The sequence below is a fragment of the Kitasatospora sp. NPDC036755 genome (assembly GCF_040636595.1).
GTDB lineage: Bacteria > Actinomycetota > Actinomycetes > Streptomycetales > Streptomycetaceae > Kitasatospora.
In genome coordinates, this window is record NZ_JBEZUT010000010.1 from 1 (window position 1) to 52,617 (window position 52,617).

Consider the following 52,617-nt stretch of genomic DNA (forward strand, 5'->3'; position numbering starts at 1 on the left):
CCGGCCGCCCCTCGCGGCGCCGGAGCGCACCGGAAGTCGGCCGACCCGACGTCCTGTGCGCTCCGGCGCCGCGGAACAGCGGGGGAGGGGCTGCTCGGGGCTACTTGGGCATCTCGTTCCAGAGCTGCTGGGCGGTCTTGCCGGTGAGCTGGGTCCAGAGCTGCTCGCTGTAGTTCGTGGTGTTCAGGAAGTGCGCCAGGTCGGGCTTGTTGTAGGTCTTCGAGACGTAGTCGATGAAGCGGGCGGTGGCCTGGTAGCCGCTGTCGTAGTTGGTGTCGGAGCCGAAGTGCTGGGCGCCGGTGCCCGGTTGGAAGTTGTAGTCGCGCACCCAGTCCGCCAGGCCCTCGCCGAGCCAGCCGGGGCGCCCGGTCGGGTTGTCCCAGACGGCGACGTGGACGGCCTCGTGGACGAGGAAGCCGGTGTCGCCCTTGTTGTTCCGGGTGTAGCCGATGTTGACGTGGATCTCGTTGTTACCGGTGGCGGGGTTGCGCCAGGCGTACGCGGGGTACTGGGTCAGCGCCGGATCCATGATGATCTTGAAGTAGCCGGGGGCCTTGAAGGCGCCCTTGGTGATCAGGTCGGAGATCGTCGGGTAGTAGTCCGCGACGGTCTTCTTCTGCTGCTCCAGCCACGGGCCGAGGTCGGGGGCCTGCGAGTAGTCGAGGTCGATGGTCGGGCGGCCGGTGGTCGGCGGGGTGGTGCCGCCGTCGCGGTCGAGGTTCCAGGACTGCGCCGGGTCCCCCGCGTTGCAGGCGGCCACCTTGGCGGTCAGGTCCGCGCCGCGGCTGAGGCAGAGGTTGTCGTCGGAGACGCTGTGCAGCAGCCACGCCCGGCCGTTGCCCATCGAGGTGTTCTGCAGCCACCACTTCTGGTTGTCCGCGTTGACGTAGTTCCAGGCCCCGACGGTGTTCCTGCCCCGGTCGCGGTCGGCGGCGTTGTTGGTGCCGGGCACCTTGACCGACCAGTTGCCGTTGCCCTCGTCCCGGATCGTCCAGACCTGCTGGGCGGAGGCCTGGTTCCAGTCGCGGACCACCACGGTGGAGCCGCTGGTGCGGCTGTCCCACTGGAGGGCGCCGCCCGCGTAGCTGGATATCCGGTAGTCGGCGCCGCTGGCCGGCAGGGACTCGGCGGCGATGGCGGGCCGGGCCGCGCTCGTGGCCCCGGGAGCACCGGCGGCACCGGCGGACTCGGCCGCAGCGGCGGTCCCGGCGCCGAGGGCCATCCCGGCCACGGCGGTCGCGGCGGACAGGACGACGGCCGCGGCCGTACGACGGGTGATCATCTCGGGGGTCTCCTCTCGGGCGGCTCCCCGGTGGAGCCGGCCCGAGGTGATGTCACCGGGCCGAGCTGTACAGGATGTCGACGACCTGTCGACGGGCGCGTTCACGGATCGTCGACCAGGGCCCGGACGTGCGGGAAGCCGACCGGTCCGACTGCCCGTGCGGGGCGGAGGAGGACCACACGAACGCGCCGCACCGCTCCCGCCCGCGGGGGATTCCGGGGCGGGAGCGGTGCGCGCGCGGTTCAGCGGCAGGGCGGCTGGTAGGCCGTGTCGGGAAAGTACTGGTCCCACTGTTCGCGGGTGATGGTGCTGCCGACCTCGGCGCACAGGCGCCCGGCGAGCCGGTCGAGGTCGAGGTCGACGAGGTGGACGCGGTGGTCCTTGGCGCCGCCCTCGCTGATCAGGAGGCTGGTCCCGTCGGGACTGAGGCCGTGGGCCTCCGCCTCCTGGGGCACGGTCACCACGGCGATCTCGGTCGCGTTCCGGGGGTCCGCCGTATTCCACAGGTGGAGCTGGCCGGGGTTGCCGAGCGAGGTCCGGGAGAGGGTGGCGAGCAGACGGTCGTCGGGCCGGAACGTCGCTCCGGTCTGCCGTTCGGCGGGGAGGGACTTGGTCCTCACCGGGTGGTGGAGGTCGGTGACGTCCCACAGGTCGAGGGTCTTGTCGGTCGTCACCGCGACGGTCCGCCCGTCGTGGCTGAGCGCGATGCCGTTCACCGGGCCCGGGGGCAGTTCCCCGTGGTCGGGGTGCCCCGGGTCGCGGAGGTTCCACAGCTGGACGGTCTTCGGGTTCATCTCGCTGTCGCCGAGGGCGAAGGCGAGCCGGTCGGTGGCCTGGCCCTCCAGCGTGGGGTTGTCGGTGGCCCGGTCGCCCAGGTCGGTCGTCGCGGTGGCGGTGGGGCGGCGGGGATCGGCGAGGTCCCAGACGTGCATCCCGGTGCCCCGGCGGTCGACGGAGACGAGCTTGCGGTGGATGAGGTGGAGCCGCCCGGACGGTTCCGGGGACTCGACGGTGGCCAGCGGCTTCGGGGCGCGCGGGTCGGTGACGTCCCACAGGTGGATCAGGCCGTCGCGGCCGTTGAGGGCGACGAGTCCGTCCTCGACGGCGAGGTCCGGCTCGGGGGACGGCTCCCCGGAGTGGGGGACGTACTCGGCGAGTTCGTCCAGGGCCCCGGCCGGTACGGGCTTGTCCGGGTCGGTGACGTCCCACAGCCGTACGGGAGCGAGGCGGCTGAAGGTCATCAGGGTGCGGTCGTCGACCGCCCGGACCTTCGAGGTGCCCGAGGCCGTGAACTCCCCGGCCGCGCGGGCGGTGGCCGGTCCGGTCGTCCGCCACAGGGTGAAGCGGTGATCCGTGGAGTCACTCCTGGCCGGCGGGTCGGAGGCCCACACCAGGAGTCGCCCGTCCGGAGTGAAGTCGCCGGTCGTGCCGGTGGCGGGAAGGGCGGTGGAGAGGACGGGGTGCCAGCGCCGGATCTGCTGCTCCTCGCTCGCGGTGATCATGGACGCCGGGTCGTCACCGGCCACGATCGCGGTGATCGTTCCGGGGACGGGATGGCTGACGAGTTCGACGGGCTTGTGGGGGTCGGTGATGTCCACGGCCTGGGCGTGGCCGAACTGCGCTCCGAGGTTGCTGGAGGACCCGTACACCAGGATCCGGCCGTCCGGCGAGAACGCGACGGCCGTCGCCATGCTGAGGAGCCCGAGGTCCACGGGAGAGGTCCCGTACGGCGGCCCCCCACCGAAGGTGGTCGAACCGGTCACCCGGGCGGGTGCGGCCGGGTCGCTGGTGTCCCACAGGGCGACACCGTCCCCGTTGGTGCCGACCGCGAGCAGAGGAGCACGTGGGCTGAAGACCACCGCGTACGGACGGATGTCGGCGAGCGTGGCCGTGGCGACCGGTTTGAGGGGGTCGGTCACGTTCCACAGCTGCACCTCCGGGTGGTTCCCGCCGCCCTGCACCGTGAGGGCCAGCAGGTGCGAGTCGGGACTGAAGGACGCGGCCTGCAGTCGGGCGTAGCCGACCGGCAGGGTCCCGGCCTGGACGGGGCGCCGCGGATCGGTGAGGTTCCACAGGGCCGTCCGGCCGTCGGTGACGGCGGCCAGGGTGCGCCCGTCCGGGCTGAGCGCCAGCGAGCCCGGGGTGTCGGGCAGGGTGGCCACCGGCTTCGGGTCGGCCGGATCGGTGACGTCCCACAGGCGGACGGACGTCCCGGCGTCCCGGGAGACGAGCAGCCGGCCGTCGGGGCCCAGGACGGCGCTCCCCTTCTCGCTGCCGGTGCGGATGACGGCCGTGCTCCTGGCCGTTCGGGGGTCCGAGAGGTCCCAGAGCCGGACGGTGCCGTCCGGACTCGCACTGGCGAGCAGGTGCCGGTCCGCGCTGTAGGAGAGCTTCTTGACCGCGTCGGAGTGCCCGGTGAGCGGGGTGTAGTACGCGGTCATCGCCGCGTTGTAGACACTGGTGCGGGCCTCCAGGGTGTCGGAGACCCGCCGGGCGGAGAGCGCGACCTGGAGGGCGAGGGTCGGATCGGTGGGGCGCAGCCGGTCGGCGGCCTCGGCACCGAGCTTGGAGGCCAGGGTGTCGTGCTGCCGGTTGACGATCCGGTTCTGCCAGAGGGCCGCGCCGATCCCGGCGACGGCGACGACGAGCAGGAACGCCAGGGTGCCGGCCAGGGCCCGCAGGCGGGTGACGCGGCGGCGTTCGGCACTCGCCTCGGCCGCCTGCCGGGCCTGGCCGGCGGCGAGGAAGGCCCGGGCCGCCGGCGTGGTGCCGTGCCGTCCGGCGGACTCCTCGAACCACTGGCTCGCCGCCGCCAGCCGGACGCCGCGGTACAGCGCCTCCTCGTCGCGTCCGTCGCTCTCCCAGGCCTGCGCCGCGTCGTGCAGCTGCTGGCGGACCAGCAGGCCCGCCCGGTCGCTCTCGATCCAGTTCCGCAACCGGCTCCAGGCGTGCAGGACGGCCTCGTGGATGAGCTCGGCGTGCCCGTCGTCGACGACGACGAGCCGGGCCCGGACGAGTGCGTCGAGGGCGGCGGAGTCCGCGCCGGGGTCGGGGCCGGGGGCCGGTGCGTCGGCGGAGGGGTCTTCGCCCGGCGCCGTGCCGGTGCCCGTGCCGGTGCCTGTGCCCGTCCCCGTGCCGGTGCCGGTGCCGGTGCCGGTGCCTGTGCCTGTGCCTGTGCCTGTGCCTGTGCCTGTCCCCGTCCCCGTGCCTGTGCCCGTGCCGGGCTCCAGTTCGGCGAGCGGCATCCGGCGGCGGGTGTCCTCGGCGCCGTCGACCACGTGCACCATGCGCAGCAGGAGCTGCCGGGCCGACTGCCGCCCGGCGGCGTCCAGTTCCTGGTACGTGGCCTCCGCCGTCTTCGCGATCGCGCCCCAGATGCCGCCCGAGGCCTGGTAGCCCGCCAGGGTCAGGGTGCGGCCGGAACGGTTCTGCCAGGTGGCCGCGAGCGCGTACGACAGCAGGGGCAGGGCCGCGCCGGGACCGGGCCGCCCGTCCCCGCCGGTGCGCAGCTCGCGCAGCAGGAGGTCCACCAGCCCCGGTTCCAGGCTCAGCCCGGCGAGTTCGGCGGGCTTCTCGACGGCGTCCCGGAGGTCCTCGGACGCCATCGGCCGGACCAGCACGTGGCCCTGGTCGCTCTGCAGGGCGTCGGCCAGCGCCGGATAGGCGGCGCAGTGCCCGTAGAAGTCGGCGCGCAGCCCCAGCAGCACCACCGCGCGCCTGCCCGCCGCCGACAGCGCTCGGACGAACACCTCGCGCTCCCCGGCGTCCTGGCACGCCGTGAACAGCTCCTCGAACTGGTCCACCAGCAGCACCGGACGGGTACCGTCCGCCGGCAGCCAGGTGACGACCGATTCCGGGTCCGCCGTCAGCGCCGCCCGGATGCGGTCGGGGTCCTCGCGGACCAGCTCGGCCAGGACGCGCGCGAGCCTGGTCACCGGCCGATCGCCGGGGGTGAGGACCAGACGCGGCCACCGCCAGGGCCTCAGCTCCTCGGGCAGACCCCGGTCCAGTGCCGGGAGCAGGCCCGCGCGCAGCAGCGAGGACTTGCCGGCGCCGGACGGGCCGATGACCACGAGCAGTCCGTCGGCGGAGAGCCGGGCGTTCACCCGCGACACCAGGTCGGCGGTCAGCTCCTCGCGGCCGAAGAAGAACCGCGCGTCCTCCGAGCCGTACGGCGCCAGACCCCGGTAGGGGCAGGTGTCCAGCGCGGGGCCGGTGCCGTCGTCCTCGCCGGCCGACCCCGCTCCGGGCGGCGCCGGAACGGTCGCCGGGAGCGGCCGCCGGTACGCCGGGTTGGGGGCCAGCACCAGTTCCCCGGCCTGGCCCTCCGACCGGCGGCGGGGCACCGGGAACCCCCGGTCGCGCAGCGTGCGCACCAGGGAGCGGTGCACGTGGTCCAGCGTCAGCTGCGGCGGGCCGGTCGGATCGCCCTCGCGCAGCAGGTGCAGCAGCTCGCCGCTGAACGCGGTGTACGGCGCACCGGCCGGCGCCAGGGCGAGCTCCTCCGGAGCGGCGGAGGCCAGGACGAACCCGCCGCCCGGGAGGGACGACTCGAAGCGGTTCGCGGCGGCGGCGACGGGCACCGCCCGGCCGGAGAAGCAGCAGTCCAGGACCAGGACGACCGAGCGGGCCCGGGAGGTCGCCAGGGTCGCGCGCAAGGAGGCGTAGGACAGTCCCTTGTACGCCAGCCCGCGTGTGAGGTGGTCGGTGGCCCGGGTCGCGAGGTACAGCTCGTTGTCCTCGCCCACCAGGCCGTGGCCGACGTAGTACACGAGCAGCACGGAGTCCGCCGACTCGGCGGCCAGGGTCAGCTCCTCGCCGAGCGTGAGCGGATCCTCCGGGTCGATGACGGTGCGCACGTGGCCGGGCGCGAGGCCGCAGCGGGCGACGAGCTCCTGCTCGATCGCCCGCACGGTGTCGCCGGCCGCGGGCACGTCGGGCAGCACGGAACCGGGGACGTGGCTGCCGGTCCCGATGACCAGCGCCCGGGCGCCCGGCAGCCCCAGCGGCAGCGCGGGCTCACTCATCGCGGCTGGGGAGCCCGGCGGCCGGAGGCGTCGCGGTCGGGAGCCCCTGGGCCGGAGGCGTCGCGGTCGGAGGTGTCGCGGTCGGGGCGCCGGCGGCCAGCGACGAGCCCACCTCGCGCACGAGCGCGGCGACGTCACCGGCGTCGAGGGCGCGCACGGCCGTCGCCCGCAGCTCGATCGAACTGCCGTCGGCACGGGTCACCTGGACCACCGTCTCCCCGGTCCGCCGCCGGATCCACGCCACCAGCGCGCTGGTCAGACCGGACGCCGCCCCGCCCGCCCCGACCGCGACGGTGAGCACGTCCGCCAGGGTGCCCAGCGACCCCGGCCGCGGCGGCGAGGCCTCCAGTTCCACGTACCCGCGCAGGTCGCCCTCCGTCCGAAGCCAGGACAGCAGTGAGGCGGCCGCGCCCCGGTCGGCGTCGGTCACACGGATACGGAGCGGTTCGTCCACGGTTCCCCCCGGGAGTCAGCAGTGCGAAGCGTTCTGACATAGCGTCACAACGCTGACTGCCCCCGGTCAAATGCCCTGCTGGCGAGCCCGGACGCCCGCGTTCCGGGCGCGCCGGCACGGCGGGGCGCCGGGGCGACGGCCCGCCGCGGGCGCCGGACCCTGCTGCTCCCCCCGGCACCCCGCCGCTCCCCTCCGCCGCTCGGCCGGTTGCGGACCTGATCCACCGTCCGGGGGGAGCGGCGGTGCGGATGCGCCGGGCGCGACGGTGGGGGCCGGGTCGCGCGTGCCGGGTACGCGCGACCCGCGACCGCCGCCCACCGGGAGTCCGTCAGCGACGTGGTACGGGCCCGGTCGGCACGACGAGCCCGGCGGAAGCCGCGGGGTCCAGGACGGTCGGCCCCGGCGGGAGCGGAACCACCTGCCGGATCCCGGCGGCCGCGGCCGCCGATCAGGGCCGGAGGTTCTCCAGGTCCCGCAGGAGGCCGGGGTGCTTGGGCTCCCAGCCGAGCGCCTGGCGGGTGCGGGTGCTGGACGACGGCTGGTCGGCCCCGAAGACCGGGCCGAGCGGGCCGTAGGTCTCCTCCGGCACCGACTCGACCGGCAGGCCCAGCCGTCGGCCGATGACGGCCGCGATGTCCCGCACCTCGTCCCCCTCGTCGGCCACGGCGTGCCAGGCGGTGCCGGCCTCCGCCCGCTCCAGGGCGAGCCGGAAGAGGACGGCCGCGTCGAGCGCGTGGACGGCGGGCCAGCGCTGGGTGCCGTCGCCCGGGTAGCCGGAGATCCCGCTGCGGCGGGCGATGTCGGTCAGCAGGCCGGCGAACCCGCCCGCGCCCTGGTTGTGAACCGTGCGCGGCAGGCGTACGGCCGTGCTCCGGACCCCGCGGGAGGCCAGGCCCAGGATCGCCGTGACCGTGCGACCGCGGCCGCCGACCGGCCCGTCGGTCGGCACCGGGTCGGCCTCGGTGGAGGCACGGCCCGGAACCCAGGGCGTACCGGAGACGGTGACCAGGGGGCGGCCGCTGCCGGTGAGCTCCTCGCCGAGGGTGGTGAGGGCGGCGGTCTCCTCGGCGACGTTCCGGGCCAGGGCCTCGGGGCTGCTGAAGTCGTTGCCGAAGGCCAGGTGGATCACCCCGTCGGTCCGGGCGGCGCCGGAGCGCAGGACGTCCAGGTCGGCGAGGCCTCCCCGCAGGGGCTCGGCGCCGGCCGCCTCGGCGGCCCGGGCGGAGGCGTCGGATCGGGCGAGCGCGAGCACGGTGTGGCCGTTGCCGAGGAGTTCGGCGACGACGGCGGAGCCGATCAGACCGGTGCCGCCGGTGACGAAGACACGCATGGGAATCCTCCCGGAAGTGATGGGACTCTTGTCCCATCACCGTAGCAGGATGATGGGACAAGAGTCCCGTCACATATGCTGAACCCATGAGTCGATGGGAACCAGGCGCGCGTGAACGCCTCGTCGTGGCCGCGGTCGACCTGTTCACGGAGCAGGGGTACGACGCCACGACAGTCGCGCAGATCGCCGAGCGGGCCGGGGTCACCAAGAGCACCTTCTTCCGGCACTTCCCCGACAAGCGCGAACTCCTGGTCGCCGGGCAGGAGACCCTGAGCCGGCTGCTGACCGAGGGGATCGCCGACGCGCCCGGTGGGGCCGGCCCGCTCGAGGCGGTCGCCGCCGGTCTCGAGCGCGCCTCGACCGCGATGGGCCCCGGAAGCCGTGAACTCGCCCCCCGTCTGAAGGCGGCCATCGCCGCCAGCACCGAGCTCCAGGAACGGGACACCCTCAAGACCGTCAGCCTCGCGGCCGCGATGACCACCGCCCTGCTCGCCCGCGACGTACCCGACGCGACCGCGGCTCTCGCGGGCGAGTTGGGCGTCCTCGCTTTCAAGCGGGGATACGCCCGGTGGGCCGAGGGTGACCGCGGCGCGGAGGGCGGCGGTGGTGCGGAGGGCGGCGGCGGCGCGGAGGGCGGCGGTGGTGCGGAGGGCGGCGGCGGTGGCGCCCAGGACGACCGCGGCGCCCACGACGAGCTCGCCGGGTACATCCTGGCGGCCCTGGACGAACTGCGTGCGGCGAGCGCGTCGCTGGGCTGACCCGGGCCGGGCGGCGTCCGGTGCCGGCGAGACGGAGGCCTGGAGGCCTGGAGGCTCTGTCCGGGCGATCATGACGCGAGTACCCTCGCCATGTGACCGATCACGCCACCGGGCCCGCCCCGCACCGGACCACGGACGCGGCACGGCCGACAGAAGCCCGCATCGAGGACGCGGGCACCGTCCTGGTCGCGCCTTCGGCGCTGCACGGCACCGAGGCGGTCGGGGACTTCTTCGGCTCCGCCATCACCCCGGAGGACCTCGCCTCCGGCTCGCCCGACCTCGCGGGCAGGACCGTCTACCTGTGCGGCGACCTCTCCGGGATCAGCGGCCGCCAACTGTCCTCCGCTGCCCGGGTGTTCGTCATCAGGGAACTGTCGCAGGGATTCCGCGAGGGCGCCGACGCCCCCTGGACGCCCGTCGACCTCGGCCGGGTCCCCTTCCGCGTCCACGGCGTCGGGGTGTACTACCGCCGCTTCTTCGCCCCCGGCGACGACCACTTCGGACGGATCCGCGCGGAGCACGAGTTCCAGTCCCTGACGGAGTCCACCAAGCCCGGATCGGCCCACCGCAGCGGCATCTACCTGACGCCCGTCACCCGGGACGGTGACGATCTGCACTTCCGCCTGCTCCGGTGCTCCACGAACCTCTCGGGACCGACCGAGGGCTTCCGCCCGACCGACACCCGGATCGTGGAGGCCCTGAACCGCGAGGCCGCCGCCGTCTTCCGCGACCAGGCACCGCTGAACCACGTCCTCGCGCAGATCTACCACAACACACCGGCCACGGCGGAGCGCAAACAGTCCAAGGCCAGGATCTCGGCCCACGCCGACAAGACCAAGGACATGCCCACCAACGGCATCATGGCCTTCTGCACCTTCTACGACGGGCTCGACAAGCTGCGCCCCCTGGCCGAAGACGCCTTCGACCACGGCGTGAAGGGGGTCAGCGGGCTGACCCGACTCCACTTCCGCCTCAAGGAGCCGGCCGGAGCCCGCGACGGGGGCGCGCTTCCCGCGCAGTTCACCCTGACCCTCCACCCCGGCTCGGTGTTCCTCATGCCGCTGTCCACCAACCGCCTGTACACGCACGAGATCCGGCCCCCGGCGCTGGACGCCGGACTGCTTCCGACCCGCCTGGGATACGTCGTGCGCTGCTCCAACGCCGAAGCCGTGCACAGCAACGGCCGTACGTACCTCAAGCAGGCGGCCGGAGGCGCGGTGGAACTGGGGCCGCCCACACAGGCCGGCATGGACGAGCTGCGCCGGCTGTACGCCGAGGAGAACAGGACCTCGTCCCTCGTCGACTACGGAGACGAACTCCTCTTCAGCATGAACTCGGGAGACTACGTTGCCCCTCGGATCTAGGATCCCGGACGGCATCCTCTCGTGCGCCCTGCCGGCCGAGGAGGACCTCTTCGCGGAGCTCACCGCGTCGACCCGCTGGGAGGACGTGGGAAAAGGCCGACAGGGCGCCGTACTGACCAGGACCGACGAGGCCGGCGGTGTGCCCCTCGTCCGCACCACCACCCGGTACGGAAACCCGGTGCAGCGCTTCCGGGCGGTGCACGAACGGCTGGCGCAGCGGGTCCAGGAGCGTACGGCGATCCCGGTCGCCTTCAACAACGCCCTCGCCGAGCGCTACACGAACGCCTACACCACCATGGGCGGCCACTCCGACCAGGCCCTCGACCTGGCCGACGACTCGTTCATCGCCGTCCTCTCCTGCTACCGGCACCCCGACGCGGGCCCACCGAGGAAACTGGTCTTCGAACCGAAGGAATCCGGCGGCGAGAAGTTCGAGATCCCGCTCGCCCACCACGGCATCGTCGCGTTCTCCGTCGACGTGAACCGGCGACTCAGGCACAAGATCGTCCTGGACGCGCCCGCCCGGGCCGCGGACAACGAATGGCTGGGCGTGACCTTCCGTACGTCGAAGACCCTCGTGCGGTTCCGCGACGGACAGCCCTGCCTCCCGCAGGGCGCGCGCCTGACGCCGGCCGACGAGGAACAGAGCCACGAGTTCTACCGGCTGCGGCGCCGTGAGAACAAGGAGACGGACTTCGGCTACCCCCCGCTGACGTACACCATCAGCGAGAGCGATCTGCTGCCGCCCGTCTGACGTCGAGGAACTCCGCACATCCCCGGGCGGCTCGCGGGCACCCCGACCGCCACCACCGGCCCCGTGCGGGAACCGCATGTCTCACCGCCCCCGCCGGCTGGGCTTGCCCCGTCCCGTCCGGCTTCGCCCACGGAGCTCTCCGGCCGGTCTCGGCAGACCGTCCGCTGCGTCGGTTCGTGGCCCGATCCGGACGACCCCGTCGCCCTCTACGACGACACCGGCCGGTGCCACCGCCACCGCTCACGGAGCAGGAGAAGACCTGGCTCGACCGCCTTGCGGCGCCAGGACCGTGACCCGGCGGCGGACTACGGTGTGCGTCATGGTGGGAGAGACCGATCGTGCCGCCCTGGCCGCCGAGGTGTGCGTCGCGCTGACGAGATGTTGCCCCGACTCACGTACGGAGCCGGTCGGGTCGATGGGATCCGGCACGGCGGACTCCTTCAGCGACATCGACATCGCGTGGGTCGTACCGGATGCGCGGTTCCCGGACTGCCTGGCTCGCGTCGTGGGAGTCCTGGGAGAGGTCCGGCCGGTCGAAAGCGTCCGCGTCGACCCGGACTTCTACCGCTCCGACCGCCGACGCCTGCTGTTCGTCCGCTTCGTCGGGCTGCCGCTGTTCTGGCGGCTCGATCTGGACGTCCGCACCGCGTCGATCGCGGGCGACCCACGCTACGACGAAGGGAACCCGGCGGCGCGCGCCCGTGAAGGCGAGTGGTCACGGCCGGCCAGCGCCCTGGCCAACGCCGTCGGCGCGGTCAAGGCGGTGGCCCGGAAGCGGGACGACGACGCCCGTGGCCTGCTGGACCGGGGATTCGCCCGGATCGGCGCCGATGACCGGGCCACCGGCGCCTGGGCGGACGACGTGACCCGACTCGCGCACGCCGCCGCACTGCGCGACCCCTCCCTGACCGACCTGGCCGCCCAGGTCACCGCGCTCGCGGCCCGGCACCTCGGCGACAGCCGCACCTGACGTGCCAGGCCATCAGGCCACGCCTCACCGCAGTTGCCGCCCCGGCGAGAAGTCCCACAGCGCCACGACCCCGAACCCGGACCGCGCCGGTCCCGCTGCGCCGAGGCGCGCGAGAGCACCCCCGGCCCAGGCCGCCGCACCGACGGCGAGTTCGGCGCCCCCTGGGTGGGTGGGGTTGGCGGTTGGCCGCGTGAGGCAGGGCTGCCGGCGCGGCGTCCGCCCATCCACTGCCCGGCGGCGCGAAAAGTCGATGTGGTCGACTTCCAGTGCGGGGCGGTCGGGGACCGGCCCCCCAGTACCTGGGCCGGGGCTCGGCGGTTCTCACCTGCCCTTGTCCGGCTGGCCCGTGGTGGTGCTACGAGGCATGGGAAGTCGGCGGGGTCGACTTCTGGTGTCGGGTGGTTTGGGTGCGGCAGTGGGTGAGGGCGTGGCGGATGCGGCGGTCGGAGGGGAGGGTGGTGGTGAGGAGTTCGCCGGCGGTGGTGAGGTTGCCGGTGGTGAACCAGCGCTGGAGGCCGTGGCGGTGGCCGGGGCGGATGCCGCCCATGGCGTCCATGGCCGTCAGGAAGAGGTCGACGATAGCGAGTTCGGCGTCGGTGAGGGACTTGGGGACGTCGAAGACGCCCAGGGCTTCGAGGACTTCACCGGTGTCGCACTCCGAGCCGGGGCGCGGGTCGGCGAGGAGTGCGTCGTAGCAGTCAGCCAGGCGGCGGGTGGTCTCGGCGAGCGGGATGTCCAGGGCGAGGCAGACGGCCCGGGCGACGGGCAGCGGCGGGTGGCCGAGGCGGGCGATCAGGGCGTAGGTCGCGGCGGGGGTGGCTCCCCGGGAGAGGGTGTGGCGGGCCAGGGTGGTGAGGTTCATGGGGCCGGGCTTTCAAAGGGTGACGAGGGCGGGGGTGGGGGCGACGAGCACCCAGACGAACTTGCCGATGCCGCCCGGGCGGGAGGAGTGGCCCCAGCGCTCGGCGAGCTCGTCGATGAGGAACAGGCCGCGCCCGCACTCGTCGTCCGGCGCGGCGGTACGGAGGGTGGGGCGGCCGGTGCCGGCGTCGTGGACTTCAAGGCGCAGGCGGGAGCCGGTGAGGGAGATGCGGACCTCGATGTGGCAGTCGTCAGGGCCGTCGGAGTGCTGCACGGCATTGGCGAAGAGCTCGCCCAACAGCAGCTCTGCGGTGTCGCGGTAGCGCTCCCCAGAGGGGAGGGCGGCCAGGTAGGCGCGGAGCAAGTACCGGGCCAGCGGCGTGGATTCGACACGGGCATCGAGCCGGGCGACGAACGCACGGGGACGGTGGGACGTGAGCATGGGGAAGCACCTCAAGGGGGCGGAGGGGCGTACGAGAGGAGCGCGCATTCACGCTGCGCATGCAGATGATTGCGTTCCGGTCTCAATGGTCGAGGGTGCGGAGGTACGGTGATGGCCGAAATCTGGTACCAGGCACCTGCGGTACGTCAGGGGGTTCGGCGTGGCACATCGGCGGCTGAAGAGCGAAGTGACGGCCAGTTCGGCGCGGATCTTCGGTGAAGAGCTGCGGTTCTACCGGGAGATGGCCGGCTACACGCAGGAGCAACTGGCGAAGCTGTTGCACTGCACCAGGCCGAACATCACAAGGTTTGAGTCCGGCCAGAGGCGCATGCCGCCGGACATGGTCGTGCAGGCAGATCTGCTGTTGGACGCGGGTGGGGCGCTGAAGCGGCTCTGGGATCGGGTGGACTGGAGGGCAGGGGTCGAGCACCCCGATTGGTTTCAGACCCATGTCGACGCGGAGGCTGAGGCCCTTGCCGCCAGGGTCTTCCAAGTTGCTGTAGTGAATGGACTGCTGCAATGCCGTGAGTATGCGGAGGCCGTGTTCGCGGTCAGCGATGCGGCTGGCAGGCCAGAGATCATCGAGCAGCGAACGCAGGCTCGGTTGGCGCGGCAGAAGCGATTTTTGGAGCCGGACGGTCCGCCCCTCCTAGCCATCCTGGACGAGAGCTGCATTCGAACGGTCTATGGCGGACCGAGCGTGATGAGACGTCAAATGGAGCATCTGCTGGAGGTTGCAGAGCTACCCAACATCATGATCCAGATCGCCCCCTTCGCGTGTCGGCAGGCCAGCGTCGACGTCTCCATGGTCCTGCTGGACATGCCTGACGGGCGGACCTATGTGTATTCAGAGAGCCTCGATCGAGGGCATTCGAGCGATGCTCCGGAGATCGTCGCGCGACATCGCTGGAGCTATGATCTGCTCCATGGGGCGGCACTGCCGGTAGCCGACTCGCTCGCGCTGATCGCAGATGCGCTGGAGGGGTTCAGAGATGACGAGGATCGGGCTCGGCGCGGCCGCTTGGCGCAAGAGCAGCTACAGCGGCGGCAACGGCGGCAACTGCATCGAGGTGGCCCCCGGATTCTCGGGCCTCGTCCCCGTGCGTGATTCCAAGGACCCTCACGGTCCGGCGCTCGTGTTCCCGGCTGCCGCGTGGGGTTCGTTCATCGCCGGGATCAAGGACGGCGAGTTCCCGGCATGAAGCTGGTGTGGCGCAAGAGCAGCTACAGCGGCGGCAACGGCGGCGACTGCGTCGAGGTGGCCCCCGGATTCTCGGGCCTCGTCCCCGTGCGTGATTCCAAGGACCCTCACGGTCCGGCGCTCGTGTTCCCGGCTGCCGCGTGGGGTTCGTTCATCGCGGCGATCCGGGACGGCGAGTTCCCAATCCAGGACTGACCGGAGCAGGTGCGGGTCTGGGCACGGTGGCGGTCTCGAGGACTCGCCGGATACCTCGTCTGCTTGGCTCCGTGGAGTTTGTGAGTCTCTGCAGGGCGGTAACGCCAGGTGCGTAACCCGACTTGGCACGGGAGGGCATGATGGCACTACGGTTCCACGGGATGGACCCTGAGACCCAGGGAAACGGCTCGCCGACAGTCTGGGTGGACGAGGAGAAGCGGGAGTTGCTGTTCCAGGGCTGGAAGCCAGGCGAGGAACTGCCGGCTGCGATCACCACGACCGAGTGGACTCCGGGCCACGTGATCGGAATCCCTGAGGGTGAGGACGTGGTCCGCGTCCCGCTTCGCATGGCGGCGATCATTAGGAAGGCGCTCGATGACGTAGAACGTTCCGGACTTCTCTGACCTGCTGAGCTCTGCTCGGCACTCGGCCGTACATCTTGAGATGCGTGATTGGTACGGCGTGGGTGATGAGTCGGCGGACTTCGCGGAGTTCAAGCAGACCGGAGTCCACCCCGACCTCGACCCCGATTCCGAGGGCTGGGCCGCGTGGGTGCCGCTCGTTCGGGATGCTGTCAGCCGTGGCGTGATCATGCGTAGAGCCCGGATCGTCTCGGAGCCGGTGACCGACTACATTCGCTTCGAGCATGCCGGGACCGCGGTGAACATCGAAGCTGGTGAACATGTCCGCTGGCTTCCGCGTCGCCAGGCGTCGGACATCGCGTTGCCTGGCAATGACTTCTGGGTATTCGACGGTCGGCTGGTCGAGTTCAACCACTTCACGGGCGCCGGGGAATGGGCCGACCCCAGGTATGAGTTGTCCGAGGACCCGACAGTGGTGAAGCTCTGCGTCTCGGCCTTCGAGGCCGTCTGGGAGCGTGGCATCGATCACGCGAAGTACACCGTCTGATCTCCGCGACCACTGACCGGACAGTCGAACTCGTGTCCTCCTCTTCGCCGTCGTCCAGCGCCCAAGCCGCCAGGCAGGCCGTTGCCGCACGTTTGCGCGAGCTGATGCTGGACGCGGGACTCAAGGGGCAGGAGCTGTCCACTCGGTGCGGGTGGCACCCGGCGAAGACCTCGCGCATCCTCTCTGCGAAGGTGACCCCGTCCGACGCGGACATCCGTGCCTGGTGCGCCGCCTGCGGCGCCGAGGAGCAGGTGCAGGACCTCGTCGCCACCGTGCGCATGGTGGAGTCGATGTACGTGGAGTGGCGTCGGCTCCAGCGTGGCGGGATGCGAAAGGTCCAGGAGAACGTCTACGCGCTGAACGAGCGGGCCCGGTTGTGCCGTGTGTACGTGTCCAACGTCATGCCCGGATTCTTCCAGACGCCGGCCTACGCCACGGCCTTGATGCGCGCCATCACCCACTTCCAAGGCACGCCCGACGATGTGGAGGAGGCCGTCGCCGCCCGGGTGGCGCGCAGTCGATTCCTGTACGAAGGTGGTCACCGGTTTGTGGTGCTGATGGAGGAGTCGGTGCTGCACTATCGCATCGGCGATGCCGAAGTGATGCGTGGGCAGCTCCGACACTTGCTCGCCGTGATGCCGCTCGTCTCGGTCACGCTCGGGATCATCCCGTTCACTGCTCAGCGTTCCGTCTGGCCCTTGGAAGCGTTCTACATGTTCGACGGCCAGCACATCGTGGTGGAGACCCTGACGGCCGAGATCAATGTCAAGCAGCCGCGTGAGCTGTCGGACTACGGAAGGGCATTCGGACAGCTCTCCGATTCCGCTGTCTTCGGCGACGCGGCCCGCGCCGTGATTACGGCGGCGCTTGACTCTCTCGGGTGAATCGACGCAAGAACCCGCAAGTTCGTTGAGGCCGGGCGCAGCGATTCCCTACCGTCCATGGTGCTGCTCGAACCCTGGACGAGGAGGAACACCACAGATGACGACCGCGCCGTGGGGCACGACCCGGATGGGGCCGTATCCCGAGACCACCCCGATCCCCGCCGTCTCGGCCGTGATCGACCCCGAAACGCAGACCGCCGTGTTCGTGGATGAGCAGGGCCGCAAGGTCGAGATGGGGGCACACGGCACCAGCACGGAGACCAGCACGCCGACGAACACGGGCGGCGGCGACGGACGGAGCGGCGGGCAGAATTCGCCGACCGACATGGACAGCATGCCCGCGAACGACCAGGACCAGGGCACCGGCTGAGATGGCGACTGATCGACACCGGGCCGTCCTGGTCCTGACCAACGCGCACGACGTGACGGCCGACGTGGTGCTCCGCCTCCTGTCCGAGCGCCGGGTTCCGGTCGTCCGGCTGGACCCCGGTGCCGATCTACACGAAAGTTCGACGCCCGGGTGACCGCGGTGGGGGACCGGCTGTTCGGCGTCCGGATCAGCAGCCCCGATCTCGACTGGCGTGAACGGCAGAACCTGATGAGCTGCTCGCCGGTCGTGGTCCCGGAGCCCGTCGCCCAGTCGGTGGCCGCCTACCTCGCCGAACTCCACTTGGTCTACGGTGCGTTCGACTTCGCGGTCACCGCTGCCGGTGAATGGTACTTCCTCGAGTGCAACCCCAACGGGCAGTGGGCCTGGCAGGGCGTCGAGACCACGTCGGCGATCGCGTGGGCGATCGCCGACCGACTGGAGAAGGGCCCCAACGCATGAGCACACCGGCCGAGCTGCGCGCCGCCATGGTGGACGGGTTCGCCGGCGACGACGCGATCGGTGATCCGGCGTGGCGGGCCGCCGCGCTGGCGGTGCCCCGGGAGCTGTTCGGCGGGTCGTTCTTCGCGCCCGTCCCGGGCAGTGACCCGACCGCCTACCGGCCCGTGCACCGGACCGACCCCCGATGGCTGGAGCAGGTCTACGCGGACGAGACGCTGATCACCCAACTCGACGGTCACGTCCGGCCCGAGGACGTGACCGAGGGCGCCGTGACCGGGACCCCGTCATCGTCCTCCACCCTTCCGTCCCTGGTGCTGTCCATGTGGCAGCAGCTCGGTGTCGAGGCCGGTCACCGGGTGCTGGAGGTCGGCACGGGCACCGGCTACTCGACGGCGCTGGGCGCGCACCGCCTCGGGGACGGGAACCTCACCAGCATTGAGTACGACCCGCTGGTGGCCGAGTGCGCCGCCGCCGCGATCCGGGCGGCCGGGTTCGCGCCCCGGCTGATCGTCGGGGACGGTCTGCTCGGCGACCCGGACGGGGGCGAGTACGACCGGCTGATCGCCACCTGCGCCGTCCGGTACCTGCCGCCCGGCTGGCTGCACCAGGTGAAGCCGGGCGGCGCGATTCTCGTCACCCTCTCCGGATGGGGCTTCGGCTTCGGACTCGTACGGCTGGTCGTGACGGCTCCCGGCGAGGGGACGGGGCGGTTCCTGCCCGGCTGCACCAGCTTCATGATCGCCCGCCCGCACGACCGGCCGCCGCGCCAGAGTATCTCCCTGCTTCCGGGGGAGGAGCGCCCGACCCGGATCGACCCCGAGATCATCGCCACCTGGACGGGCAGTTGGGTCGCCCAGCTCGCGGCGCCCTCGGCCGAACGGATGGGGGTCGGCGGCCACCAGATCCTCTCGGACGTGGCCACCGGCTCGCAGGCCCGCACCGCGCCCCACCCCGCCGGGGGGTGGACCGTCGTCCAGCGCGGTCCGCTCCGGCTCTGGGATCAGGTCGAGGACGCGGTCGAAGCCTGGCAGCGGGCCGGCGAACCGCACCAGGAGGGGTTCGGCCTCACTGTCTCGGCGACCGGGCAGCGGGTGTGGATCGGCAGCGAGGACGGGCCGGGCTGGAACCTGCCGATCTGACCTCGCCCGTACGGCGGCGGGCCCCGTTCAGCCGACCAGGTGGGCCAGCAGCGCGTCGCCCGCCGGGTAGGGGCGTTCGGCGGGGAGGAGCTGCCGGGCGGCCTCCGACTCCCCGGCCCGCACGTGGGCGTGGACGGCGTGCGCGAGCGGGGTGACGTCCTCCACCGAGACGATCCACTCCTCGGCGTAGCGCTCGGCGGCCTCCCCTGCCAGCCCGAGTTGCAGCGACCGGTGGGGCAGCGGCTGGAGGTGCAGCCCGCGTTCGGGGTCCCACTGCACGCGGGCCGGGGAGCGCCTCAAGTCGCGCTGCCACGCGGCCCGGTCGGGGTGCAGTCCGGGCACGTAGTGGGACAGGCAGCTGTTCTCCAGCGCCCACTCGAAGCCGTCGCGGGTGATCTCGACCGCCAGGACGGTCTCCTGGCCTTCCTTCGTCGCCCACCCGCAGCGGTACATCATCCAGAGGAACGACGGCTTGATCCACGTCATCCGGTCCCGCTTCCAGGCCGCCGGGAAGCGGCCGTCCCGCGCGGCGGGCAGGCCGATCTCCGGCCGGTACGCCTGGTAGACGGTCACGGTGGAGTCGGTGTGGAGGGCGCGGATCTGCTGCTTCGGTTCTGACACGCCGACCAGGATCGTGGCCCGGCCGGCGTTCCTCCAAGCGGTTTTCCACGCGGGTGCGGCCGGGCGGCCGGAGACGGAGCGAGCGCCCGGCCGGAAGCCCGGCCGGGCGCTCGTCGGTCATCCGTTGTGTTCGGCGGCCCGGGCCCGGGCCCAGGTGACGAACTCGTCGACGACCGGATAGTCCGTCTCGACCTGGCCGACCAGCTCGTCGACTTCGGCCGGTGCGGCCTCGTCGACCCGGAGGATCATCCGGGCCCAGCCGGGCGGCCGACCGCGGTGGAACTCGAAGCTGGGCCGGCAGATCTCCGTCCACAGTTCGTCACGGTCGAGCAGCCGCCGCATGGTCGGGAGGGTGTGCTCCCGAAGGACCTCCGCCATGGCCCGGCCGGCGGCATCGGGGTCGATCCGCCCGCCGTACGCCCAGTCCGCGTCGAGCGGGCTGACGTTGTCGGGTTCGTAGGCGAGGTGTTCGGGTGCCGCCACGGTCCACTCCACGAGCGCGGCCGACGAGGTCGGGGCCTTCTTCCTGGCGGATTCCCAGTTCGCGCGGTAGCTCCACGCCCAGGAAGCGGCCGGCACGACGAACACCTTGACCGTGAAGACCTCCATCGGCGTGCTGAGGCGCTGGGGCTGGAACTCCAGGAGCGCGTGGTCGCCGTTCTCCCCGACCAGGCGGTACACCAGGCCCTTGCGGCTCAGACCGGCGGCCTTTGCCACCGGTGCCACGTACTGGCGGGTCCATGCTTCGAGGGACATCATCCGTTGTCTTTCCGTCGGGGAATCGTCATGCTGCCAGGTCGAACATCGCTTGCGTGACGGCCACCGTCGTCGCCGTTCCCGCCGCGGCCGCGGCCTCCGCCGGGGCGGCGACCACGACTCCCGCGATGACGAGGATCCCGGCCGGGATCAGCACCGGTGCGAGGCTGATGCCGGTGTCGGCCAGCGGGGTGGTTCCCAGGCCGGGCTGGTACGCGGTGCCCGGGTACTTGCCGGGCGCCGGCCCGGGGTTGGCGGTGGGAACCCGTGCGGCCTGCGACTGCTGCGATGTGCCGCCAGCGGGAAGGTGCTTCTGCATCTTCTTGTTGTCCTCCTTCCCGTAGATCACCGAGCCCTCGGCCGGGCCGACGACCTTGTCGCCGTTGGGCACGTCGTACGGACCGCCGATGGTCCACCCGAGGACCGCCTTCTTGCCCTCCGCCTGCATCTTCTTCACGTACCACTCGGCCTCCGGAACGGCCTTGGACGCCTCGCCGGCGGACTTGACCTCCCACACGTAGTAGACGTCGCTCTTGGGGTCGTAGCCGACGATGTCGGCGTTGCCGTCGTTGCAGCTCGTCAGCGAGGGGTCGTACAGGCACTTCTTGCTGGCCCCGGCGACCTTGACGTTCTGCCGGACCTCGAACTTGTTCGCCCCCATCTTCGAGGCCTGGTTCTTGATCTCTCCGGCGGCGACGCGCTGAGCGTCGTCGTGTCTGGTCGTCCGGTCCATCGGGTGCTTGATCCCGAGTTCCTTCTTGGTGGCCCTGATGTCCCTCAGGAGCGCCGTGATGGAGTTGAACAGCTCCTCGAGGATGTTGCGCCCGGTCGGGTCGCTGAGGGTCAGCGGGTTGTTGTCGCCGTAGGTGTACGCCGCCAGCGACTGCGGGTCCGTCGTGGTGATCACCGGGTCGACGCTGATGAACCGTCCGGTGGCCGGGTCGTACTCGCGGGCGCCGAGGTGGGTGAGCCCGGTGGTGTCGCTGGTGCCGCCGAGGAAGCCCCGGGTGCCGGCCCAGGTGGACGGCGCGGTGCCGCGGATGCCGCCGAAGGGGTTGGTGCGGCGCTGGGCGACGGCGCCGGTGGTGGCGTCGACGCCGACCTCGGCGGTGCCGTGGTGGTCGGCGACCTGGAAGGTCACCCGGTTGTCGTCGGTGCGGACCGCCGTGGCGCCGCCCAGCGCGTAGTAGCGGGTGGCGGTGGGCTTCGCCGCGCCCTTGACGAGGTTGAGCTCGGTGCCGCCGAGGTACAGGGTCCAGTTCTCGGCGGCGGGGTTGGCGGTGTCGAGGGTGTGGCCGAGCAGGCGGTTGCCGCCGGCGTCGTAGAGGTAGTCGGTGCTCCGGGTGGCGGTCGTGGTGGAGGCGGCCGTGGTCTTGACGGTGTCGACGACCTGGCTGAGCCGGCCCTCCACGTCCCAGGTCAGGGCCTGGTCACTGGTCTGGTTGCCGGCCGGCTTGAGGTGCCGGCCCGAGGTGTTGCCCGCGCTGTCGTAGTCGTAGCTCTCCGGTACGGGCGTGCCGTTGGCGCCGGTGACGGTGCTGGTGCCGGTCAGCGAGTGCGGGCGGGCGGCGGTGGGGGCGGGGTAGGTGTAGGTGGTGGTGGCGTCCTGGGCGGTGTTGCCGGTGGTGTCGTGCCGGGTCTCGGTGGCCCGGGTTCCGTTGGTGTTGTAGGTCCAGCTGGTCCAGTACGGGGCCGGGCCGCCGAGCTGGGTGCCGCTGGGAGCCGTGCAGCTGCCGGTGTTGGGCGTGAACGCCTCGGTGAGGCGGGCCAGGTAGTCGTAGCGGAAGCACTGCCGGTCGGTGCCGGAGCGCGAGGTGTCGGTGACGGAGGTGACGTTGCCGGCCTGGTCGTAGGTGTAGGCGGCGGCACGAACGGCCCCGGTGATGCCGTACTGGTCGGTGCGGCTGGAGACGAGGCGCTGGGTGCCCCACTCGTAGGCGTTGGTGACGTACAGCTCCTTGCCGGTGGTGCCGTTGCTGAGCGTGGACTGCAGCGGCTTGCCGGTGAGACTGAAGGTCTGGTTGGTGAGGTACTTGCCGATGCCTTCGACGCCGGTCTGCCGGCGCAGCGCGTCGTAGGTGAACGCGACGGACTCCGCGGGCAGGTTGCCGGCGGCCGGGTAGGTCAGGCTCTGCGGCAGGCCGTCGAGGCGGTAGATGCTCCCGCTGACGTAGCTGCCGGCGAGGGCCTCCTGACCGGGGACGGACGGGATGGTGGTGGTGGTCCGGGTGGACCGGCCGAGGGCGTCGAAGAGCGAGTAGGCGGTCTTGTACTGGTAGGTGGTGCCGCCGACGGTGCTGTAGCGGGTGCTGGAGGACAGCACGCCCTTGTTGCCGGCCGGGTCCCAGGCCTGGGAGGTCAGCAGCGGACCGGTGGCCGAGCCCTCGTGGGTCTCGGTGAGGCGGCCGAGGTTGTCGTAGACGCTGGCGATGGTCTTGCCGCGGCCGTCGGTGGTGCTGGTCAGCTCGCCGCGGCTGCCGTACGTCTTGACGGTGGTGCCGCTGTCCGGGTCGACGGCCTTGGTCTGCCGGCCGAGCTGGTCGTAGAGCCAGGTCCAGGCCGTTCCGGACGGGTCGGTCAGTCTGGTGAGGTTGCCCGCGGGGTCGTAGCCGTAGCTGGTCGTGTCGTAGGCGCCGGTCGGGGTCGCCGACTTGTACTGGCGCAGCTCGGTGGTGCGGCCGGCCGCGTCGGTGATCGCGGTGGTCGGGGTGCCGCCGGTGGGCGGGGTGATGGTGATCCGGTCGCCGCCGTACTCGGTGAGCGTGCTGGAGAGCGGGGTGCCGACACCGTTGCCCGCGAGGGCCGTGCTGCTGACGACCCGCCCGAGGCCGTCGTAGCCGGTGACGGTCTGGCTCTCCACCCCGGTGGTGTCGTCGACGTTGCGCAGCGTCGTCGAGGGCGCGCCGGTGGCGTAGTAGGGGGCGTAGGCGAGGGCGGGCTGGCCGCGGTCGTCGTAGAAGGTGTCGGTCAGGACGCGGCCGCCGTTGTCCGCGGGGTCCTGGGTCTGCCGCACGCGGGCGAAGCCGTCGTAGAGCGTGTACCCGGTCTGCTGGGTCCCGTCGCTGTTCAGCGTCTTGGCGGAGATCGCGATGATCTTGCCGTCCGTGACGGCGTACTCGAACTCGTGGTTGGGGGTCTGCCCGGTGCCCTTCGAGCGGTTGGGCTGCCAGACCTTGAGGGTGCGGCCGAGCGCGTCGTACTGGATGTCGGTGCGGCGGGTGTTGGCGTCGATGGTGTCCGCCGTCAGACCGCGCAGCGGCTCGTACTCGGTGGTGGCGACCTGGGCGGTGGTGGCGTCCCCGACCTTGGCGGGCGGGGCGGTGACCACGGACTTGGTGGGCCGGCCGGTGGCCGGGGTGTAGGCCGTGCTGGTGGTTCGGGCCTCGGGCGAGGCCGACGTGACCGGCCCGGTGGCGCCGGTGGTGTCGACCACGGTGGTGGAGGCCAGGGTGGTGGAGGTCAGGGTGCGCCCGTAGACGTCGTACGTGAACGCGTTGTCCAGGTAGGTCGCGCTGTTGCCGGTCTGCGACTTGATCGTCTGGGCGAGCGTGACGTCACCCTTGGTGGGGGCGGCACCGTACGCCTGACCGTCGTAGCGCACCCGCTTGTCGGACAGGACGGCGGAGGTGCCGTCGGCCCGGGTCTGCCGGTCGACGTCGGTTCCGCAGCCGGCGGCCACGGTCTCGACCCGCATGATGCTGGACAGCAGCCAGGCCGTGGTGTTGTCGGCGTAGCTGGTGCGGGTGCACTTCTCGTCGCCCGTGACCGCCGTGTCGCCCAGGTCCTCCACCAGCGTGGAGCGGCCGTAGCCGTCACGGGTGGTGTTGGTGCGGGTCTCCCGCCAGGCGTTGCCGGCGCCCTTGTCGAGCGAGGTGAACTCGCGGGCGACGGCGGTGGCGGTGATGTTGGCGGTGGTGGTGCCCCAGTCGCGGACGCGCTTGGCGGTCTCCTGCTTCCAGGGGGTGTTGACGGTCTTCTCCAGGACCGCGCCGCCGGGCTTGTCGTACTCCTCGGTGCGGTACTCGTAGCCGGCCCAGGCGTTGTCGTCGGTCAGGACGGTGCCCTGGCCGTCGTCGACGGTGACGGAGCGCTTCTTGGTCTTGTCGGCGGGGTCGGAGCGGTCGCCGTCCATGCCGCGCAGGTAGTAGTGGTCGGCCTGGGTGGACATGGCGGCGACGCCGCCGGTCTCCACCCGGGTGCGGGCGTAGCCGCGCCACTGGGACCAGGTCTTGAGCTTGTCCTTGGTCAGGCCGTCCTCGTCGTCGAAGTGCCAGGCGGCGTCGCCGAGGTAGGTGTAGTGGGTGACCATGTCGGGGGCGCCGCCGGTGCGGTCGGTGGCGATGACCGAGTCGACGACGTACTTGTTGAACCACTCCGTGGTGACCGGGCTCTCCTCGGAGGGCTGGTACATCTGCGGGAAGCAGCGGGTGGTGTTGGACTGCGGGGTCGGCAGCGCGTTCCAGTCGCAGGCCGGCGCCGAGTAGTTGACGTCCAGCTGCCCGCCGAACTCGTCGGTGACGGTGCCGAGCCGCTGCTTGATGAACGGCATGCGGCCGTCGCCGACCTTGTCGAGCCGGTTCGCCAACTGCTTGTAGGCGAGGGTCGTCTTCGGCAGCGAGACGGACGGGGTGGCGGAGGAGCCGGTGTGCTTGATCGAGTCCAGCAGGAGCTGGTAGTCGAAGTCGGCGGTGCCCCACTTGTGGGTCAGGTCCCAGGTGTCGATGGCGGCGTAACTACCGTCGGCCTGGAGGGTCTTTGCGACGACCTGGGTGAGGCGGGTGCGGGTGAAGTAGGTGGGGGAGTACTGGCCGGTGCAGTCGGTGCCGTCCTTGCAGTTCTGGTCCCACGGGGTGTCGTACCAGTACTGGCGGTTGGCGTCGATCTTCGCCGGGTCGCAGAGTGCGGCGTTGCCCTCCAGGCAGCGTTCGGCGGTGCCGAACTCGACCCGGCCCATCGGCTTGACGGTGGCGGAGTAGAGGTCGCGCTGCTGCTGGCCGTACTCGATGTGGTCCAGGCGCCCGCCGCGCACGTACGACGTGCGGTCGGTGGCCTTGAGGTTGCGGCCGTAGTTGTTGGTCTCGGGCGTGTACCAGTAGGTGATGTCGTTGCCGTGGGCGTCGACCACCAGGTCGAGGTTCCAGCGCCAGCCCTGCTGGCACCAGGAGGACGCGAAGTCGGCGCCGTTGCACGGCTCTCCGGCGTTGTTGCCGTAGACCGGAACCGTGTAGACGGACTTGGTCTCCGGCTTGCCGGCGCTCCAGTTGGGCAGGCGGTTGTAGCCGAAGTAGTAGGTGGTGCCGTCGGGCGTGGTGGCGCGGAAGTACTCGCCGTCGTTGTCGCCGTTGCCCCGGGCGGTGTCGCGGACGCGCACGATCCTCGTCGCGTCGTCGTGCTTGATGCGCCACTCGTCGCCGGAGACCGGGATCAGCTCACCGGAGTGCCCGGCGAAGCTGATCGTCGCGTTGTCCGTGCCCCAGCACAGGTCGCCGGGGCTGGACTTCCCGGTCTTGGGCGCGCCGTCGTCGGCGCAGGCCTTGTAGCTGCGCTCGACGAAGCCGGGAGACAGGTCGAAGCCGTCGCCGACCCAGGAGCCCTGGTTGTTGCTGTTGGCCGTCCGGCCGTCGATCGCACCGGAGTTGTACGACAGCGCGACCTTCGGGGTCAGCCCGCCGGGCATCGCCGTCAGCGGCATGTCGTACGACCAGGCGAACGCGCCGCTGTTCAGCGCCGTCGACCAGGTGGACGCGCTGGACAGCGGGGTCGCCTTGTAGTCGCCGCTCGGCCCGGCCGTGCCGGCCGTGGCCGCCAGCACCATGGCGCCGGGGGCGGAGGACAGGCGCATGGAGCCGGCCGGGGCGGTGGTCAGGGTGTCCGCGGCGACGGTCTGCTTGGCGACGTCGTTGCCGCCGGGCAGCGGGGTCTGCACCCGGCATTCGGGCAGGTCCGGGGTGGTGAGCGCGCACTCCGGCAGGCGGACCAGCTTGAGGCGGGAGCCGAAGCCGGAGCCGGCGGCCTGGGCGAAGGACGAGTAGTCGACGGCCAGGCCGGCGTTCTCGTCGGCGCCGGTGACGGTCAGCAGCAGGCCGTTGACGCCGGCCTTGGCGGCGGCGTCCTGGCCGAGCAGCTCGACCTTGGCCTTGCCCGCCGAGCCGGCGGAGGAGAGGGCGACGGGCAGTTTGCCGGCCTTGACGGCCTTGCCCTTCTCGGCGGGGACGTCGAGGGTGGCGCTGCCAGCGCCGGGCAGGGCGCCGTGCTTGCCGTCGGTCCTGCTGACGGTGGTGTCGGGCTTGCGGTCCTTGACCTTGGCGTCGGAGCCCTTGACGGGCTTCTCGGGTGAGACCGCCGAGGGCTTGGTGTACGGTTCGGCGGCCGCCGCGACGGTGGCCAGCGGCAGTGTCGGCAGCAGTGACCCGACCAGCGTGCCCGCGATGACCGCGGACAGCCTGGACCGGGCCGGCAGCCGAAGCACCGACCTCTTCCTGCTCATGGGGGGAACAACTCCTCGAAAGGGAATGGGATGGGGCAGACCGCGGGCCGGGCGGCAGAAAGCCGCCCGGCCCGCGGAGAGAAGGGGGATCAGACCCCGGTGGAGGTGCCCAGCTCGGCGTTGTAGTCGGCGAGCTTGGTGATCTGCGCGGGGCTCAGTACGCCCTGGTAGAGCCAGACGTCGTCCAGCTCACCGGAGAAGTACTCGCCCCAGGCGCCGGAATCCTTGTTCCGGCCGAACTGGAGGCCGCCGCCCGCCTCGAAGGGCTGGGGGGCGCCGGTCCAGGAGATGTGCGGGGTGCAGCCGGTCGATCCGTCCGCGCAACCCTGGTTCTCGACCTGGCCGTTGACGTACAGGGCGAGCCGGTCCGCGAAGGCGTCGTAGCTGACCGCCAGGTGCGTCCAGTTCTCCATGACGGAGACGGCCGAGGTGTGCGCCGTCCTGGTGCGCTTGCCGCCGGTGTTGGCGTCGGTGTCGCTGACCTCGGCTTCCCACTGGCCGTACGGCTGTCCGTTGCTGTCGTTGCCCAGGGGCACCCAGCGCACCGTGACGGCGCTGTTGTTGGCGCCGGCCACCGAGAGCGCCGTCATCTTCCGGGTCGGGACGCCCGCCGTGTTCGCCCAGCCGGCCAGGGTGAAGCTCTGTCCGGTGTGCAGCGGGACGGAGCCGGTGGCGGCGTAGCCGGTGGAGCCGTCCAGCTGGAGGGTGCCGGTGGTCGGGAACAGGCCGCCGTCGGTCTTGATCGAGGCGCCGCCGCCGAGCTGGGCGCCGGCCTTGGCCGGGCCCTCGTCGGGGGTGACGGCGGGGGTGCCGGTGGCCGCGTTGAGCTTCCAGCGGCCGGCCAGCTGCGGGCGCTGCTGGACCATCGCGCCGGCCTCGGGGCCGGTGACGACGCGGTCGTAGAGGCGCACGTCGTCGATGTCGCCGCCGAAGAACTCGCCGTTGACGCCCTCGCGGTTGACGGCGCCGATCTGGATGGGGCCGGGGTTGGCCCACGGCGCGTTCTGGGTGTAGTCGGACTGGCCGACGAGGAAGCCGTTGATGTAGAAGCGCAGCTTCTTCGCGGCGGTGTCGGAGACGCCCAGCAGGTGGGTCCACTCACCGGTGGTGCCGGTGAAGCAGGGCACGCCGTTGATCTGGCTGCCCGCGGTGCAGGCGTCCTGCCAGGTGCGCACCAGGGTGTCGGCGGAGCTGTCCTCCTTGTACCGGCCGAAGATCCAGCGGCCCCAGTAGGGCGAGTAGTACAGCGAGAACTCGTTGTTGTGCTGGCCGATCTGGGTGACCGCCATCTTCGGGGTGGTGTCGCCCGGCGTCGGTGCGGGCAGCTTCACCCACGCGGAGACCGAGAAGTCCCGGCTGCCGTCGACCTGCGGACGGGTGCCGCGCAGGTAGTCGTCGGTGCCGTCCAGGTGGATCGCCTTGTCGGCGATGCCCGGCTTGCCGAGGGCGACGCCGTTGTAGGCGGTCAGGTTGTCCGTCTCGGCGGTGCCGACCGGCTTGGCGTCGCTGCCGTCCAGGTGCCAGACGGACCTGGCGGGCAGGCCGGTGGCGAGCTGCTTGTCGGCGGCGACGTCGGCGGCCTCGGCCTTGCTCAGGGGGCGGTCCCAGAGCCGGACCTCGTCGACCGAGCCCTTCCACGGGTCGGTCCAGTTGCCGAAGTACTTGGAGCGGCCGAACTCCAGTGCGCCGTGGACGTCCCAGTTGGCGGCGACGGTCACCGGGGTGCCGGGCACGCCGTTGACGTAGAGGGTGCTGGTCTTCGTGGCCGGGTCGTAGGCGCCGACCAGGTGGGTCCACTGGCCGAGCACCACGGGGGCGTCGGAACTCGCCGCTTCGAGGGCGTAGTTGGTGGGGTTGTCCTGGCTGGAGGTCCACATGGTCCACTTGCCGCCGAACAGGCCGAGGGCGAAGCGGGCCGCGGAGCTGCCGTTCTCACTGACCGCGACCCGGTTGCGGGTGTTGTCGGTGAGGTTGACCCAGGCGGAGACGGCGAAGCCGCGGGTGGTGTTCAGCGCCGTGCCCTGGGTCTCGGCGTAGCCGTTGGGGGTGCCGTCGAGGGCGAGAGCCTCCTTGAGGTGGCCGGGGGCCCCCGGGGTGGCGCCGGAGCCGAGGGTGGCCTCGATGCTGCCGCCGGTGCCGGCGACGCTGGTGCCGCTCGGGTCGTCCATCGACCAGCCGGTGCGCTGGGTCTGGCCGGAGAGCACGTTGAAGTAGTACGTCTCGGGCTGCGAGGCGTTGCCCGCGCCGTCGACGGCCCGGGCGGAGACGAAGTGCACGCCGGCGGTCTGCGGCTGGATGCGGATCGTCTGTCCGGCGCCGCCGCTGGTGGCGACCTCGTTGGCGGCGGACGGCGAGGTGTCAAGGCCCCACTGGTACTTGACCACGTCGGTGGCGGCCGACTTCAGGGTGAAGTTGCCGTTCCGGCCGACGCCGTCTGTCCACGGGAGCGCCGCGGTGGCGTCCTTGGAGCCGGGGTAGGCGTCCGAGGTGATCGCCGGGCCGTCCGGGGCGGAGGTGTCGACGATGAAGTAGCAGCCGGTCGGGTCACCGTCGGAGGACCACGGGCCCCACTGGGCGCCGTCCCAGGCGCGGGCCTCCCAGTCGAGCTGGAGGTTCTGCGGCAGGTTGGTGGGCAGCGGCCAGGAGAAGATCGAGCCGGAGGCCTTGAAGGTGTTGCCCGCGGGTGCGGCGTCCTCGGAGCCGGTGGACCACCAGCGCCGGCGCAGGCCCGTGCCGTCGTCCCAGCCGACCGCGAACTGCACGCCGATGGCCTCGCCGTCCGGGTCGGTGGCCCGGGTGGTGACCTGCGGCATCTTGTTGATCTTGATGCCCGGGTACTGGCAGACCGAGCCGGGCGACATCGTCATGTCGGACATCGGGATCTGGTTGGGCCGCAGGTTGTAGTACACCGAGAGGTAGGCGTCGTCGGTGAAGCGCTTCCAGGCGAGGGTGTCGCCCTCGTTCTGCGCCTTCAGCCCGAAGGTGATGGTGGGCCAGCCCCAGTTGGCGGCGTCCTGGACGAGGTTCCTGACCGCGCCGGTCTCGCCGTACTCCAGCCAGCCGCCGGGGCAGTTGCCGCTCCAGCCCTTGGCGGTGTTGATGGTCTGCAGGTAGCGGCTCCAGAAGCCGGAGGCGTTCTGGGCGTTCCAGTTCAGGCCGGGGGAGATGTAGCCCGTGCTCCAGAGCTCGACGGGGCGGGCGTCGCAGGAGTACGACCAGCTCTCGTAGGTGCCGAAGGTGGCGGAGAGGACCTGCTTGCCGACGAAGGGGTTGGGCATCTGGAAGAAGGCCCGCTTGACGTCGGTCGGCGCGCAGCGCGAGGTGTCGCCGCAGTAGCCGACGCCCCAGTCGTGGACGTAGGTGCTGTTGTAGGTGAAGTGCCAGTACGCCTGGTTCGGGTAGGTGCGGGAGACGCCCGCCCAGTCGCCGGCGTGCGGGGTGTTCCACGCCGGGTCGATCATCACCGGGTAGACGGTGTCCGGGGCGTCCAGCATGCCCTGGTCGGGGGACAGCACCAGGCCGTCCTTGGGCAGGTCGACCTTCAGACGGGTCATCTTGGCGCCCTCGCCGGGCAGATCGCCGTAGCCGGCGACAGCCGGGTCGTTCTGGCCGGCGGCGGGCGCGTTCTGCGCGGGGGCCGCGGCCCCGGCCTGCGGAGCCGCCTGCGGGGCGGCCTTGAAGGCCTTCGGCGCGGCAACGGCCGGGGCGTTCGTCGGAGCGGCCGGGGCGTCGGGTGTGACGGTGGCGGGCTTGGAGGAGTCCCACATGACGGGGACGGGTGCCTCGAAGACGGTGCCGCCGCCGGAGGGGTCCTTCGCCTTGAGGGTGCCGTCCGATTCCTGACTGAACGTCAGGCCGTGGCCCTGGAGTCCGAGTCGGAGCTGGTCGAGCTCGGGGTTCTTGGCGGCCTCGGCCGTGTGCACGACGATGACCTGGGTGAACCCGGTCTTGGTGGCGGACAGCCGCAGGTCCACGTCCGGCAGGATCGACGCGTACTCGGCGGTGGCGCCGTTGACGGTCGGCTTGGGCAGCGGCTTGGGCCAGCTGAGCTTCAGCTCCTTGCCGGCCCGGGCCATCGTGACCAGGGGCGCGCTGCCGCCGCCGGAGAACCGCAGGTCGGCGGTGGAGCCCTTGGGGGCGATCGCGCCGCCGGGCAGGGACTGCAGCGTCGGGTCGAGCTCCACCCAGGCGCCGTTCTTGCGCACCCGCTTGGGCTGGACGTAGGTGGTGGTCTTCAGCTTGCCGTCGGGCTGGGCGACGGTGTCGCTGGTCTCGCTGCGCTTGGCGAGGACCTCGACCGGCTTGCCGGTGCGGGCGGCCTCGTGGACGGCCAGGGTCTCGGCGGTGTCCTGGGTGTCCTGGGTGCTCGTCGTACCGGGCGGAGGTGTCCCCCCGCCGGCGGCGGCGGCCGGCACCACCGCGGTCGCGGCCAGCGCGACCGCGGCGAGTGCCGCGGCGAGCAGGCTGCCCGACCGTCTTGCTGCTGTTCTCACTGTGCGTAAGCTCCGACTTCCGATATGTGGGCGAAGTTCGAGCGGATCCTTATGGAAACCTGAAAGTCGTGTCAACGGCTCATCAGAAATGCATGAGAAAAGCCCCCCTGGTGTCGGCGCGCCGGGCTGGGACAGCTCGGGTGAAATCGGATGAACCGGCCGAGTCGAGGTGACGCACATCACGGGAGGGGGGTCGGGTGTGGACCTGGTCCGGGACCGCTCCGGCGGTGGTGAACGGTGACGCATGGCGTCGGCTCGCCACTCGGCCCCTCGGGCCATCGGGCATCCTCGGCGTCATCACCGCTGGTCACTCGGTGTTTGGCGGCGATGTTCGAACGGTGGCCCCGGTCGAAGGCGTTCCGGCCCCGGGTTCCGGGTGCGTGACGCGTGGGAGGGGCGAGCGGTTCCCCATGTCCGGAAGGTCGTGTTTGCGTCGCAGGGTGGGGAGAGGTCGCCTCGGCTGGCCGGCCGTCAGGTCGAATAACCTCGCCGATTCATGCCGAAGTTGTCCGGAGAATGCATTCCGGAGGGACCAACTCGGGCCCCGGTAAACCGCGAAGGTGCCCCCGGGAGCCGAATTCCCCGGAGGCACCCACGAGTTGCTCGCGGCAATTCAACCGCCCCGCTGCCCGCCCCTCACCGCTCGTGGAGCGCCCGTGCGCTGCCGTCGACCGGCACGGTGCCGGGGAGGGCGATCAGCTCGGGCTTGAACAGCGGCTGGGTGTCCATCGCGGGCTCCCAGGTCGCCAGTTTCTCGTCCTGGGGCACCTCGATGCGCCGGTCGGCGGCGAGGTCGGCGACCACCTTCAGCAGCAGTCGCACGCCGAGCGGGGCCAGGTGGTCGCGCCACAGGCTCTGGGCGGTCGAGCCCGGGGGCACGAACAGGTGCTCCTGGGCGGCGATGGGGCCGCCGTCGGTGCGCTCGGTGAGGTGGTAGACGCTGCCGCCCGTCACCTTGTCGCCGTCGCGGATGGTCCACCGGATGGCGTCCCGGCCGCGGTGCAGCGGCAGCAGGCTGGGGTGGTAGCCGATGGTCGCGACGCCGGCCCGGGCGCGGGTGCGGCGGCCGAGGAAGGCGTGCGAGTGGGCGGCGATGATGACGTCGACGCCGTCCGGGACGTGCTGGGCGCGCAGTTCGGCCGAGTCCGTCCAGGGGATGTCCCGGGGGAACGCCCAGGCGCGCAGCCGGTCCCAGGACATCGCGTCGCCCTCGTCGGACTTGCCCTTGCGCAGCCGGGGTGCGGCCGCGCCGACGATCTTGTGCCCCTGGTCCAGGAGGGCCTCCGCGACCTGTACCGCGAACGCCCCTTGGCCCGACAGGTAGATGTTCATCCGCACTTCTCCGGTCCGGAGTGATCAGGTGTGAAGCGCACCGGCATGGTGGAGAACCCGGTCAGGAAGTTGGACCGGATCGGCAGCGGCTCGGCGGTCTGCTCGAACCCGAGGGTGAAGTCCCGCAGGGCCTGGAGCAGTTCGGCGATCTCCACCTTGGCCAGGTACGAGCCCACGCAGAAGTGCGGGCCGTAGCCGAAGGCCAGGTGCTTGTTGGGGGTGCGGCCGAGGTCGAAGTCCCCGGGGCGTTCGAAGACCCGTTCGTCGCGGTTGGCGGAGGCGTGCCAGAGCGTGACGATCTCGCCCGGCCGCAGCCGTACGCCGTGCAGTTCGGTCTCCCGTTCGACGCTCCGCCCGAAGTGCATGGTGGGCGACGCCCAGCGCAGCACCTCGTCCACGGCGGTCTCGATCGCGACCTCGCCCCGCTTGAGCCGCCGCCACTGCTCGGGCCGGGCCGCGAGCATGCGGACGCAGTCGATCATCGTCAGCCGGCTGGTCTCGTCGCCGCCGATGATCAGGCTGTAGCAGTTGAGCACCACGTCCTCGTCGGACAGCGGCACCCCGTCGATCGAGCTGCCGATCAGCATGCTGATCACGTCCTCGCCGGGCGACTCGCGGCGCTCCTCGACGAGGTCCATGAAGTACATCAGGATCTCGTTGCGGGCCATCTCGGAGTCGACCTCGTCGACGTCCTCGTGGTCCGCGGAGAGCGCGGCCTTGGTGAGGGAGAGCAGGTAGTCGCGGTCCTGCTCGGGCACGCCGAGCAGGTTGGAGATCGTGGTCATCGGGATCCGGGCGGCGATCCGCTCCGCGAAGTCGCAGCTGCCGACCTCGACCGCCTCGCGGATCCACTGCCGGGTGTTGAGCCGGACGGCCCGCGCGACCTCGTCGAGCACCCGCGGCGAGAGCACGCGCTGGAGGATCTTGCGCAGCTCCAGGTGCCGGGGGCCGTCGGTGACGGCGAGCATCCGGCCGGCCCCGGCGTCGCCGCCCTCCAGGAGGGTGACGAGCACGTTTCCGCGCTGGGAGGTGAAGTTCACGTTGTCCCGGTAGACGGCCATGACGTCCTCGTGGCGGGAGAGCACCCAGAACCCGGGGCGGCCGGCCGTCGGCGGGTTCCAGTGCAGCGGCGCGGTGTCCCGCAGGGTGCGCCAGAAGCCGTCGAGGTCGGGGCCGTGGCCGGCGAAGGTGCCCGGGTCGGCCAGGTCCACGGCGCCCGGGTCGGCCGGGTCCACGGTGCCCGGGTCGGCCGGGTCCACGGTGCCCGGGTCGGCCGGGTCCACGGTCCTCGGGTCGGCCGGGCCGGCCGTGGCCGGGGTGCCGGGGGCCGCGGTGGTGAGGGTCGGGGCGTTCGGCGGTGTGCTCATGCTCACCAGTCCGTACGCCAGAACCGGCGGGGCTGGAACGGGTAGGTGGGCAGCGGCACCCGGCGGCCGTCCTCCCCGAGGTGCAGCGCCTCGAAGTCCACCTGTAGGCCGGTCACCCAGGCGGCGGCCAGGGAGGCGAGCGCCTCGGCGTCCCGCCCGGCGGGCAGGATCCCGCGGTCGTTGCGGGTGAAGGCGCCCGCGTCCGCGCGCGGGGCGGCGGCGGTCGACGCGGTGGTGACGGGCGAGGTGGCGGAGGCGGCGCCGGCCTCGTCGGACAGCGCGGCGATCAGTTCCTCGCGGCTGCGGACCACGGCCGCCCACCGACGGCCCATCACCTTGCGGCCGAGGTTGAGGGTGTAGCAGACGTCGTCCAGGCGCAGGCCCGGGTCGGCCTCCAGCCGCTCCCGGAGCCGGGCGCGCTGACGGGCCAGCGCGTCGTCGTCCATCGCGGACAGGGTGGCCAGCCTCGGCCTGCCCGCCGCCTCGGGGGCGCGCCGGGCGGGCGCCGGCGCCTCCTCCAGCAGCAGGTGGGCGTTGTAGCCGCCACCGCCGATGGAGGTGACGCCCGCGCGGCGGATGCCGGCCTCCGGCTCCCAGGCCGCGCCCTCGATCTGCGGGACGAAGGGGGTGGCGGGGAAGTCGAGGTCCTGGTTGACCTCGGTCAGGTTGATGGTCGCGGGGAGTGTCCGGTGGTACAGCGCCAGCGCGGCCTTGACCGCGCCGAAGCCGCCGGAGACCACGCCGCCGTGGCCCACGTTGCCCTTGACCCCGCCGATCGAGGTGGTCGCGGTCTGCTTGCCGAACGCCATGGTGGCGGCGTGCACTTCGAGCTCGTCGGTCACCGGCAGGCCCAGGCCGTTGGCCTCGTACATGGACACGGTGTCCGGGGTGACGCCGCCCACCTCCATGGCGGCGGCGATGCAGGCGCTCAGCCGCTCGGGCTGGGCCAGGCCGTATGCCATCGCGCTGACGCCGTTGTTGTTGACGGCGGAGCCCCGGACCACGGCGTAGACGTGGTCGCGGTCGGCGACGGCCCGGCCCAGCGGCTTCAGCAGCATGGTGACGACACCGCTGGACAGCGCGGTGCCGGTGCCGTTGGCGTCGAACGGGCGGCAGTGGCCGTCCCTCGACAGGATGCGGTTCTCCTCCCAGAGGTGGCCCCGGGGGTGCGGCAGGCGGACCATCGAGCCGCCGGCGATCGCCATGTCGCTCTGGCCGAGCAGCAGCGACTGGCAGGCCAGGTGCACCGCGTAGTGGAAGCCCGCGCAGACGGCGGCGACGGTGATGGCCTCGCCGGTGAGCCCCATGTAGTAGAGGGCGTTGGAGGTCATGGTGTCCGGCGACCACGCCAGGCTGGCCTCGATCGCCTCCGGGCCGACCGACACCCGGTCCGGCGGGGAGCTGTAGAGCGCGGCGGTCTGCGGGTTGTTGGCGCCGTACATGCCGATCTCGGCCGTGAGCCGGTCGGGGTCGTAGCCGCCGTCCTCCAGCGACTCCCAGGCGCTCTCCAGGTACAGCCGGTTCTCCGGGGTCATCGCGGCGGCCATCCGGTCGCTGATGCCGAACACCGACGGGTCGAACTTGTCGTACGTGTCGAGCACGCCGCAGGCCCGTACGTAGAACGGGCTGTGGATCAGGGTCTCGTCGACGTGGATGTCGTCCTTGGCGAGGAAGGAGACGGACTCCCGGCCGTGGACGAGGTTGTCCCAGAACTGCTCCTTGGTGCGGGCTCCCGGCGCCCGCAGGGACATGCCGATGACGGCCACGTCGCCCGGGTCGTAGTCCTGTTCGGGGCTGTCGGTCATGGGAAGGCTCCTGCCGCTCGGTGTGGGGAGGGGGACTCGGCCGGACTCAGCGGCCGGTGGTGCCGGCGTCGGTGGTGCCGGTTCCGGTTCCGGTGCTGGTTCCGCTGGTGCCGGTGGGGCTGGTTCCGGTGCCGCGGCCGCCGCGGCCGCGCAGGGCGGCCCGGCGGGCGCTCGCGCGCTCGCGGGCCGACTGGACCACCTCGGGGGTGGCGCCGCTCTCGTCGTCGAGCCAGCGGGCGAGGGAGGCGATGTCGCGGAAGCTGAAGAGGTCGGGCACGCGGACGCGGCGGTCGAAGCGCCGGGTCATCAGCCGGGCGAGGCGGACCAGCAGCAGCGAGTCGCCGCCGAGGTCGTAGAAGGCGGACTGCACGTCGATGGTCGACGGTTCGAGGTCGAGCAGCTGGCCCCAGATCTCGGACAGCGCCACCTCGGTGGGCGTGCTCGCGGCGGTCAGCGGCCCGTCGGTGGCGGCGGCCGGCGGCTCGGGCAGCGCGTCGCGGTCGAGCTTCCCGCCGGGGCCCAGCGGGAGGGCGGGCAGGAGGACCAGCGCCGCGGGCACCATGTAGTCGGGCAGTTCGGCGGCGAGGCGGCCGGTGACGGCGGCGCGGATCGCGGCCTCGGGGAGCGTGCCGTCCCGCGCCGCGCCGTCCTGCGCCGTGCCGTTCGAGGGGGCGCCGTCGCCCGCGGGTACGACGTAACCGACCAGGCGGTTGCCCCGGACGGCGGCGGCGGCCTCCCGCACCTCGGGGCAGGCGGTCAGCCGGGCCTCGACCTCCTCCAGTTCGATCCGGTAGCCGCGCAGCTTGACCTGGTGGTCGGAGCGGCCGAGGAACCGGAGCTCGCCGCTCGCGGTGAACCGGACGAGGTCCCCGGTGCGGTACATCCGCTCGCCCTCGCGGAACGGGTCGGGGACGAAGCGCTCGGCGGTGGTGCGCGGCCGGTTGACGTAGCCGTGCGCGAGGCCGGTGCCGCCGAGGTAGAGCTCGCCGGACTCGCCGACCGGGAGCGGCCGCAGGTCCTCGTCGAGTACGTAGACCACGTCGGTGGTGGTCGGCGGGCCGATGGTCGGCTCGTCCTCGCCGTCCTCGGGCACCGGCCCGAAGGAGCAGAACACGGTGCCCTCGGTGGGGCCGTAGGCGTTGAACACCCGTACGGCGCCGGTCTCCCGGTAGGCCCGGTCCACCAGTTTGCGGCGCAGGGCCTCGCCGCCGAACACGATGGAGCGCACGTTCGGCGGCACGGCGCCCGCGTCGAGCAGCCCGTTCATGACCGACGGGACGACGGTCAGATGGGTGATCCGGTCCGCGTACCGGCTCTCCGGCAGGTGCACGGCGCTCTCGACGAGCACGACGGCGCCGCCGCGGCACAGCGCGTTGAAGACCTCCATCACGGACATGTCGAAGCAGACCGAGCTGGCCGCCGAGACGCCGCTCAGGTCGCAGCCCTCCAGGACCCGGTCCATCTCGGCGAGCATCGCCACCGCGCCGGAGTGCCGGACGGCGACGCCCTTGGGCGTGCCGGTCGAGCCCGAGGTGTAGATGACGTACGCGGTGTCGTCGGGGACGACCGCCGCGGGCTTCGCGCCGGGCTCGGTCGTCACGGTCGGCCCGAGCACGACCAGCGTCGGGCCGGGCGGGCAACTGGCCCGGGAGGCGGGCGTGGTGAGCAGCAGGCGGGTGCCGCTGTCGCGGACCATGAAGGTCAGCCGGTCGGCGGGGTAGTTCGGGTCCAGCGGCAGGTAGCAGGCGCCGGTGCGCAGGACGGCCAGGACGGCGACGAGCAGGTCCGGGGTGCGCTCGACGCAGATGCCGACCGGGACGCCGGGGCCCGCGCCGTCGGCGGCCAGCCGTTCGGCCAACACGCGGGAGCGCTCGTCCAGTTCGCCGTAGGTCAGGACGCCGGCGTCGGAGTACACCGCGGTCGCGTCGGGGTTCTTGACGGCCTGGGCGGCGAACTCGGCGTGCAGGGTGTCGGTCATTGGTCCGTCTCCTCGGGGAGGCCGGCCGGCGCGATGGCGCCGAGGGCCAGGTCGGGTTGGGCGATCGAGTCGAACAGCACGGTGCGGTACAGCGCGAGCAGTGCCGTCACGGTCCGCCGCTCCAGGTAGTCCGGCTTGAACTGGACGTGGCCGGCCACTCTGCCGTCGATGTCGGCCATCGAGATCTCCAGGTCGAACTTGGCCAGGTGCCGGCGCACCTGGAGCGGTTCGAGCGGCAGCGCGCCGTCCGGGGTGAGGGTCTCGCCGACGCCGTGGAAGAGCTTCACGGAGCGCGGGAAGGCCTCCGAGGAGAGCCAGTTGACCACCACGTCGAACCACGGGGAGCGGCCCTCGGCGCGCGGCGGCTTCAGCTGGGAGGCCAGCAGGTCGAGGGGGTAGTTCATGTGCTCCAGCAGGCCGAGGGAGAAGGCGTGGACCTCGCGCAGCAGCTCGCGGAAGCCGCGGTCGGCGGCCGGGTTCGCCCGGACCAGCACGGTGTTCAGGTAGTAGCCGATGGCGGACTCCCAACCGGGCTCGGCCCGTTGGGCGATGGCGGTGGCCAGCACCGAATCCTCGGTTCCGGCCGCGCGGTTGAGCGTGGCGAAGAAGCCCGCCAGCACCACGGTGCTGATCGACACACCCTCGCGGACCGCGAACTCCCGCAGCAGGGCCGTCTCTTCGGCGCTCCAGCGGAACGCGACGTCCCGGCCCTCGTAGGTGACGCCGGGCGGGCGCTCCTTGTCGGAGAGGTCGAGGTGGGCGGGCGGGTCGGCGAGCTTGCGGGACCACCAGTCCAGGGCCGCCTCGGCCGCCGGGCCGGCCAGCCACTCGCGCTCCCACGCGACGAACTCGGTGTACGGGGCGACCGGTGCGTCGAGGGCGGGGTCGGCGCCCTCGTAGTACTCCTGGAGCTCGCGGATCATCACGTCGGCCGAGGCTGCGTCCGAGGCGATGTGGTGGACGAGCACCAGCAGGTAGTGGTCGGCGGGGCCTCGCCGCAGCAGGACGATCCGCACCAGCGGCCCGTTGTCCATGTCCAGCGGCTCGTGCCCGTACGCGGCCAGTTCCTCGCGGGCCTGCTCGTCGTCCAGGCCGGAGGTGTCCGCCACGACGAACTCGTACACCGGCTCGTCCAGGATCACCTGGTACGGGCTGCCGCCGGCCTCCACGAAGACGGTGCGCAGCGCGGGGTGGCGGTCCAGCACGGCCAGGACGGCGCGTTCCAGGGCCTCCTCGTCGACGGCGGCCCGGATCCGGGCGGTCACCATGAAGTTGTAGGGCACGGCCTCCGGGGCGACCATCTGCATGAACCAGAGGGAGGCCTGGCCGTGCGAGGCCGGGGCCAGTTCGAGACCGAGGCCGTCGGCGCGCAGCTGTTCCAGGGCCGGGGCGTCGGTGGCCTCCAGGAACCCGCGGGCGTCCAGCTCCTCCAGCAGTTCCTCGGCGTCCAGTTCGGAGAGCTCGTCGAGGAAGGACCGCTGGGGCGCGGCGTCGGGCGCGGCCCCGGGGGCCCGGACGGGAGCCGCCGGGGCGGCCGGGGTCACCGGGGCCGTCGGGGCCGTCGGGGCCGGTGCGGGCACGGCCGGTGCTTCGGCGAGGCCGACGAAGTGGGCGACGACCTCGGCGATGGAGCGGCCGTCCAGGAACACCACCGGCGACACCCGGTGCCCGAGCACGGACTGCATCCGGTTGACGAGGCGGATCGCCAGCATCGAGTCCAGGCCGAAGTCGCGCAGCCCGGCGTTCTCGTCGAACCTGTCCACCGCCACGCCCAGCGCGTCGGCGAGTTCGGCGAGGACGAGCTCGGCCACCGGCCGGTCCGCCTCCGCCGGGCTCCCGGCCGGTTGGGCCTCGGCCGGAGGGGTAGCCGTCGTGGTCGCGGTGACCGCCGGCGCGGCGGTCGCGGGCACGGTCCCGGCGGCGTGGGCAGGCGCGGCGTCGCGGAGGGGTTCGGTGTCGATCCAGTAGCGCTCCTTCTGCCACTGGACGAGCGGGGTCTCCACGAGCTCGACGTCGTCGGTGAAGAGGGAGTCGAAGGCCAGCGGCAGGCCCCTGACGTACAGCGAGGCGGCGGCGCCCAGCAGGCAGCGGACGTCGCTCTCCTCGCGCCGCAGGGAGTTGACGGCGTGCACCCGGGCGCCGCGGGCGAGCCCGATCTCCTCGACCGCGCCGCGCAGCGTCTCGTGCGGGCCGATCTCGACGAAGGTGGAGACGCCCCGGTCGACCAGTGCGCCGATCGTCTCGGCGAAGCGGACCTGGTCGCGCAGGTTGTGCACCCAGTAGTCGACGTCGGCGACCGGGTTCACCGCGCCGGCCAGGGCCGTGGAGTGGAAGGGGATGCCGGGCGTCAGCGGGGTGATGCCGTCGAGGGCCTCGCGCAGCGGCTCGGTCAGCGGGTCCATGCCGGGGCTGTGCACCGGCCGTTCGACCCGGATCCGGCGGACGGAGATCCCGTCCCGGAGGAGCTCCGCCTCCAGGGCATCGACGGCCTCGGGGGAGCCGGAGACCGCCGCGCTGGTCGGGCTGTTGACCACGGCGATCGCCGCGCGCTCGGCGTAGGGGGCGAGCCGCGGCAGCAGTTCGGCCTCCGGCAGGTCGACGGAGACCATGGCGCCGGCGGCGGCCTTGCGCTCCAGCAGGTGCGAGCGGGCGACCACGACCCGGGCGGCGTCCTCCAGGGACAGCGCGCCGGCCACGCAGGCGGCCGCGACCTCGCCCAGGCTGTGCCCGACGACGGCCGTCGGCTCGATGCCGAGGTCGAGCCAGACCTGCGCCAGCGCGACCTGCAGGGCGAACAGCACCGGCTGCTGGAAGTCCATCTCCTCGTACCTGGCCTCCTCGGCCGGGGCGGCGAGGTGGTCGAGCACCGAGAAGCCGCCGGCCGCGCGCACGGCGGCGTCGCAGGCGTGCATCCGGCTGCGGAAGCCGGCGTGCGAGCGCAGCAGTTCGCGGCCCATGCCGACCCACTGGGTGCCGCCGCCGGAGAAGACCAGCGCCACCCGGCGGTCGGCGTTGCCGGAGACGGTGCCGGTGAGGACGTCGGGGTGCGGCCGGCCGGCGGCGACCCGGGCGAGTCCGTCCAGGACGTCCTGCCGGTCGCGGGCGAACAGCGCGATCCGGTGGCCGTGGTGGCTGCGCCGGGCGCCCAGGGTGTAGGCGAGGTCGGAGACCCGCAGGTCGGGGTGGCGCTCGACGTGGTTGGACAGTTCGCGGCAGGTGTCGGCGAGCGCGCCCGCGGTCCGGGCGCTGACGGGCACCAGGTGCGGCTGCGCGTCGGCCGTACCGCCACCGGCCTGGCCCGGTGCGGCGGGGGCGACCCGGCCCGGCGCGGTGTGGCGCCCGCGGTCGCCGGCCAGGAACGGGTGGGCGGCGACGGGCAGTCCGGCGGTGAAGAGGGCGCCGAGCGAGCCGAGCAGGGTCGAGGCCTCGTCGGCGCCGCGCCGCATCGAGGGCAGGGTGGTCGCGGGCAGGATCTCCGACACCGACTTGAGCAGCAGGGGGTGCGGGCTGAGCTCGACCACCGCGTCGACGTCGTGGTCGCGCAGCCTGGTCAGGGCGTCGACCACCCGGATCTCCCGGCGCAGGTTGTCCGCCCAGTAGTCCGGTCCGAGCTCGGCGCCGTCCACGAGCTCGCCGGTGACCGTCGAGATCATCGGGATGCGGGTGCTGCGCGGCCTGATGCCGTCGAGCTCGACCTTCAGCGGGGCGAGCACGTGGTCGACCAGCGGGGAGTGCGGGGCGTGGCCCATCCGCACCCGGTGGTTGGTGACGCCCGCCTCGGTCAGCCGCCGGACCAGGTCGTCGATCTCCTGCGGGGTGCCGGTGACGAGCGTGGAGCTCAGGCCGTTGCGGCCGGAGAGGGTGAGCCCGCCGGTCAGGTGCGGCCGCACCTCCTCCGCGGGGGTCATCACCACGATGCCCTCGCCGCGGCCCACGGCCAGCAGCTGGAGGAGCCGGCCGTGGTGGGCGGCCAGCCGGGAGGCGTCGTCGAAGTCGAGGGCGCCGGCGATGTGGGAGGCGGCGAACTCGCCGACGCTCTGGCCCACGACGACGTCCGGCTCCACTCCCAGCGAGCGCCAGGTCTCGGCCAGCGCGACCTGAAGCGAGAACAGCAGCGGCTGGAAGACGTCCATGTCGTCGAGACGGCCGTCGGCGGCCAGCAGCTGCTCGACCGGGGAGAAGCCCAGCAGCTCCCGCATCCGCCGGTCGGACTTCATCAGGGAGCGGCGGAAAACGGTCTGGCCGGCGAGGAGTTGGCGGCCCATGCCGACCCACTGGGAGCCGTTGCCGGAGAACAGGAACGCGATCCGGGGCCGGCGGCCGGTGGCTTCCCCGGTGCTCAGCCCGGGCGCCGAACCCCCGCTGCCGAAGGCGTCCAGCGCGCTGCGGAGTTCGGCCGTGTCGCGGGCGGTGGCGGCGAGCCGGAACGGGCCGTCGCCGGGGGTGCGGCGGCAGAGCGCGCGCAGGTCGGTCGCGTCGCGCAGCGCCCGGGCCTGCTCGGCCAGCGCCTCCCGGGAGTCCGCGGCCAGCAGCAGCAACGAGGCCTCGGGGCGCGGCAGTTCCTCCACGGCGAGGTGGCAGATCGAGCCGCCGAACCCGAACGAGCTGACGCCGCCGCGACGGGCGTCGGAGCGCCGCGGCCAGGGCTCCAGCCGGTCCTGGACGCTGAGGTTGTACTCGTCGAAGAGGATCTGCGGGTTCGGCGCGGTGTAGTGCAGGCTCGGCGGCAGCACGCCGTTGCGCATCGACATCGCGAGCTTGACCAGGCCGACGATGCCGGCGGCCGCCTCCAGGTGGCCGACGTTGGACTTGACGGAGCCGAGCCGCAGCGGCTCCGAACGGCGGTCGCCGCCGAGGACCGCGCCGATGGCGTTGGCCTCGATCGGGTCGCCGAGCGGTGTCGCGGAGCCGTGGCACTCGATGTAGTCCACGAGGTGCGGGGCGATGCCGGCCCGCTGGTAGGCAGTGCGCAGCATCTTCTCCTGCGCCTGGGGGTTCGGCGCCGTCATGCCGTTGCTGAGGCCGTCGTTGTTGGAGGAGCTGCCCTTGATCAGGCAGTACACCGGCAGGTCGCGTTCGAGTGCCACGCTCAGCGGGGCGAGCACCACGACGCCGGCGCCCTCGCCGCGGACGTAGCCGTCGGCCCGGGCGTCGAAGGACTTGCAGCGGCCGTCGGGGGCGAGCGCGCCCATCTGGTCCATGGCGGTGTAGTAGTCGGAGACGAAGCTGAGGTTCACGCCGCCGGCGAGCACGAGGTCGCTCTCGCCGAGTCGGATCGACTGGCAGCCCACGTGCACGGAGATGAGCGAGCCGGCGCAGGCCGAGTCGATGGCCATGCTCGGGCCCTGCAGGCCGAGGACGTAGGAGACCCGGTTGGCGATGATGCCGTCGTGCATGCCGGTCGCGGTGTGCGGGGTGATCTGCGCGTCGGGGCCGCGGTAGTGCGCCAGGGCGGCGTAGTCGCCCCAGCAGGAGGCCATGAACACGCCGGTGTCGCTGCCGGCGAGGCTGTGCGGCGCGATGCCCGCGTCCTCCAGCGCCTCCCAGCACAGTTCCAGGACGAGGCGCTGCTGCGGGTCCATCTGGACGGCCTCGCGGGGCGAGATGCCGAAGAACAGCGGGTCGAACCGGTCGATGCCGTCGATGAACCCGCCCCAGCGTGCCCGGTCCCTGAGCAGTTCGCGGCGTGCGGCCGGCACCGGTCCGACGGCGTCGCCGCCGTCGACCAGCAGCTTCCAGAACGCGGACGGGTCCGGTCCGCCCGGGAACCGGCAGCCGATGCCCACGACCGCGACGGGTTCCTGCGAGGGCGCGCGGCGCCCGGTGCCCGGGGCGGGCTCCGCCGCCCGGGGGCCCTCGACGAGGGCGTGGGCCAGCGCGTCGAGGGTCGGGTACTGCCACATCCAGGTGGCCGGAACCTGTCGGCCGAGGTACTCGGAGAGCGAGGCCGCGAGCGTCACGGACCTCAGCGAGTCCAGTCCGTACCGGTGCATCGGCGCCCAGCGGTCCACCGCGTCCGCGGACAGGTCCAGCAGTTCGGCAAAACGGGCCGACAGGAAATCCGTGACGGCGGCTATGTCGCGTGCTGCGCGCTCTTGGGGCATGGCGACTCCCTCAGCAGGGCGGATGGAATGACGGGTGGGGATTCACGGCTGCCCGGTGGGGGAGGCGGATATCCGGGCAGCCGGAAATGGGCAGGGGGAAACGGCGTGAAAGGGCCCTCCGCCGCACCGGTCGCGCCGTGGGGCGGGCGCGCGGCATGCGGACGGGAAGGGTTTTTCCGGCCTCGGTGCCCGGGGGGACGGGAAAGCCGGTGAAACGAACGGGAGCCGGGGCCCGGGCGGCGCCGGATCAGCCCGCCCGGACGGCTCCGGGGGACCGCAGGCGGTGCACGTTCCGGGCTTTCCGCGGCACGTCGAGGGCAGGGCGCGGACGGACGGCGCCGTGGTCGGACCGGTCCGCGAGGGCATGCGTGGACGCCTGGGACGGCAGGCGCCCGACGGGCGAGGCCCTGGGGGTGGGCATGACATGAATGGGCGTGCGGTCGGGCATCGCTGCTCCTCTCGCGGCAGGAAGAAGGGCTCGAAGCGCCGACCGCGACGCGGCGGTACGGGGGTGAGGGTCAGGGGCTTCGGGGTTGTTCGAGTGGGCCGCTATTCAGCGGCTCACCGATCAGCGGCGCACTGTGGAATTCTCGCCGACGCGTTCGGCTCTGGCCGGCCGTACTGCCGGCTTCTTTCGCTGCCGGGGATTCCGCGGCTCGGGTGTCTTCATCCGCCCGCTGGTGCGGAGAAGTGTTTCGACTACGCGTTCATGGGCTCCAGGATTGCGCATTTCGACGTCCGGTTGAAGCGGTGGCGGGATTTGATCGACAAAGTGTCCGATTCGATCTCCTCGGGAGCCGCCGGCGGTCTCGGGCGCCCCGGACGCCCGGTATCATGCGCGCCGGGCGGGGTGGACAGTCGATGATCGACCAATGCAAGCTGACCGCATGGCAGTTGAGAATCTTGACACGCCGTCGGCCGATGCCGACGGTTCCTTAGCGGGAACGGTTCGCCGGCCCGGACTCGCCCTCGGGGTGCTGGCCGGGGCACTGGCCCTGGACGTGAGCGGCCTCGGCGTGCTCAACGCCGCACTGCCGTCCGTCGGGGAACGCTTCCACCTGGGCGAGAGCACGCTCCAGTGGGTCATGACCGCCTACGCCGTCACCTTCGCCGGCTTCCTGCTGGTGGGCGGTCGGCTCGCCGACGTCCTCGGGCGGCGACGGGTGTTCGAGGTCGGCGTCGCACTGTTCACCGTGTCCGCGCTGGTCGGCGCGGTGGCCCCGAACACCGTGGTGCTGCTGGGGGCGCGGGCCGTCCAGGGGATCGGCGCCGCCCTGTCGGGGCCGGCCGCGCTGGCCCTGCTCACCGACACGTTTCCGGCCGGTCCGGCCCGCAACCGGGCCTTCGGGGTGTACGCGGCCGTCGGCGCCGCGAGCTTCAGCGGCGGGGTGCTGCTGGGCGGCGTCCTGACCGAGTTCCTCGGCTGGCGCTCGGTGCTCTGGTTCTCGGTGGTCCTGGGCCTCGGCGTGCTCGGCGCGACGCGGATCGGACTGCCCGACGGCGCCGGACACCGCGGCGGGCTGGACCTGCCCGGCGCGATCACCGGCACCCTGGGCCTCACCCTGCTCGTCGTCGGCGTCAGCACCGGCGGCGCGACGGCGTGGATCGTGCTGGGCGCGGCGGTGCTCTGCCTGGTGCTGTTCGTCCTGCGGGAGCGCCGCACCGCCGACCCGGTGCTGCCGCTCGGCCTGTTCCGGATCGCCTCGGTGCGGGAGGCGAGCCTGGCGGCCTTCCTCCAGTACACGGGCTCGGTCGGAATGCTGTTCTTCGCGCCGCTGTACCTGCAGGGGATGCTGCACTACTCGCCCTTCGAGTCCGGCATGGCCCTGGTGCCGATGTCCCTGGCGGTGTTCCTCACCGCCAACTTCGCCACCGGCCGGCTGCTGGCCGTGTACTCCCCGCGGACGCTGATGGCCGTCGGCCTCGTCCTGATCGGGGTGGGCACCGGGCTGTGGCTGGGTACGCCGCAGGACGGTTCCTACGTGCTGCACGTGCTGCCCGGCCTGGTGGTCAGCGGCGTCGGCCAGGGGCTGAACTTCCCGTCGATGACCTCCGCCGGCCTGTCCGGGGTGCCGGAGCGGCAGCAGGGCGTCGCCGGCGCGGTGAACGTCGTGACGCAGCAGATCGGCGCCAGCGCGGGCGTGGCGGTGATGGTCCTGGTCGCGGCGACGAGCGCGGACCAGCTCGCCGGCTACCACCTCGCCTACGTCACCGCCGCCGTCGCCTGCCTGTTGGGCGCGGCGGTCATCGCGGTGCGGCGGCGGAAGGCCTGACGGTCCGTGCCTGACGGTCCGTGCCTGACGGCCTGCGCCTGATGGCCCGCGCCTGACGGTTCCTGTCCGACGGCCCGTGCCTGACGGTTCCTGTTCGACGGCCCGTGCCCGACGGCGGCCCGGGGTGCGGTGCTCCGCACCCCGGGCCGCCTCCTGACGATCGGTCGGCCGCCGCCCTCGGCGCGGGTCCTCAGGCGTTCGCGTCCGTGGAGGCGCGCACCACCAGCTGCGGCGCGAAGCGCTCGACCCGCTCCGCGCGCTCCCGGGGCGGGGCCTGAAGGAGGGTCAGGGCGCGTTCGGCCATGGCGGCCAGCGGGTGGCGGATGGAGGTGATGGGCGGGTCGAGCAGTTCGAGGAGCTCGGTGTCGTCGAAGCCGGTGACGGCGATCCGGCCGGGCACGGGGACGGCCGAGCGCTGCAGGGTGCTGACCAGTCCGACGGCCAGGACGTCCGCGCCGCAGACGACGGCGTCGATCCCGGCGTGGAGTTCGGCGATCCGGCGGCCCGCGGTGCGGCCGGCGTCGGTGGTGAAGCTGGGCAGCAGCACGGTGGTGGCGTCGGCGCCGCGCGCCCCGGTGAAGGCGGCGAGGCGTTCCGCGCCGGAGGAGGACGCCTGGTCGGCGGCGACCAGGGCGATCCGGTGGCGGCCGAGGCCTTCGAGGTGGTCGAGCAGCAGCCGCATCGCGGCGGTGTTGTCGAGGGTGACGGCCACGGTGCCGGAGCCGGTGGCCCAGCGGTCGAAGAGGACGACGGGCGCGCGCTCGGCGGCGGCCCGGACGGCGGGGCCGGACGCCGCGGCGGAGACCGGGACGACGAGCAGTCCGTCGACCCGGCCGCCCAGCAGGGTCTCGATCTGCTCCGCCTCGACGGTGGTGTCGTTGGCGGCGTCGGATACCACCAACTGCCCCCCGGATCCGCGGACTTGCTGGGCGAGGGCGTCGACGAGCTGGACGAAGTACGGGTTGGCGAGCGAGGGGACGACCACGCCGACGGTGCCGGTGGCGCCGGTGCGCAGCGCCCGGGCGGAGTGGTTGGTGCGGTAGCCGAGGTCGCGGGCGGCCTCCTCGACCCGGCGGGCGAGCTCGGGGTCGACGTTGCGCGGGGTGCCGGCCAGGACGCGTGAGGCCGTCGCGCGGGAGACACCGGCGGCCGCGGCCACGTCGAGGAGTCGGGGCGCTGTCACGTGGGGCGGTCCTTCGGGGTCGGGGGCGGGCTCGGCTGAGCTGGCGGAATGCGCAGCACGAGGGTACTTGACGGTTTCCGGGGGCTGGTCCACAGTGTGGGAGATCGATCTCCCACGGAGTCTCCAAGGAGTGCGGATGCCGCCCATCACCGTCGTCGGTTCGGTCAACCGCGACCTCGTCCTGACCGTCGAGGACCTGCCGCGGCCCGGCGAGACCGTCCTCGCGCGGGGCTTCGTGGAGGGCGTCGGCGGCAAGGGCGCCAACCAGGCCGTCGCGGCCGCCCGGCTCGGCGCGCGGGTCCGGCTGGTCGCCCGGGTCGGTACGGACGCCGGTGCCATCCTGCGGGCGCTCGCCGCCGAGGGCGTGGACGTCGAGGAGGTGCGCCCGGCCGCGGAGGGCACCACCGGGATCGCCTCGGTGGTGGTCGACCGGGCCGGCGAGAACACCATCGTGGTCAACCCGGGCGCCAACGCCGCGCTGTCCGTCGCGGACCTGCCGCGGCGGCTGGCCCGGGAGGCGGGCGAGGTCGTGCTGGTCCAGCACGAGATCGCCCCCGAGGTGGTCGCCGCCGCGGTGCTGCGGGCCCGGGAGCAGGACGGCATGGTCGTCCTCAACCCGGCCCCGGCCCGGCCGGTCGCCCCGGAGGTGCTCGCCGCCGTCGACGTCCTCGTGCCCAACCTCGGCGAACTCGCCACCCTGCTCGGCGCACCGCTGCCCGCCGGACCGGACGGCGCCCGCGAACTGCTGGAACGGGCCGCGCTGCCCTGCCGGGCGGTCGTGGTGACGCTCGGCGCGGCCGGGGCGCTGGTCACCCGGCCCGGTGGCCCGGCCGTGCACCTGCCGGCGCCCGTCGTGGACGCCGTCGACACCGTCGGCGCCGGCGACACCTTCTGCGGAGCCCTCGCCGACGCGCTCGCCCGGGGGGCCGACCTGCTCGCCGCCGCCGAACGGGCCGTCCGCGCGGCCTCGTTGGCCGTGACCGGGCTCGGCGCCCAGTCCTCCATGCCGACCGCGGCGCAGCTCGACGCGACCGCCGGCCTCCTCGACGCCCCCGCCTTCCCGTAGCACCCTGACGGGACCCAGCGGCCCCCGTCCCCGTTCCACCCGTTTCCCCGTGCTGTGACGTACCCCCCGGTCCCCCCACCCCCCCCCGCATCACCAGTTCAACGGAGAACACCCCATGCGCAACCTCAAGCTCGGCCTGTTCGAGAACGCCCAGACCAACGCGGGCGGCACCGCCACCTGGCGCCACCCCGACAGCCGCCGGCACCTGTTCGACACCCTCGGGTACTGGCGCGAGATCGCGCGGGTCTGCGAGGACGCCAAGCTCGACTTCCTGTTCCTGGCCGACGCCTGGGGCTGGTCGGAGATCAACGGGGTGCGTCCGCCGATCGCCACCGAGGAGACCCTGGACCTCCCGCGCCTGGACCCCTTCGTGGTCGCCTCGGCGCTGCTGGCGAGCACCACCGACCTCGGCCTGGTGGTGACCGGCTCGGTGCTGGTGGAGCCGCCGTACGCCTTCGCCCGGCGCCTGGCCACCCTGGACCAGCTGTCCGGCGGCCGGCTCGGCTGGAACATCGTGACCACGGGCACCGCGGACACCGCCGTCAAGGCCTTCGGGATGGACATGGTGGCGCACGACGCCCGGTACGAGATGGCCGAGGACTTCCTCGACCTGGTCTACAAGTACTGGGAGGGCGCCTGGGACGCCGACGCCCTGGAGAAGGACAAGGCGGGCCGCTTCGCCGACCCGGCCAAGGTCCACCTGGTCGAGCACGACGGCCCGTACTTCCGCTCGCACGGCTACGGCAACACCGCCCGCTCCCCGCAGGGCACCCCGGTGCTGTTCCAGGCCGGCGCCTCCCCGGCCGGGCGGCGGGTCGGCGGGCGGCACGGCGAGTGCATGTTCGTCGGCAGCGGCTCGGTGGAACAGCTCGCCGGGCACACCGCGGCGATCCGCGCGGAGGCCGTCCGGGCCGGCCGCCGCGCCGACGAGGTCAAGGTGATGTCGGCGTTCTCCTGCGTGCTCGGCGCCACCACCGCCGACGCCGAACGCCGCTGGCAGCGCGTCCTGGACGCCCAGCGCCCGGAGGTCACCGTCGCCAGCTACGCCATGTTCACCGGCCTCGACCTGTCCTCGTACGCGCCCGACACCCCCATGTCGGAGCTGTCCACCGAGATGTCGCAGACCCAGGTCGCCCGGTTCGCCGGCAAGACCGTCGGCGACGTGCTCGCCGACTGGCACACCCACGGCGTCGGCGCGCGCCCGGTGGTCGGCACCGCGGAGGAGATCGCCGACGAGATCTGCGCCCTGGCGGAGGGCGCCGACCTGGACGGCTTCCTGCTCTCGCCGACCGTGCAGCCCGCCTCCACCGTCGAGTTCGTCGAGTCGGTGCTGCCCCTCCTGCGCGCCCGCGGCGTCTTCCGCGGCGAGTACGGCGACGGCGAGTCGCTGCGCGAGCGGCTCACCGGCGCCACCGACCGGGCGCTGCCGGCCGGCCACCCGGCCGCGCAGTACCGGCACTGACCCACCCGAACCGCGACGAGAGGACGGCGACGACCATGGTCCTTCCCGCCCACCACCCGGACCCGGCCGCCGCCGCGTCCGCGCAGCCGCGGCCGGTGGAACCGCACCCGGCGGAGCTCGACGGCGCCGCGCTGCGCCGGGCGTTCGGCGCCTACCCCACCGGGGTGGTCGCGCTCGGCGCCCTGCGCGACGGCGAACCGGTCGGGCTCGCCGTGAGCTCCTTCGTGTCGATCTCGCTGGAGCCGCCGATGGTCGCGGTCAGCGTGGCCCGCACCTCGACCACCTGGCCGAGGCTGACGGAGGCGCCGGCGCTCGGGCTGAGCGTGCTCAGCCGGGGCCAGGGCGCGCTCTGCCGGCGGCTCGCCGCCCGCGCGGGCGACCGGTTCGACGGCACCGGCTGGCAGGCGACGCCGGACGGCGCCGTGCTGATCCACGACGCGGCGCTCTGGCTGACCGCCCGGGTCGGCGCGGTGTACGACGGCGGCGACCACGAGATCGTCCTGCTGGAACTGCTCACTGTCGAGCTGTTCCCCGGGGTGGAGCCGCTGGTCTTCCACACCAGCCAGTTCCGTGAGCTCACCCCCCATGGCTGACGCTCCCGCGACCCCCCTGTCCGGCACCGTGGTGCACGGTGCCGGCCGGGGGCGGGGGCTCGGCTTCCCCACCGCCAACATCGCCCCCGACCCCGGCACCCCCGTCCCGCCGCCCGCGATCTACAGCGGCTGGCTGGCCCGCCGCGCGAGCGGCACCGTGCACCGCGCGACGATCAGCGTCGGCACCAATCCCACCTTCTGCGACACCCCCGAGATCCACACCGAGGTGTACTGCCACGACGCGCCCGGCGACCTGTACGGCGAGCACGTCGACCTCTGGTTCGTCGCCCGGATCCGCGCCACCGAGCGGTTCGCCTCCGTCGACGAGCTGCTGCTCGCCGCCCGGGAGGACGTCCGCCGCTCCGAGGCGCTGCTGGACTCCGCGCACGGACGGCACGTCCGCGCATCCCTGTCCTGACGCGCCGTCATCTTCCTCTGCTTCCTTTTGAGTCGAAGCACAACACCCTGCACCTGCCCGGCGCGCGGCCCCGCACCCCACGCGGCCCGCGCGTCCTGCGCCACGAGCCCGGTCGGCCCCGCACCCCCCGCTTCGGCGGGGCCGACCGCCCCTTCCCCCACCTCGCTCCGCACGAACAAAGGTGTGAGTCATGAGCGCGTTCCACTGGCTGAACGAGCAGTTCGACTTCTTCGGTCTCCCCGTCTACTGGTCAGACTTCCTGGGCAACATCCTCGCGCTCGCCACCGTCTGGCTGGCCCTGCGGCGCTCACTGGTGGCCTGGCCGGTGCAGATCCTCGGCTCGGTGCTGCTGCTGATCGCCAGCCTGAACGTGCACCTCGGCGGCAACGCCGCCCGGCAGATCGTCATCATCGTCTCGGCCTCCTGGGGCTGGGCGACCTGGAAGCGCAGCCGCGAACAGGAGGGCGCCATCAACGTCCGCTGGGCGTCCTGGCGGGAGCGCGCCCTGCTGATCACCGCGATGGTGGCCGGGACGGCCGCGTTCGCCGCGGTGCTGAAGGGGACGGACGCCTCGTTCTACCCCGGGGCGCCGTGGTGGATGGTCCTCGCGGACGCCTGGATCTTCGTCGGCTCGATCCTCGCCATGTACAGCCAGGCCCGCCGCTACGTGGAGTTCTGGTTCGTCTGGCTGGCCGTCGACCTGGTGGGCGTGCCGCTCGCCGTCCACTCCGAGCTGTACTTCTCCGGCATCGTCTACGGCATCTTCTTCGTGATGGTGCTGCTCGGGATCCGCGACTGGGCCGCCCGCAGCAAGCCGCAGGAGATCGCCTCGCCGCTGGAGCCCGCCCTCCTGGTCGAGGGCCGGGACGCCGACTGACCGCCGCTCCCGGCGCGTCTCCCGCGGGCCGGTCCCACCCGGGGCCGGCCCGCTTCGCTCCGCCGCGGTTCGCCCGGACCTGCTTCGGCCCGCCCGGGACCGTCGGATCAGGGGGCGGGCACGGAGTCGGTGAAGGACGTCCCGGCCGCGCGGTAGGCGGCGACGGCGGCACCCACCCGGGCGGGGGTCAGCACCCGGTCCTTGACGTGCAGGACGTAGTCCACCTGCTCCTCGTAGGCGCGCTCCTCGGTGCCGCCGTGGCCGGCGAGGTCGGTGAGCCACTGGTTGAAGGCGATCGCCATCGGCCGCTCGGGGAGGTAGCGGGCGCCGTGGCGGGCGAACTCGACCCCGTCGACGTAGTACACGATGCCGCTCTCGTCGACGGTCAGGACGAGGTCGTGCCAGCCGGCGAACGAACTCCGGGAGGTGGTGTACACGTTGTCGGCGCCCTCGGGGCCGTACGTCTCCCACGAGGTGGCGAAGAAGATGTTCGAGGGCTCGCCCCAGCCACCGTTGGGCAGGTACTCGAAGTCGTACTCGGAGTAGTCGTCGGCCATCGGGGCCCTGAGGTCGTTGATCGCGAAGAAGCTCTGCACCAGGTGGTCCCCGTCCGGGCCGGTCACCGGGGCGTCGGCGAAGCGGACCCGGGCGGCGTACGTGCCGTACCGGAACTTCGTCGCCAGGCTGTGGAACTCGCTCTGCCGGGTGGACTCCGGAGTCCCCGCGGTGGCGGTCCGCAGGGTCATCACCGAGTTCCCGGCGTCCCGGGCGAAGGTGACGTTCTCGGCCGCCCAGGCGGCCCCGCCCACGCCCGGACCGCCGGCGCCGGAGCGCGCGCCCCAGCCGTGGGCGGCGAGCGACGGGTCGTCGTGGCCGGAGTAGTCGAAGTCGTCGAAGAGCACCGCGCCGGCCGGGACGGTCGGCCCGGTGGGGGCGGTGCCCCAGACCGGGACCCCGGCGACGCCCGCGGTGACCTTGCCCCAGGGCGCGTACGCGGTCTGCGCGGCGCCGAAGGAGTAGTCGTCGCCCTGTTCCATCGACTGCCAGTCGGAGCGGTGGAAGCGCAGTCGGAGGTCCCCGCTGTCCGCGCCGGGAGCCAGCGAGCCGGCGCCCGCCGTGAAGCCGATCTCCAGGTAGCGGTCGGCGGCCGCGCCCGGCTCGGCGACGGTGCCGAACGTGCCGGTGACGTTGGCGCAGCCCCGGACGGCCCAGTCGCAGGCGAAGCGGTAGGCGGCGGAGGGGGCGTCGGCCCTGAAGTAGTAGCGCAGCCTGACCTGGTCGAGAGCGACCGGCGCGGAGCCGGTGTTGACGACCTTGAGCCAGGGCGAGGCCTGGGCGGTGCCGCCGCCGCCGTTGCGGTACTGCACGGCGAGCGACTCGCCCGCGGCCGCGGCGGGCAGGGC

Annotated in this window: 37 protein-coding genes; 20 read left to right on the forward strand and 17 right to left on the reverse strand. The window is 72.7% G+C overall.

What is annotated here, in order from left to right; translation table 11 throughout:
* Positions 1-100: 100 nt before the first annotated feature.
* The 4 genes from AB0E96_RS02780 to AB0E96_RS02795 form a co-directional block, all read right to left on the reverse strand.
* Positions 101-1,282, reverse strand: coding sequence for a basic secretory protein-like protein (locus AB0E96_RS02780; RefSeq protein WP_359817657.1), 1,182 nt, complete (start codon positions 1,280-1,282; stop codon positions 101-103).
* A gap of 242 nt (positions 1,283-1,524) precedes the next feature.
* The gene (locus AB0E96_RS02785; protein WP_359817659.1) at positions 1,525-6,309 is read right to left on the reverse strand and encodes a caspase family protein; all 4,785 of its coding nucleotides are present in this window, start codon (positions 6,307-6,309) and stop codon (positions 1,525-1,527) included.
* Positions 6,302-6,739: a hypothetical protein gene (locus AB0E96_RS02790; RefSeq protein WP_359817661.1), complete on the reverse strand. Its 438-nt coding sequence runs from the start codon at positions 6,737-6,739 to the stop codon at positions 6,302-6,304. The genes AB0E96_RS02785 and AB0E96_RS02790 overlap by 8 nt, the downstream gene beginning before the upstream one ends.
* Positions 6,740-7,211: 472 nt before the next feature.
* Entirely contained in the window at positions 7,212-8,093 is an 882-nt protein-coding gene (locus AB0E96_RS02795) for an SDR family oxidoreductase (RefSeq protein ID WP_359817663.1), read from the reverse strand.
* Positions 8,094-8,179: 86 nt separating this feature from the next.
* Here AB0E96_RS02795 and AB0E96_RS02800 point away from each other — a divergent pair, with 86 nt between their 5' ends.
* The 4 genes from AB0E96_RS02800 to AB0E96_RS02815 all read left to right on the forward strand — a co-directional run bounded on the left by AB0E96_RS02800 (position 8,180) and on the right by AB0E96_RS02815 (position 11,939).
* The gene (locus AB0E96_RS02800) at positions 8,180-8,851 is read left to right on the forward strand and encodes a TetR/AcrR family transcriptional regulator (RefSeq protein WP_359817665.1); all 672 of its coding nucleotides are present in this window, start codon (positions 8,180-8,182) and stop codon (positions 8,849-8,851) included.
* A gap of 92 nt (positions 8,852-8,943) precedes the next feature.
* Entirely contained in the window at positions 8,944-10,215 is a 1,272-nt protein-coding gene (locus tag AB0E96_RS02805; RefSeq protein WP_359817667.1) for a hypothetical protein, read from the forward strand.
* A complete protein-coding gene (locus AB0E96_RS02810; protein ID WP_359817669.1) occupies positions 10,199-10,969 on the forward strand; it encodes a hypothetical protein in 771 nt (256 codons plus the stop codon). Before AB0E96_RS02805 ends, AB0E96_RS02810 begins: the two co-directional genes overlap by 17 nt.
* A gap of 319 nt (positions 10,970-11,288) precedes the next feature.
* Positions 11,289-11,939, forward strand: a complete 651-nt coding sequence (locus AB0E96_RS02815; protein ID WP_359817671.1) for a hypothetical protein — start codon at positions 11,289-11,291, stop codon at positions 11,937-11,939.
* A gap of 355 nt (positions 11,940-12,294) precedes the next feature.
* Here AB0E96_RS02815 and AB0E96_RS02820 read toward each other — a convergent pair whose 3' ends face one another.
* Positions 12,295-12,801, reverse strand: coding sequence for a hypothetical protein (locus tag AB0E96_RS02820; RefSeq protein ID WP_359817673.1), 507 nt, complete (start codon positions 12,799-12,801; stop codon positions 12,295-12,297).
* Between the two features lie 12 nt (positions 12,802-12,813).
* The gene (locus AB0E96_RS02825; protein ID WP_359817675.1) at positions 12,814-13,242 is read right to left on the reverse strand and encodes an ATP-binding protein; all 429 of its coding nucleotides are present in this window, start codon (positions 13,240-13,242) and stop codon (positions 12,814-12,816) included.
* A gap of 160 nt (positions 13,243-13,402) precedes the next feature.
* Here AB0E96_RS02825 and AB0E96_RS02830 point away from each other — a divergent pair, with 160 nt between their 5' ends.
* The 10 genes from AB0E96_RS02830 to tgmC all read left to right on the forward strand — a co-directional run bounded on the left by AB0E96_RS02830 (position 13,403) and on the right by tgmC (position 18,399).
* A complete protein-coding gene (locus AB0E96_RS02830; protein ID WP_359817677.1) occupies positions 13,403-14,350 on the forward strand; it encodes a helix-turn-helix transcriptional regulator in 948 nt (315 codons plus the stop codon).
* Complete coding sequence (locus tag AB0E96_RS02835; protein WP_359817679.1) at positions 14,313-14,444, forward strand: DUF397 domain-containing protein; 132 nt, start codon at positions 14,313-14,315, stop codon at positions 14,442-14,444. Before AB0E96_RS02830 ends, AB0E96_RS02835 begins: the two co-directional genes overlap by 38 nt.
* Entirely contained in the window at positions 14,441-14,638 is a 198-nt protein-coding gene (locus AB0E96_RS02840) for a DUF397 domain-containing protein (protein ID WP_359817681.1), read from the forward strand. The genes AB0E96_RS02835 and AB0E96_RS02840 overlap by 4 nt, the downstream gene beginning before the upstream one ends.
* 161 nt (positions 14,639-14,799) lie before the next feature.
* On the forward strand, positions 14,800-15,042 hold the full coding sequence (locus tag AB0E96_RS02845) for a hypothetical protein (RefSeq protein ID WP_359817683.1): 243 nt from the start codon (positions 14,800-14,802) through the stop codon (positions 15,040-15,042).
* 1 nt (position 15,043) lies between these two features.
* On the forward strand, positions 15,044-15,547 hold the full coding sequence (locus AB0E96_RS02850) for a DUF6879 family protein (RefSeq protein WP_359817729.1): 504 nt from the start codon (positions 15,044-15,046) through the stop codon (positions 15,545-15,547).
* Between the two features lie 32 nt (positions 15,548-15,579).
* A complete protein-coding gene (locus tag AB0E96_RS02855; protein ID WP_359817685.1) occupies positions 15,580-16,431 on the forward strand; it encodes a helix-turn-helix transcriptional regulator in 852 nt (283 codons plus the stop codon).
* A gap of 97 nt (positions 16,432-16,528) precedes the next feature.
* On the forward strand, positions 16,529-16,801 hold the full coding sequence (gene tgmA, locus AB0E96_RS02860; protein WP_359817687.1) for a putative ATP-grasp-modified RiPP: 273 nt from the start codon (positions 16,529-16,531) through the stop codon (positions 16,799-16,801).
* A gap of 1 nt (position 16,802) precedes the next feature.
* On the forward strand, positions 16,803-16,955 hold the full coding sequence (locus tag AB0E96_RS02865) for a hypothetical protein (protein ID WP_359817689.1): 153 nt from the start codon (positions 16,803-16,805) through the stop codon (positions 16,953-16,955).
* The gene (locus tag AB0E96_RS02870; protein WP_359817691.1) at positions 16,952-17,260 is read left to right on the forward strand and encodes a hypothetical protein; all 309 of its coding nucleotides are present in this window, start codon (positions 16,952-16,954) and stop codon (positions 17,258-17,260) included. The genes AB0E96_RS02865 and AB0E96_RS02870 overlap by 4 nt, the downstream gene beginning before the upstream one ends.
* A complete protein-coding gene (gene tgmC, locus AB0E96_RS02875; protein WP_359817693.1) occupies positions 17,257-18,399 on the forward strand; it encodes an ATP-grasp peptide maturase system methyltransferase in 1,143 nt (380 codons plus the stop codon). The genes AB0E96_RS02870 and tgmC overlap by 4 nt, the downstream gene beginning before the upstream one ends.
* 27 nt (positions 18,400-18,426) lie before the next feature.
* Here tgmC and AB0E96_RS02880 read toward each other — a convergent pair whose 3' ends face one another.
* The 9 genes from AB0E96_RS02880 to AB0E96_RS02920 form a co-directional block, all read right to left on the reverse strand.
* Positions 18,427-19,020: a DUF4291 domain-containing protein gene (locus tag AB0E96_RS02880; RefSeq protein WP_359817695.1), complete on the reverse strand. Its 594-nt coding sequence runs from the start codon at positions 19,018-19,020 to the stop codon at positions 18,427-18,429.
* Positions 19,021-19,137: 117 nt separating this feature from the next.
* A complete protein-coding gene (locus AB0E96_RS02885) occupies positions 19,138-19,776 on the reverse strand; it encodes a hypothetical protein (RefSeq protein ID WP_359817697.1) in 639 nt (212 codons plus the stop codon).
* Positions 19,777-19,804: 28 nt separating this feature from the next.
* Positions 19,805-26,263, reverse strand: a complete 6,459-nt coding sequence (locus AB0E96_RS02890) for an RHS repeat-associated core domain-containing protein (RefSeq protein WP_359817699.1) — start codon at positions 26,261-26,263, stop codon at positions 19,805-19,807.
* An 89-nt stretch (positions 26,264-26,352) separates the two neighbouring features.
* Positions 26,353-30,756, reverse strand: a complete 4,404-nt coding sequence (locus AB0E96_RS02895; protein ID WP_359817701.1) for a LamG-like jellyroll fold domain-containing protein — start codon at positions 30,754-30,756, stop codon at positions 26,353-26,355.
* A gap of 636 nt (positions 30,757-31,392) precedes the next feature.
* Complete coding sequence (locus AB0E96_RS02900; RefSeq protein ID WP_359817703.1) at positions 31,393-32,088, reverse strand: formyltransferase family protein; 696 nt, start codon at positions 32,086-32,088, stop codon at positions 31,393-31,395.
* Positions 32,085-33,455 carry a cytochrome P450 gene (locus AB0E96_RS02905; RefSeq protein ID WP_359817705.1) on the reverse strand — a complete coding sequence of 457 codons (1,371 nt, stop codon included), beginning with the start codon at positions 33,453-33,455 and terminating at the stop codon, positions 32,085-32,087. Before AB0E96_RS02905 ends, AB0E96_RS02900 begins: the two co-directional genes overlap by 4 nt.
* Positions 33,456-33,457: 2 nt before the next feature.
* Positions 33,458-35,260: a type I polyketide synthase gene (locus AB0E96_RS02910; RefSeq protein WP_359817707.1), complete on the reverse strand. Its 1,803-nt coding sequence runs from the start codon at positions 35,258-35,260 to the stop codon at positions 33,458-33,460.
* Positions 35,261-35,306: 46 nt separating this feature from the next.
* Positions 35,307-37,238, reverse strand: coding sequence for a non-ribosomal peptide synthetase (locus AB0E96_RS02915; protein ID WP_359817709.1), 1,932 nt, complete (start codon positions 37,236-37,238; stop codon positions 35,307-35,309).
* On the reverse strand, positions 37,235-43,342 hold the full coding sequence (locus AB0E96_RS02920) for an acyltransferase domain-containing protein (protein ID WP_359817711.1): 6,108 nt from the start codon (positions 43,340-43,342) through the stop codon (positions 37,235-37,237). Before AB0E96_RS02920 ends, AB0E96_RS02915 begins: the two co-directional genes overlap by 4 nt.
* An 887-nt stretch (positions 43,343-44,229) precedes the next feature.
* On the opposite strand from AB0E96_RS02920, the gene AB0E96_RS02925 reads away from it, so the two are divergent.
* Positions 44,230-45,615 (forward strand): MFS transporter, encoded by a 1,386-nt coding sequence (locus AB0E96_RS02925; protein WP_359817713.1) that lies wholly within the window; start codon positions 44,230-44,232, stop codon positions 45,613-45,615.
* A 190-nt stretch (positions 45,616-45,805) separates the two neighbouring features.
* On the opposite strand, the gene AB0E96_RS02930 is transcribed toward AB0E96_RS02925, so the two are convergent.
* Entirely contained in the window at positions 45,806-46,798 is a 993-nt protein-coding gene (locus AB0E96_RS02930; protein ID WP_359817715.1) for a LacI family DNA-binding transcriptional regulator, read from the reverse strand.
* 136 nt (positions 46,799-46,934) lie between these two features.
* Between AB0E96_RS02930 and AB0E96_RS02935 the strand changes: the two genes are divergently transcribed.
* From AB0E96_RS02935 to AB0E96_RS02955, 5 genes are all read left to right on the forward strand, one after another.
* Positions 46,935-47,864, forward strand: a complete 930-nt coding sequence (locus AB0E96_RS02935; RefSeq protein WP_359817717.1) for a ribokinase — start codon at positions 46,935-46,937, stop codon at positions 47,862-47,864.
* 115 nt (positions 47,865-47,979) lie between these two features.
* On the forward strand, positions 47,980-49,326 hold the full coding sequence (locus tag AB0E96_RS02940) for an NtaA/DmoA family FMN-dependent monooxygenase (RefSeq protein ID WP_359817719.1): 1,347 nt from the start codon (positions 47,980-47,982) through the stop codon (positions 49,324-49,326).
* Between the two features lie 35 nt (positions 49,327-49,361).
* Positions 49,362-49,919 (forward strand): flavin reductase family protein, encoded by a 558-nt coding sequence (locus AB0E96_RS02945; RefSeq protein ID WP_359817721.1) that lies wholly within the window; start codon positions 49,362-49,364, stop codon positions 49,917-49,919.
* The gene (locus tag AB0E96_RS02950; RefSeq protein ID WP_359817723.1) at positions 49,912-50,337 is read left to right on the forward strand and encodes a riboflavin kinase; all 426 of its coding nucleotides are present in this window, start codon (positions 49,912-49,914) and stop codon (positions 50,335-50,337) included. The genes AB0E96_RS02945 and AB0E96_RS02950 overlap by 8 nt, the downstream gene beginning before the upstream one ends.
* A 190-nt stretch (positions 50,338-50,527) precedes the next feature.
* Positions 50,528-51,214 carry a nicotinamide mononucleotide transporter family protein gene (locus tag AB0E96_RS02955; protein ID WP_359817725.1) on the forward strand — a complete coding sequence of 229 codons (687 nt, stop codon included), beginning with the start codon at positions 50,528-50,530 and terminating at the stop codon, positions 51,212-51,214.
* Positions 51,215-51,321: 107 nt separating this feature from the next.
* Here AB0E96_RS02955 and AB0E96_RS02960 read toward each other — a convergent pair.
* The coding region (locus tag AB0E96_RS02960; protein ID WP_359817727.1) for a cellulose binding domain-containing protein at positions 51,322-52,617 on the reverse strand (1,296 nt) is incomplete at its 5' end.

What these genes read in the sequence shown, in the direction of transcription:
- AB0E96_RS02780 (WP_359817657.1), bottom strand. Translation starts at nt 1,282, where the DNA reads ATGATCACCCGTCGTACGGCCGCGGCCGTCGTCCTGTCCGCCGCGACC.
- AB0E96_RS02785 (WP_359817659.1), bottom strand. Translation starts at nt 6,309, where the DNA reads ATGAGTGAGCCCGCGCTGCCGCTGGGGCTGCCGGGCGCCCGGGCGCTG.
- AB0E96_RS02795 (WP_359817663.1), bottom strand. Translation starts at nt 8,093, where the DNA reads ATGCGTGTCTTCGTCACCGGCGGCACCGGTCTGATCGGCTCCGCCGTC.
- AB0E96_RS02800 (WP_359817665.1), top strand. Translation starts at nt 8,180, where the DNA reads ATGAGTCGATGGGAACCAGGCGCGCGTGAACGCCTCGTCGTGGCCGCG.
- AB0E96_RS02815 (WP_359817671.1), top strand. Translation starts at nt 11,289, where the DNA reads ATGGTGGGAGAGACCGATCGTGCCGCCCTGGCCGCCGAGGTGTGCGTC.
- AB0E96_RS02820 (WP_359817673.1), bottom strand. Translation starts at nt 12,801, where the DNA reads ATGAACCTCACCACCCTGGCCCGCCACACCCTCTCCCGGGGAGCCACC.
- AB0E96_RS02825 (WP_359817675.1), bottom strand. Translation starts at nt 13,242, where the DNA reads ATGCTCACGTCCCACCGTCCCCGTGCGTTCGTCGCCCGGCTCGATGCC.
- AB0E96_RS02840 (WP_359817681.1), top strand. Translation starts at nt 14,441, where the DNA reads ATGAAGCTGGTGTGGCGCAAGAGCAGCTACAGCGGCGGCAACGGCGGC.
- AB0E96_RS02845 (WP_359817683.1), top strand. Translation starts at nt 14,800, where the DNA reads ATGGACCCTGAGACCCAGGGAAACGGCTCGCCGACAGTCTGGGTGGAC.
- tgmA (WP_359817687.1), top strand. Translation starts at nt 16,529, where the DNA reads ATGACGACCGCGCCGTGGGGCACGACCCGGATGGGGCCGTATCCCGAG.
- AB0E96_RS02865 (WP_359817689.1), top strand. Translation starts at nt 16,803, where the DNA reads ATGGCGACTGATCGACACCGGGCCGTCCTGGTCCTGACCAACGCGCAC.
- tgmC (WP_359817693.1), top strand. Translation starts at nt 17,257, where the DNA reads ATGAGCACACCGGCCGAGCTGCGCGCCGCCATGGTGGACGGGTTCGCC.
- AB0E96_RS02885 (WP_359817697.1), bottom strand. Translation starts at nt 19,776, where the DNA reads ATGTCCCTCGAAGCATGGACCCGCCAGTACGTGGCACCGGTGGCAAAG.
- AB0E96_RS02890 (WP_359817699.1), bottom strand. Translation starts at nt 26,263, where the DNA reads ATGAGCAGGAAGAGGTCGGTGCTTCGGCTGCCGGCCCGGTCCAGGCTG.
- AB0E96_RS02900 (WP_359817703.1), bottom strand. Translation starts at nt 32,088, where the DNA reads ATGAACATCTACCTGTCGGGCCAAGGGGCGTTCGCGGTACAGGTCGCG.
- AB0E96_RS02905 (WP_359817705.1), bottom strand. Translation starts at nt 33,455, where the DNA reads ATGAGCACACCGCCGAACGCCCCGACCCTCACCACCGCGGCCCCCGGC.
- AB0E96_RS02910 (WP_359817707.1), bottom strand. Translation starts at nt 35,260, where the DNA reads ATGACCGACAGCCCCGAACAGGACTACGACCCGGGCGACGTGGCCGTC.
- AB0E96_RS02915 (WP_359817709.1), bottom strand. Translation starts at nt 37,238, where the DNA reads ATGACCGACACCCTGCACGCCGAGTTCGCCGCCCAGGCCGTCAAGAAC.
- AB0E96_RS02920 (WP_359817711.1), bottom strand. Translation starts at nt 43,342, where the DNA reads ATGCCCCAAGAGCGCGCAGCACGCGACATAGCCGCCGTCACGGATTTC.
- AB0E96_RS02925 (WP_359817713.1), top strand. Translation starts at nt 44,230, where the DNA reads ATGGCAGTTGAGAATCTTGACACGCCGTCGGCCGATGCCGACGGTTCC.
- AB0E96_RS02935 (WP_359817717.1), top strand. Translation starts at nt 46,935, where the DNA reads ATGCCGCCCATCACCGTCGTCGGTTCGGTCAACCGCGACCTCGTCCTG.
- AB0E96_RS02940 (WP_359817719.1), top strand. Translation starts at nt 47,980, where the DNA reads ATGCGCAACCTCAAGCTCGGCCTGTTCGAGAACGCCCAGACCAACGCG.
- AB0E96_RS02945 (WP_359817721.1), top strand. Translation starts at nt 49,362, where the DNA reads ATGGTCCTTCCCGCCCACCACCCGGACCCGGCCGCCGCCGCGTCCGCG.
- AB0E96_RS02950 (WP_359817723.1), top strand. Translation starts at nt 49,912, where the DNA reads ATGGCTGACGCTCCCGCGACCCCCCTGTCCGGCACCGTGGTGCACGGT.
- AB0E96_RS02955 (WP_359817725.1), top strand. Translation starts at nt 50,528, where the DNA reads ATGAGCGCGTTCCACTGGCTGAACGAGCAGTTCGACTTCTTCGGTCTC.